This window comes from Pseudopontixanthobacter vadosimaris (genome assembly GCF_012979275.1).
Taxonomy (GTDB): domain Bacteria; phylum Pseudomonadota; class Alphaproteobacteria; order Sphingomonadales; family Sphingomonadaceae; genus Pseudopontixanthobacter; species Pseudopontixanthobacter vadosimaris.
Map to the genome: position 1 here is coordinate 1 of NZ_JABASZ010000009.1, position 45,666 is coordinate 45,666.

At 65.6% G+C, this 45,666-nt stretch carries 44 protein-coding genes and 1 tRNA gene; 27 read left to right on the forward strand and 18 right to left on the reverse strand.

Annotation, left to right across the window (positions count from 1 at the left end; all coding sequences use genetic code 11):
- Both HG250_RS01385 and HG250_RS01390 read left to right on the forward strand, forming a co-directional pair.
- On the forward strand, window positions 1–471 hold a 471-nt coding region (locus HG250_RS01385), incomplete at its 5' end, for a hypothetical protein (protein ID WP_170002098.1).
- A gap of 535 nt (window positions 472–1,006) precedes the next feature.
- Window positions 1,007–2,107, forward strand: a complete 1,101-nt coding sequence (locus tag HG250_RS01390; RefSeq protein ID WP_170002100.1) for a branched-chain amino acid aminotransferase — start codon at window positions 1,007–1,009, stop codon at window positions 2,105–2,107.
- Between the two features lie 29 nt (window positions 2,108–2,136).
- Here the strand turns inward: HG250_RS01390 and HG250_RS01395 are convergent, their stop codons facing one another.
- Both HG250_RS01395 and HG250_RS01400 read right to left on the reverse strand, forming a co-directional pair.
- Window positions 2,137–4,167 carry an NAD(+) synthase gene (locus tag HG250_RS01395; protein WP_170002177.1) on the reverse strand — a complete coding sequence of 677 codons (2,031 nt, stop codon included), beginning with the start codon at window positions 4,165–4,167 and terminating at the stop codon, window positions 2,137–2,139.
- 114 nt (window positions 4,168–4,281) lie between these two features.
- Window positions 4,282–5,295, reverse strand: a complete 1,014-nt coding sequence (locus HG250_RS01400; protein WP_170002102.1) for a DNA topoisomerase IB — start codon at window positions 5,293–5,295, stop codon at window positions 4,282–4,284.
- 134 nt (window positions 5,296–5,429) lie between these two features.
- Here HG250_RS01400 and yghU point away from each other — a divergent pair, with 134 nt between their 5' ends.
- The 3 genes from yghU (at window position 5,430) to HG250_RS01415 (ending at window position 8,159) form a co-directional block, all read left to right on the forward strand.
- Window positions 5,430–6,278 carry a glutathione-dependent disulfide-bond oxidoreductase gene (gene yghU, locus HG250_RS01405; RefSeq protein ID WP_170002104.1) on the forward strand — a complete coding sequence of 283 codons (849 nt, stop codon included), beginning with the start codon at window positions 5,430–5,432 and terminating at the stop codon, window positions 6,276–6,278.
- A 97-nt stretch (window positions 6,279–6,375) separates the two neighbouring features.
- A tRNA-Gln gene (locus HG250_RS01410) sits at window positions 6,376–6,450 on the forward strand.
- Between the two features lie 179 nt (window positions 6,451–6,629).
- On the forward strand, window positions 6,630–8,159 hold the full coding sequence (locus HG250_RS01415) for a tetratricopeptide repeat protein (RefSeq protein ID WP_170002105.1): 1,530 nt from the start codon (window positions 6,630–6,632) through the stop codon (window positions 8,157–8,159).
- Window positions 8,160–8,226: 67 nt separating this feature from the next.
- Here HG250_RS01415 and HG250_RS01420 read toward each other — a convergent pair whose 3' ends face one another.
- Entirely contained in the window at window positions 8,227–8,949 is a 723-nt protein-coding gene (locus HG250_RS01420) for a cistern family PEP-CTERM protein (protein WP_170002107.1), read from the reverse strand.
- Between the two features lie 273 nt (window positions 8,950–9,222).
- A complete protein-coding gene (locus HG250_RS01425; RefSeq protein WP_170002109.1) occupies window positions 9,223–11,229 on the reverse strand; it encodes a YadA-like family protein in 2,007 nt (668 codons plus the stop codon).
- A 420-nt stretch (window positions 11,230–11,649) separates the two neighbouring features.
- Here HG250_RS01425 and HG250_RS01430 point away from each other — a divergent pair, with 420 nt between their 5' ends.
- The 3 genes from HG250_RS01430 to HG250_RS01440 are packed head-to-tail and all read left to right on the forward strand — an operon-like array spanning window position 11,650 to window position 13,456.
- The gene (locus tag HG250_RS01430; protein WP_170002111.1) at window positions 11,650–12,789 is read left to right on the forward strand and encodes an HWE histidine kinase domain-containing protein; all 1,140 of its coding nucleotides are present in this window, start codon (window positions 11,650–11,652) and stop codon (window positions 12,787–12,789) included.
- Complete coding sequence (locus HG250_RS01435) at window positions 12,782–13,177, forward strand: response regulator (RefSeq protein ID WP_170002113.1); 396 nt, start codon at window positions 12,782–12,784, stop codon at window positions 13,175–13,177. The genes HG250_RS01430 and HG250_RS01435 overlap by 8 nt, the downstream gene beginning before the upstream one ends.
- A gap of 15 nt (window positions 13,178–13,192) precedes the next feature.
- Complete coding sequence (locus HG250_RS01440) at window positions 13,193–13,456, forward strand: hypothetical protein (RefSeq protein ID WP_170002115.1); 264 nt, start codon at window positions 13,193–13,195, stop codon at window positions 13,454–13,456.
- Window positions 13,457–13,556: 100 nt separating this feature from the next.
- Here the strand turns inward: HG250_RS01440 and HG250_RS01445 are convergent, their stop codons facing one another.
- The 9 genes from HG250_RS01445 to HG250_RS01485 form a co-directional block, all read right to left on the reverse strand.
- A complete protein-coding gene (locus HG250_RS01445) occupies window positions 13,557–15,623 on the reverse strand; it encodes a S46 family peptidase (RefSeq protein ID WP_170002117.1) in 2,067 nt (688 codons plus the stop codon).
- An 87-nt stretch (window positions 15,624–15,710) separates the two neighbouring features.
- Window positions 15,711–15,860, reverse strand: a complete 150-nt coding sequence (locus tag HG250_RS01450; protein ID WP_170002119.1) for a DUF2474 domain-containing protein — start codon at window positions 15,858–15,860, stop codon at window positions 15,711–15,713.
- On the reverse strand, window positions 15,860–16,855 hold the full coding sequence (cydB, locus tag HG250_RS01455) for a cytochrome d ubiquinol oxidase subunit II (RefSeq protein WP_170002121.1): 996 nt from the start codon (window positions 16,853–16,855) through the stop codon (window positions 15,860–15,862). The genes HG250_RS01450 and cydB overlap by 1 nt, the downstream gene beginning before the upstream one ends.
- Window positions 16,855–18,315 (reverse strand): cytochrome ubiquinol oxidase subunit I, encoded by a 1,461-nt coding sequence (locus HG250_RS01460; RefSeq protein WP_170002123.1) that lies wholly within the window; start codon window positions 18,313–18,315, stop codon window positions 16,855–16,857. The genes cydB and HG250_RS01460 overlap by 1 nt, the downstream gene beginning before the upstream one ends.
- Before the next feature lie 85 nt (window positions 18,316–18,400).
- On the reverse strand, window positions 18,401–19,078 hold the full coding sequence (locus HG250_RS01465; RefSeq protein WP_240956844.1) for a retropepsin-like aspartic protease family protein: 678 nt from the start codon (window positions 19,076–19,078) through the stop codon (window positions 18,401–18,403).
- A gap of 80 nt (window positions 19,079–19,158) precedes the next feature.
- Window positions 19,159–20,178: an L-histidine N(alpha)-methyltransferase gene (egtD, locus tag HG250_RS01470; RefSeq protein WP_170002125.1), complete on the reverse strand. Its 1,020-nt coding sequence runs from the start codon at window positions 20,176–20,178 to the stop codon at window positions 19,159–19,161.
- Window positions 20,178–21,437: an ergothioneine biosynthesis protein EgtB gene (gene egtB, locus HG250_RS01475; RefSeq protein WP_170002181.1), complete on the reverse strand. Its 1,260-nt coding sequence runs from the start codon at window positions 21,435–21,437 to the stop codon at window positions 20,178–20,180. Before egtB ends, egtD begins: the two co-directional genes overlap by 1 nt.
- A gap of 134 nt (window positions 21,438–21,571) precedes the next feature.
- Entirely contained in the window at window positions 21,572–22,945 is a 1,374-nt protein-coding gene (locus HG250_RS01480; protein WP_170002127.1) for a class II 3-deoxy-7-phosphoheptulonate synthase, read from the reverse strand.
- Between the two features lie 144 nt (window positions 22,946–23,089).
- Window positions 23,090–26,062, reverse strand: coding sequence for a M16 family metallopeptidase (locus HG250_RS01485; protein ID WP_170002129.1), 2,973 nt, complete (start codon window positions 26,060–26,062; stop codon window positions 23,090–23,092).
- A gap of 104 nt (window positions 26,063–26,166) precedes the next feature.
- Here HG250_RS01485 and HG250_RS01490 point away from each other — a divergent pair, with 104 nt between their 5' ends.
- The 12 genes from HG250_RS01490 (at window position 26,167) to HG250_RS01545 (ending at window position 35,491) form a co-directional block, all read left to right on the forward strand.
- The gene (locus HG250_RS01490; RefSeq protein ID WP_170002131.1) at window positions 26,167–26,748 is read left to right on the forward strand and encodes a NifU family protein; all 582 of its coding nucleotides are present in this window, start codon (window positions 26,167–26,169) and stop codon (window positions 26,746–26,748) included.
- A 16-nt stretch (window positions 26,749–26,764) separates the two neighbouring features.
- Window positions 26,765–27,373 (forward strand): malonic semialdehyde reductase, encoded by a 609-nt coding sequence (locus HG250_RS01495; RefSeq protein ID WP_170002133.1) that lies wholly within the window; start codon window positions 26,765–26,767, stop codon window positions 27,371–27,373.
- 59 nt (window positions 27,374–27,432) lie between these two features.
- A complete protein-coding gene (gene tsaB / locus HG250_RS01500) occupies window positions 27,433–28,125 on the forward strand; it encodes a tRNA (adenosine(37)-N6)-threonylcarbamoyltransferase complex dimerization subunit type 1 TsaB (protein WP_170002135.1) in 693 nt (230 codons plus the stop codon).
- Window positions 28,122–28,589: a GNAT family N-acetyltransferase gene (locus HG250_RS01505; protein WP_170002137.1), complete on the forward strand. Its 468-nt coding sequence runs from the start codon at window positions 28,122–28,124 to the stop codon at window positions 28,587–28,589. The genes tsaB and HG250_RS01505 overlap by 4 nt, the downstream gene beginning before the upstream one ends.
- Before the next feature lie 137 nt (window positions 28,590–28,726).
- Window positions 28,727–29,173, forward strand: a complete 447-nt coding sequence (locus tag HG250_RS01510; protein ID WP_170002139.1) for a Ros/MucR family transcriptional regulator — start codon at window positions 28,727–28,729, stop codon at window positions 29,171–29,173.
- 93 nt (window positions 29,174–29,266) lie between these two features.
- Window positions 29,267–29,689 (forward strand): Fur family transcriptional regulator, encoded by a 423-nt coding sequence (locus tag HG250_RS01515; RefSeq protein WP_170002141.1) that lies wholly within the window; start codon window positions 29,267–29,269, stop codon window positions 29,687–29,689.
- Window positions 29,686–30,492 (forward strand): lysophospholipid acyltransferase family protein, encoded by an 807-nt coding sequence (locus tag HG250_RS01520; RefSeq protein WP_170002143.1) that lies wholly within the window; start codon window positions 29,686–29,688, stop codon window positions 30,490–30,492. Before HG250_RS01515 ends, HG250_RS01520 begins: the two co-directional genes overlap by 4 nt.
- Before the next feature lie 44 nt (window positions 30,493–30,536).
- Window positions 30,537–31,895, forward strand: coding sequence for a tRNA (N6-isopentenyl adenosine(37)-C2)-methylthiotransferase MiaB (miaB, locus tag HG250_RS01525; protein ID WP_170002145.1), 1,359 nt, complete (start codon window positions 30,537–30,539; stop codon window positions 31,893–31,895).
- Between the two features lie 189 nt (window positions 31,896–32,084).
- The gene (locus tag HG250_RS01530; protein WP_170002147.1) at window positions 32,085–33,074 is read left to right on the forward strand and encodes a PhoH family protein; all 990 of its coding nucleotides are present in this window, start codon (window positions 32,085–32,087) and stop codon (window positions 33,072–33,074) included.
- 11 nt (window positions 33,075–33,085) lie between these two features.
- Entirely contained in the window at window positions 33,086–33,622 is a 537-nt protein-coding gene (ybeY, locus tag HG250_RS01535; protein WP_170002149.1) for an rRNA maturation RNase YbeY, read from the forward strand.
- Entirely contained in the window at window positions 33,609–34,535 is a 927-nt protein-coding gene (locus tag HG250_RS01540) for a hemolysin family protein (protein WP_170002151.1), read from the forward strand. Before ybeY ends, HG250_RS01540 begins: the two co-directional genes overlap by 14 nt.
- Before the next feature lie 68 nt (window positions 34,536–34,603).
- The gene (locus HG250_RS01545) at window positions 34,604–35,491 is read left to right on the forward strand and encodes a LysR substrate-binding domain-containing protein (protein ID WP_170002153.1); all 888 of its coding nucleotides are present in this window, start codon (window positions 34,604–34,606) and stop codon (window positions 35,489–35,491) included.
- 93 nt (window positions 35,492–35,584) lie between these two features.
- Here HG250_RS01545 and HG250_RS01550 read toward each other — a convergent pair whose 3' ends face one another.
- Window positions 35,585–36,049 carry a peptidylprolyl isomerase gene (locus HG250_RS01550; protein ID WP_170002155.1) on the reverse strand — a complete coding sequence of 155 codons (465 nt, stop codon included), beginning with the start codon at window positions 36,047–36,049 and terminating at the stop codon, window positions 35,585–35,587.
- 161 nt (window positions 36,050–36,210) lie between these two features.
- On the opposite strand from HG250_RS01550, the gene mgtE reads away from it, so the two are divergent.
- From mgtE to HG250_RS01565, 3 genes are all read left to right on the forward strand, one after another.
- On the forward strand, window positions 36,211–37,686 hold the full coding sequence (gene mgtE, locus HG250_RS01555; RefSeq protein WP_170002157.1) for a magnesium transporter: 1,476 nt from the start codon (window positions 36,211–36,213) through the stop codon (window positions 37,684–37,686).
- Between the two features lie 51 nt (window positions 37,687–37,737).
- The gene (locus tag HG250_RS01560) at window positions 37,738–38,136 is read left to right on the forward strand and encodes a DUF1489 family protein (protein WP_170002159.1); all 399 of its coding nucleotides are present in this window, start codon (window positions 37,738–37,740) and stop codon (window positions 38,134–38,136) included.
- 67 nt (window positions 38,137–38,203) lie between these two features.
- Window positions 38,204–38,452 carry a hypothetical protein gene (locus HG250_RS01565; RefSeq protein ID WP_170002161.1) on the forward strand — a complete coding sequence of 83 codons (249 nt, stop codon included), beginning with the start codon at window positions 38,204–38,206 and terminating at the stop codon, window positions 38,450–38,452.
- A gap of 67 nt (window positions 38,453–38,519) precedes the next feature.
- On the opposite strand, the gene HG250_RS01570 is transcribed toward HG250_RS01565, so the two are convergent.
- Genes HG250_RS01570 through HG250_RS01585 form a run of 4 tightly spaced genes read right to left on the reverse strand, consistent with a single transcriptional unit; the run spans window position 38,520 to window position 42,598 of the window.
- Entirely contained in the window at window positions 38,520–39,212 is a 693-nt protein-coding gene (locus tag HG250_RS01570; RefSeq protein WP_170002163.1) for a DsbA family oxidoreductase, read from the reverse strand.
- The gene (nudC, locus tag HG250_RS01575; RefSeq protein WP_170002165.1) at window positions 39,209–40,105 is read right to left on the reverse strand and encodes an NAD(+) diphosphatase; all 897 of its coding nucleotides are present in this window, start codon (window positions 40,103–40,105) and stop codon (window positions 39,209–39,211) included. Before nudC ends, HG250_RS01570 begins: the two co-directional genes overlap by 4 nt.
- A gap of 7 nt (window positions 40,106–40,112) precedes the next feature.
- The gene (locus HG250_RS01580) at window positions 40,113–41,459 is read right to left on the reverse strand and encodes a serine hydrolase domain-containing protein (protein ID WP_170002167.1); all 1,347 of its coding nucleotides are present in this window, start codon (window positions 41,457–41,459) and stop codon (window positions 40,113–40,115) included.
- A 23-nt stretch (window positions 41,460–41,482) separates the two neighbouring features.
- Window positions 41,483–42,598, reverse strand: coding sequence for an A/G-specific adenine glycosylase (locus HG250_RS01585; protein ID WP_170002183.1), 1,116 nt, complete (start codon window positions 42,596–42,598; stop codon window positions 41,483–41,485).
- 74 nt (window positions 42,599–42,672) lie between these two features.
- Between HG250_RS01585 and HG250_RS01590 the strand changes: the two genes are divergently transcribed.
- The 4 genes from HG250_RS01590 to HG250_RS01605 all read left to right on the forward strand — a co-directional run.
- Window positions 42,673–43,269: a DUF721 domain-containing protein gene (locus tag HG250_RS01590; protein WP_170002169.1), complete on the forward strand. Its 597-nt coding sequence runs from the start codon at window positions 42,673–42,675 to the stop codon at window positions 43,267–43,269.
- 1 nt (window position 43,270) lies between these two features.
- Complete coding sequence (locus HG250_RS01595; protein ID WP_170002171.1) at window positions 43,271–43,978, forward strand: DsbA family protein; 708 nt, start codon at window positions 43,271–43,273, stop codon at window positions 43,976–43,978.
- A gap of 118 nt (window positions 43,979–44,096) precedes the next feature.
- The gene (locus HG250_RS01600; RefSeq protein ID WP_170002173.1) at window positions 44,097–44,849 is read left to right on the forward strand and encodes a thioredoxin domain-containing protein; all 753 of its coding nucleotides are present in this window, start codon (window positions 44,097–44,099) and stop codon (window positions 44,847–44,849) included.
- 37 nt (window positions 44,850–44,886) lie between these two features.
- Window positions 44,887–45,666, forward strand: a 780-nt coding sequence (locus HG250_RS01605) for an AAA family ATPase (RefSeq protein ID WP_170002175.1), incomplete at its 3' end; no start/stop codon positions are given.

Consider the following 45,666-nt stretch of genomic DNA (forward strand, 5'->3'; position numbering starts at 1 on the left):
CCGCAGCCGACGCCCGCTCCGCCGCAGCGCCCGGCCGCCGTGCCGCCGCCGCCGATCTCCGTCCGATTGCCCGTGCCGCAGAACTGGATGGATGCGGCGCGCACCCCCGGCGACTGGGCCTATCGCGGCGGGGCGCAGCGCAGCGGTGCCTATTATGGCGAGCCTGGACAGGGGGCCGTTTTCGCGATGCAATGCGACCGCGCTTCGCGGCAGGTGGTGCTCAGCCGTGCCGGTCAGGCCTCCGGCCCCGTGCCGGTGCGAATCCTTACCGAAACCGCCGACCGCATGGTGACCGCGCAGCCCTCCGCAGGCGCTGCTCCGACCATCGAAACCGCTTTGTCCGCAAACGACCGGCTGCTCGACGCCATGGCGCTGAGCAAGGGCCGCTTCGCCGTCGAGGCGGCGGGCCTGCCGACGCTGTATCTGCCAAGCTGGCCCGAGGTGACCCGCGTGATCGAGGATTGCCGCTGAGGCTGGTGAAAAATTTCAGGCTGCATCTTGCCTTTGCGTTCATTACGACTCACAAAGGGGGCAGGACAGGCGGACCACGCCGTCCCGGGCCGCGATGATACGCAAGGGCTCTTGGCTATACAGCGCGAAAGGAGGTGATCCGATGTCTCATGGTTCAGCAAGGGGGTCGGTACAGTTCCGCACGAGGCATTATCGCGCCTGACGCGATAAAGGCTTACGTGGGCGGCACTTCCGGCCGCTGACCATGCGAAGGGCGGTTCCCGGCAGATGCCGGGGCCGCCCTTCTCATTTGTTCGCTTGGGGGGCAGGTTCCCGGCAGATGCCGGGGCCGCCCTTCTCATTTGTTCGCTTGGGGGGCAGGTTCCCGGCAGATGCCGGGGCCGCCCTTCTCATTTGTTCGCTTGGGGGCGGGTCGCCGGCGATCGGCCGCAGTCACTCTTCTCTTTCGCGTAACTTGCCAGCGATGCTCGAGCCGCCTCTTGCAAGCGCCCGCGCTGCGGATTACCCGCGCGGACAAGAACCCACAGGAGCCAGCATGGCCGACGCGCCCAGACCAGAATTCACCACCCTCGCCCATCCCGCGCCCGTTCCCGGCGAAACGCGGGCCGAGGCGCTGGCCGATCCCGGATTCGGCACGTTGTTTTCCGATCACATGACGGTGGTGGATTACGATGCGGACAAGGGCGGCTGGCATGCGGCGCAGGTCGGCCCGCGCGGACCGCTCAGCCTCGACCCCGCGACTGCCGTGCTGCATTATGCGCAGGAAATCTTCGAAGGCATGAAGGCCTATCGGCAGGACGATGGCGGAGTCGCTTTGTTCCGCCCCGAACAGAATGCCCGCCGCTTCAACGAATCGGCCCGCCGCATGGCCATGCCCGAAGTCCCGGAGGAACTGTTCCTCGAAGCCGTGACGCGGCAGGTGCGCGCCGACCGCGACTGGTTCCCCCGCGTCGATGGCGGCGCATTGTATCTGCGGCCCTTCATGTTCGCATCCGAAGCGTTCCTGGGCGTTCGCCCCGCGCGGCAGTACAAGTTCATCACCATCGCCAGCCCGGTCGGCGGCTATTTCAAGTCGGGCGCCCCGGCGGTGTCGATCTGGGTCAGCCGCGACTATGTGCGGGCGGCCCCCGGCGGCACCGGCGCAGCCAAGACCGGCGGCAATTACGCCGCCAGCCTCGTCCCGCAGAGCGAGGCGACCGCGCGCGGGCACGACCAGGTCGTGTTCCTGGATGCCGTCGAGCGCAAGTGGATCGAGGAACTGGGCGGCATGAACCTGTTCTTCGTGATGAAGGACGGCAGCATCGTCACGCCGCCGCTGACCGGCACGATCCTGCCCGGCATCACTCGCGACAGCCTGATCACCCTCGCCCGCGCCGAAGGGCTGGAAGTGCGCGAGGAACCCTATTCCATCGACCAGTGGCACGATGATGCGGAGAGCGGGCACCTGGTGGAAACCATGGCCTGCGGCACCGCCGCCGTGGTCACTCCGGTGGGCAGGGTGGCGGGGCCGGAAGGCGAATTCACCATCGGCAGCGGCGGTCCGGGGCAATTGACGCAGAAACTGCGCGAGCGCCTGCTCGGCATCCAGCGCGGCACCCTGCCCGACACACACGACTGGATCGTCCGGCTGGACTGATCCGGCCGAAAACCGCCGCCCGTCTTTTCCTATTTCTCCGGCACCCGGGCTGCCAGTTCCGCCTTCCACACGGCGGCCACGGCATCGCTGGGCGCGCGCCAGTCGCCGCGCGGGCTGAGCGCCCCGCCCGACGATACTTTCGGCCCGTTCGGCAGCGCGCTGCGCTTGAACTGGCTGAATTCGAAGAAGCGCCACAGGAACTTCTCCAGCCACAGGCGGATGGTGGCCAGATCGTAGGCATTCTTCGCCTGTTCGGGAAATTCCTCCGGCCACAGTCCCTGCTGCGCGTCATTCCATGCGTGCAGCGCCAGGAAGGCGACCTTGCTGGGCCGCTGGCCGAAGCGGATGACGTGGTGCAGGAAAAAATCGTTGAGCTCGTAAGGGCCGACCTGCCCCTGAGTCGATTGCACCTCGCCATCCTCCCCGATGGGCACCAGTTCAGGCGTGATCTCGGTGGCGAGAATGTCTTCCAGAATGGCATCGGTCTCGGGCTCGAACCGGTCGGTGCGAGTCACCCAGCGGATCAGATATTGGATCAGCGTCTTGGGCACGCCGGAATTCACGGCATAATGGCTCATCTGGTCGCCGACGCCGTAAGTGCACCAGCCGAGCGCCAGTTCCGACAGATCGCCCGTGCCGATGACGAAGCCGCCGTGCTGCCCGGCCAGGCGGAACAGGTAATCGGTACGAAGCCCTGCCTGCACATTCTCGAAAGTGGTGTCATAGACCGGCTCGCCGCCGGCGAAGGGATGGTCCATGTCCTGCAGCATGAGAGTGGCGGCGGGGCGAATGTCGATTTCCTCCGCCGTGATGCCGAAGGCTTCCATCAGCCGCCATGCGTTGCTCTTCGTGCCCGCGCTGGTGCCGAAACCGGGCATGGTATAGCCGCGGATCATCTTGCGGCTGAGGCCCAGCCGGTCGCAGGTGCGCGCCGCCACGATCAGCGCATGGGTGGAATCCAGCCCGCCCGAAATGCCGATGACCATGCTCCTGGCCCCTGTCGCCTCCAGCCGGCGCGACAGGCCATCGACCTGTATGTTGAACGCCTCGTAGCAATCCTGATGCAGATCGGCGGGGTCGTTCGGCACGAAGGGAAAACGGCGGATCGGGCGGCGCAGGCCGATATCCCTTTCCATGTTGCGGACGGAGAAGCCGATTCTGCGATATTCGGTTTCGGGCCTGCCCAGGTGTTCTGCGGCGTCGTTGAAGGTCTGCATCCGCATCCGATCGCCCAGGATGCGGTCGGTATCCAGATCGCAGACGCATAATTCGGCATCGCGGCTGAACCGTTCGGATTCACCCAGCAGATCGCCGAGTTCGTAGATGATGCCCTGCCCGTCGAAGGCCATGTCGGTCGTGCTTTCGCCGTGTCCGGCGGCGGAATAGAGATAGGCGCAGACGGCACGCGAGGATTGCGATTTGCACAGCAGATGCCTCTCGTCCGATTTGCCGATGGTGATGTTGGAAGCGGACAGATTGGCGATGACCGTCGCCCCGGCCAGCGCGGCACGGGTGCTGGGCGGGTCGGGCGACCAGAAATCCTCGCAGATCTCCACCCCCAGCACGAATCCCGACAGATTGTCGGCGGCGAACAGGATGTCGGTGCCGAAGGGCACCTCGTGCTCGCCGAGCCGGATGGTGCGGCCCTGAATGCGGCGACCATGAGCGAACCAGCGTTTTTCGTAGAATTCGCGGTAATTGGGCAGATAGCTTTTCGGCACCACGCCCAGCAGGCGGCCATGGGCGATGGCCAGCGCGCAATTGAACACCTGCCCGCCGTGGCGCAGCGGCGCGCCGATCAGCAGCACGGGCGACAGGTCGGCGCTGCGCTTCACGATCTCGCCCACCGCATTTTCCACCGCATCCAGCAGAGCGGATTGCAGCACCAGGTCGTCCAGCACATAGGACGACAGGCACATTTCGGGAAACAGCACCAGGTCGACGTCGCATTTATCCGCCCGCCGGGCTTCCGAAAGAATGGCCTCGGTGTTGAAGGGAACATCGGCGGTACTCACATGCGGCGTGCTGGTGGCGACCCGCACGAAACCGTGGCGGTGCATGTGGTGGAATCGTTCGCGAAGCGGATATGTATCGTCGGACAAGCTTGGTGGTCCCCCCTCAAAATATCTGTTGCGGCCGGTTGCGTCCCTGCCGGTTGCGTTCCTGCCGGAGCTTCAGGCGGCTAGCAATTCTTCCGCCGCCGGAGCATTTTCCAGCATGGCGATCAAGCCGCGTTCGGCGCGGGTCAGCCATTTGGTGCTGCGCGGCAGGTCCAGCGTCTCGCGCCATTCCTCCTGCCGGTCGACCAGTTCGAAGATCGCCGGATGGATGTAACTGCGGCGCGTGACAGCGGGCGTGTTGCCCAGTTTCTCGGCCACGGCGTCCAGCAGCGCCTTGATCGTCAGCCGCTCCTTCGCAGTCGCCAGCATCTCGAATGCCATGACGCTGGCGTGCCAGGTGCGGAAATTCTTGGCGGTGAAATGTTCGCCCATCGTCTCGCACAGGAAATCATTTACCTGGCCCGAGCAGACAGCGTGCAATTCGCCGTCGTCATCGACATATTGAAACAGGTTCTGCCCCGGCAGATCCTCCATGCGGCGAACCATCTTCGCCAGCGCGCCGTCGGTCAGCGTGACCTCGCGCTGCTTGCCGGACTTGCCCTTATAGCGAAGGCGCAGCGTCTTGCCGGTAATCTCGGCATGGCGCGCGCGCAGGGTGGTCGCGCCGAAGCTCTTGTTCCGCTTCGCATAGCTTTCATTGCCGACGCGGATCGCGCCGAGGTCGAGCAGGCGCACGACGCTGGCCAGCGCCCGCTCGCGCGTCAATTCGCCGCCGGAAAGTTCTTCCTCCACCCGCTTGCGCACCAGCGGCAGCAGATTGCCGAAAGCGAGGCAGGCGTCGAATTTCTCGCCCTCGCGCCAGGTGCGGAAATCGGGGTGGTAACGATATTGCTTGCGCCCCTTCGCATCCACGCCGGTGGCGAGGATATGGCCATTGGGCGCGGGGCAGAACCAAGCGTCCTGATAGGCGGGCGGCAGGGCGATGGCGTTAAGACGGGCGCGTTCCGCCTTGTCGGTGATGAGCGCGCCGGTCACGTCATAATAGGACCAGCCCTTGCCCGAACGCTTGCGCGAGATACCGGGCAGATCGTCGTCGACGAAGATGAGCTTGGGAGGTTTGCTGGCCATGGTCTGCTGAAAACGCGCGAGGGGCGAAACGGCTCCCGTGCCGTGTCCGCCTGTGCCGCCACGCGCCCCCGGAACATCGGGGCTACGGCCGGATTGGAAGGGTACAACGCTGCAACTCAAGGACAATGTCACGCATGGCCGATAGCTACACCCCGCCCAAGGTCTGGACCCACGATGCCGAGAACGGCGGCAAATTCGCCAATATCAACCGCCCCACCGCCGGCGCGCGCGAGGACAAGGCGCTGCCCTCGGGCGAGCATCCCTTCAAGCTTTATTCGCTGGCGACGCCCAACGGGGTAAAGGCCTCGATCATGCTGGAGGAATTGCTGGAGGCGGGCTGCGCGGCGGAATATGACGCCTATACGATCAATATCGGCGAAGGGGAGCAGTTCACCTCCGGCTTCGTCGACATCAATCCCAATTCCAAGATCCCGGCCCTGATTGACCGGAGCGGCAAGAACCCGCTCCGCATTTTCGAAAGCGGCGCGATCCTGCTGTATCTGTCGGAGAAATTTGGCAAATTCGCCAATCAGACACCCGCAGGCCGAGCGGAAATGCTGAGCTGGCTGTTCTGGCAGATCGGCAGCGCGCCGTTCATCGGCGGCGGCTTCGGCCATTTCTACGCCTATGCGCCGGAGAAGTTCGAATATCCGATCAACCGCTACGCCATGGAAACCAAGCGCCTGTTCGACGTCGCCGACAAGCGGCTGCAGGAAAGCGATTTCCTGGCAGGCGAGGATTACACCATTGCCGACATCGCCGCCTTTGCCTGGCTGGCGCCCTTCACCACCGGCAATATCTACGAGGATGCGCGCACCTTCCTGTCGATCGACGAATACAAGGCCGTGGGCCGCTGGGCCGAAAAGATCGCGCAGCGCCCCGCCGTGAAGCGCGGGCGCATCGTCAACAAGACCTGGGGCGAAGAGAACGAACAATTGCGCGAACGCCACGCGGCAGCGGATTTCGAGGGCAAGGCGATCTGACCTGATGGCAGAGTGAGGGGCGGGGCGACACGGATTTTTACCGCCGCTGCCCCCTTTTCATCTCCGGCAGGCGCGCTATAGGGGCGCCTTGACCTGCTGGGGCGTCGCCAAGTGGTAAGGCAGCGGCTTTTGATGCCGCCATTCGCAGGTTCGATCCCTGCCGCCCCAGCCAGTTTCCTTTCATGCGAAAAGCGGCTGTCCCGGTTCGTTCGGAGGTCTGCCGCCAATGTCGTGGCTGGTGTCGCTGCGCCAGCTTGCTGCTGGTGCGGCAGGATCGCCTTGCGGTGAAGAATGCCTGGATTTTCGGATTACGTTCAGTATTCCTTCGCGAAGTTCAGATAGGGAACGGCCATGGCGAGACACCGAACTGCTCCGGCGCTGATGGCGTTACTGATGCTGGCGGCCTGCGGGCTGTCTCCCGAAGAACAGGCGAAGCGCGGCGCCGAAAGTTACGAGGCGCACCGCTTCAGCGCTGCGCGGCTCGATCTGATTGCGGCGCTGAACGAAAGGCCCGGCGATCTTCGCGCGGCGGAACTGCTCGCGCGCACTTATCTCGAGCTTGGCGACGGCGAGGCAGCCATGGCGGCGCTGGACAGGCTGGCCGAACGCGGGGCGCTGCCGGCAGACGGGGCCATTCTGCGCGGCGAAGCCGACCTGCTGCGCGGACGCTTTAACGAAGCGATCGGCCATGTCGCCGCCGAAGATACTGCCGATGCCTGGCGCATCCGCGCCCTGGCCCATATCGGGCTGGAGGATGTCGAATCCGCCGCGCAGGCCTTCGCCAGGGGCGCGGAAGCAAGCGCCCCCAAGGCACGGCTGCGCGCGGAACAGGCGCGGTTCGAACTGGGGCGCGGCAATCCTGTAAAGGCCCGCGAACTTGCCGAAGCGGCACTTGCGGAAGGCCCCGATGTGCTCGAAGCGCAGCTCGCCGCAGGGCAGGTGGCCGCTGCCGACGGCCGACTGGGCGATGCCCTCAGGGCATTCGAAGCGGCGTCCTCGGCCTATCCGGAGAACCGGTCGGCGCTGATCGGGCGAATCGCGACACTGGGCGATCTCGGCCGGACGGAGGAGATGAAGCCCCTGCTGGACGATCTTGCGGAGCGTGCGCCCGACGATCTCTCGGTCAGATTTCTGACCGCCCGCCTGGCGGCGACGTCGGGCGATTGGGATACCACGCGAAGAGAATTGCAGGACGTCGAGGCGCGGCTGAACGAGGTGCCGCAGGCCCGGCTTCTCTACGGGCAGGCCCTGGCCGAACTCGGCTTGCCCGAACAGGCGGCGACGCACCTCGCCAGCTATCTGCGGAACAATCCGGGGCACAGACTGGCGCGGCGGCTGCTGGCAGGCGCGCAGCTCAATTCCGGCAATGCATCCGCTGCCGTGGAGACGCTGCGCCCGCTCGCCTCGCGCCCCGAAGCGAATGTGCAGGAACTGACCCTGATGGCAGCGGCGACCGGTGCCGCCCGATCGCCCGATGCCGCAGCCTATGCCGCCCGCGCCCGGTTCCCCGCGGCCGAGATGCTGGGAAGCGAGCTTGCCCTGGCCGACAATGCCATGAAGCGCGAGGACTGGCGCAGCGCCGCGCGGGCCTACGACAATGTTCTGGAAACGACCGGAAGCGGGAACGTGCTGGTGCTGAACAATGCCGCCTATGTGCAGGGCCAGCTCGGTAATTTCGATGCGGCGCTGAAACTTTCCCGGAAGGCCATGAAGAAAGCGCCGGACAATGCATCCGTTCTGGATACGACCGGATGGCTGATGGTTCGCAGCGGCGACCGCAGCGGCGGGTTGCCCTTACTTCGCAAGGCAGCCCGGCTTGCACCGGACAACCGGGCCATTGCCCGCCATCTGGCCGAAGCCGAACGGGGGCAGGCCCGGTAGCCCAAGAGGTCGTTCAGCCGGTCGTTCAGACGGCTGTGTTCAGGCGGCCGTGTTCAGGCGACCGTGTTCAGGCGAGTGCCAGCCGCGGCGAGGGTGCGGCATTCCGCCGCCCGCGCCGGCGTCCGGCGAAAGCAAGCCCGACGAGGCCGAAGCCGAACAGCACGAGCGTACCCGGTTCGGGAACCTGCGTTCCGCCGCCCGACGATGTCGACGAACTGCTGGTCGCCGCACCGCTTGCCGACGTGATATTGCCTGCGCCGGTGATCGACTGATAGCGCACGAAGAAATTGTCGAGCGTGAGCGCGTTTACGGGTTCGGCGAAGCCTAGCATGAGCGAACCGGAACCTGACAGGCCGGTTTCGACCCCGCCGCTGTTGCCGGCGCAGCTGTTGCTCCGGCCGCCCTTGAAGCAGACATCGATATTGCCGATGCCGTTCGGATATTTGGAGTCCAGCACCGCGAAATTGTAAGTGCCGGTGCTGCGGGCGCTGCGGATATCGGGATCGGTGTCGAAAGCGAAGCTGGAAATGCGCGAGGTCACGCCGTTGCCGGTGGTATTTGCGACCGAATAATCGAAGCTGTAACCGGTATCGGTTACATTCTTCAGCGTGAAGGTGGTGGAGCCGCCAAGGCCGTCGACGATCTTGCCATCGGAAAAGCCGTTGTAATCGAGCGTGAAGCTGGTGCCGACGTCACCCGCCGTCAGCGTGATCGGATCGGCCAGCGCCGGGCTGGCGATCAGGGCCGAAGCCGCAATGGCGATATAGCCGAGTCGATTAATGCGCTTCATGTTCGGTCCCTCGTAAAATCTGATCCGTTCCTGTGCGAAAATCCCGCCGGAGTGAAGCACTTCACCGTGACTGTCCCCAACCGGCACAAATCCGCGCCGGATCTTGCGGCTCCAGGCGGCGTCTTTTCTTGCCAGTACTTATTCCCATTACTTATTTCACGGCCGCGTCAATCGGCCGCATGGCAAGGAAAAGGGGCCGAAGCGCGTGGCTCCGACCCCTCCCTTCCTGGTCCTCAGGAATGGCTCTCAGCTGTTGGCTGACGGCGCGGTGGTTTACCAGGAAGCCTGGAAACCGGCGCGCGCGCCCACCTCGCCGGAATCGAAGCCGACGCCGACGCCGCCGGTAAAGACGGTGCTGTCGCTGATGCGGTAACCGACCGATGCAGACCCTGCCACGCGATCGTTATAATAGCCGAAGCCGCCTGCGACGCCGAAGGTCCTGCCCGGCATGATCACCGGCGATTCCATCGACAGCGCCAGGGCGACGCCTTCATTCGCGCGGCGGGCCTGCATATCGTTTTCCGCCGCCAGGTCGAACAGCACAGCCTGACCGTCCTGCAACCCTGCGATGGCGCGGGAATTGCTGGCAATCATCGCCGAATTGCCCGCGATCAGCGCGGAACTGTTCGCGATCGCGGCGGTGTTGCCCATGATGGCAGTGGTGTTGCCGGCAATGGCAACGCTGTTCGCCTGCACGGCCGTGAAGCTGGCCAGATTGCTGAGGCCGGCAGACGAGCTTACGCCCAGCGTGCCGTTGGCATCGGCCGTGACCACTGCGATCGGACCGACCTGCGAAGCGGTGCTGTCGTCAAGCGATGCCACCACGACCTGCCCGGCATTGGTGGCGACGGCGCCATTGCCGATGGCAACGGAGTTCGTGCCGGATGCAACCGACTGGTTGCCCAGCGCGATGGCCCCGTCTCCGCTCGCCGCGGCGGCTTCACCCACGGCGACGGAGCGCACGCCCGTCGCCTCGGACAAATGGCCGAGCGCGGTCGCGCGTTCGGCCGTGGCATTGGCGCGCCAGCCGTAAGCCGTCGCACCTGCCCCGACAGCGGAGGCCTGTCCGCCGACCACAGTGGTGGAAGGGCCACTGGCGATGGTCGACATACCCATCGCGCCGTCGCGATTGCCGCCGATGGCGATGGAATCGCCGCCGGTCGCCTGCGCCGTATTGCCGATGGCGATGGCATTGCTGCCCGATGCGACCGCATCCTCTGCTCCGGCAAAGCTCTGGTCACCCGAAGCGGTGGTCTGATGGCCGACGGCGGTAGCCATCGCCCCGGTCGCCTGCGCCTGCCAGCCCAGGGCCGTCGCGCCCGGCGTATTCGCCAGGCTTTCGCCGCCGAGAGCGGTCGTCGAATTGCCGATCGCCATGGCATCGGCACCCAGCGCCAGTGCATCCACGCCATCCGCGACCGCGCCGTCACCATCGCCATCGGCATCGCCGCCGATGGAAATCGCGCCGACCTGACGCGCCTCTGCATCGCTGCCGATCGCGATCCCGGCATCGTCGGTCGCCAGCGCGCCGAACATGCCGCCATCGGTATTGCCGCCAATCGCGACGCCGCCACGGCCTTGCGCCGCCGCCGCTTCACCGGCTGCCGTGGAAGCGAAGCCGCTCGCCTCAGACAGATGGCCGAGCGCGGTCGAGCGTTCCGCCGTCGCATTGGCGCGCCAGCCATAGGCCGATGCACCTGCTCCGACTGCGGAGGACTGCCCGCCGACGACGGTGGTGGAAGGGCCGCTGGCGACGGTGGAGAAGCCGGTCGTACCGTCACGATTGCCGCCGATGGCGATGGCATCGCCGCCGGTCGCCTGCGCCGTGTTGCCGATGGCAATGGCGTTGTCGCCCGAAGCAACCGCATCTTCCGCCCCGGCAAAGCTCTGGTCACCCGAAGCGGTGGTCTGGTGGCCGACGGCCGTGCCCATCGCCCCGGTCGCGCTCGACTGCCAGCCCAGGGCCGTCGCGCCCGGTGTGTTCGCCAGGCTTTCGCCGCCTACTGCCACGGTGGACGGGGCGCTGGCGACGGCGGGATTGGCACCGGCATCGTCCGAGCCGATCGCCACTGCATCGGTTCCGGTCGCACTCGCGCCGACGCCCACGGCAGTCGCGCCATCTGCGGGCGCCTCGGCATCGGTGCCGCATTCGGTCGAGTTCACGCCGGCGCCGTCGTTACAGGGCGGCGTCGTGTCGGCCGATGCAGGAGCGACGATGAACAGCGTGGCCGACCCGGCCAGCAGCGTCGCGGCGAAATTTTTCCTGGATTGCATTTTCATTGAGACTTCCTCTTCCCTTCAGGACCAGAAAGCCGTGACGACGACGCGCGCTAAAGGGCAGGTCGACCATCCAAGTCAAACCCCCCGTCTTTTCCCCGGCGCGCAAGGCCACGGCGTGTCATTATTTGCGAATGACATTAATCCTTACGCCGCATGAACGGGAATGGATGCACGGAACGGAAAAATTACTGAAGATCATGTGCCCGAGATCATGCCGCTCCCGTCATTTACATTCCCTCCTCGCGGGCATGGCACCGTCCGGCGCGGGGGTGAAACCGGCGACCTGCTCATCGGGAAAAACCTTTTGTGCGCAGGTTATGCTTTACCTTGGCGCAGCTTTCCGGTTTTCGTCCGGGACAGTCCGGCCAATATTGCCGCTATGGTCCGCACCGGTCCGGACGCGATTTCTTGGAGGGCGGAATGCCGCATCGCAGCGCAAGTGAACTACGGCACGAAATCGCCAGGCTCGAGGACGAACTGGCCGCTGCCAGCGCCGCACGTGCGCAGGACGCCGCAACGGCACGGGATGCGGCGCAGCGGATCACTCACCTCGAAGCGGCGCTCGACGTGGTGCCGGTCGGCGTGATCATTGCCGATCTTGGTGGCAGGATCCTGCTTGGCAACAGGCAGGTGGAGGTATTGCTGCGGCACCCGGTCCTGCATTCGCGCGATGTGGACAGCTATGACGAATGGGTGTCGTTCCACGGCGATGGCCGCCGCGTCGCGGCGCATGAATATCCGCTGTCGCGCATCATCCGCAACCATGCGGATCACGCCGAACTGGAAGTACATTACCAGCGCGGCGACGGCACCCGTTTCTGGATGAACATCATCGGCGAGCCGGTTACCGACCGCGAGGGCAACAGGATCGGCGCAGCGGTCGCGCTGGTCGACATCGAGGCGAAGCAGCAGATGCTGGCGCGGCAGAAGACGCTGATCGCCGAACTCGATCACCGGGTGAAGAATGCCTTTGCCGTGGTGAAATCCATCGTCAGCCAGTCGCTGCGGACCTCCGGGGTTCCCGCCGGATTGCGCGAGACGCTGGACCACCGGCTCGACGCCTATGCCAAGGCCCATGCCCGGCTGGTCGGTTCCAGATCGGACCACGAGAAGATCGGCCTCATCGCCGGCGACATCGTGTCGGCAATCGCGGGCGAGCGGGCGCAGATGCACGGGCCGGAAGTGGCGCTCCCCTCGCGCCAGGCCATGGCGCTGTCGATGGCATTCTACGAACTGGGCACGAATGCGGTGAAATACGGCGCATTGTCAGCCCCGCAGGGGTCGATCGATCTGCGCTGGCATATCGAGGCGGTGGCCGCGGGCGAGCGGCACCTGATTGTGGATTGGCTGGAACGGGGCGGCCCACCGGCGGTTGAACCGGAAACGAAGGGTTTTGGATCCTTCATCGTCAAACGCGCTATCGAAGCCGAAACCGGCGGCAGGGTGCGATTTGTCCATGGCGAGGAAGGACTGGAATGGCACCTTGCGATGCCGCTTCCGGCCCATGCCCCTGAAGCTGAAACTGAAAACGGTAATCAACCAAGGATCGACCATGAGTGACCAGCCAGTAAAGATCTTCATCGTCGAGGATGAAGTTCTGGTGGCTTTCGAAATGAGCGACACGCTGGAGGACCTGGGCTTCGAGGTCGTCGGCCCGAGCCTGCGGCTGGACGATGCCGAGGCCCGCGCCAAGGACAGCGAGATCGACGTGGCCATGCTGGACGTCAACATGGGCGCGGGCCTGACGACGAAGCCGGTCGCGGATATCTTGCGCGAACGCGGCATCCCCTTCATCTTCATCACCGCCTATGATTCCGCGCAGATCTCCTTCCTCGGGCCGGATGACAAGGTGCTGCGGAAGCCGGTGAACAGCAATTCGCTGATCGACGCCCTGCGCCAGGTCTGGCCCGATCTGCCGCCGGAGATCAAGTCGGCGCGGCTGCTCTGAGCGGCTGCGGCGCCCGTGCAATTCGACGATATGCTCCGCCGCTATTTCGGCACGGATGATTTCGCGGCCGTCAGCGCCGAAGCGCGCGCCGCGGGCACGGAACGGATGCGGGTGGACCTGGGGCTGGAGCGTGATCAATCGCGGCGGTTCGCGCTGTGGATGCTGCTCTACCAGCTTGACGCCGCCCCCGACCTCGATGTCGCGTTCAAAAGCGAGGAGGAGCGCAGTGCCGCGCGCAACATGATGGGTCTGCTGGCGGCGCAAAGCGGGGAAGAATAGCGCCTCTGCGCCGCGTTTCGCTTCGCGGCGGCAACGGGGCCGGTGATATATCCTGTTGATAGCGGGCAGAGCTCTCGCCCTGCCCGCTGCGAAATCAGCTTCAGTTGCGGCGTGCCTGTCCGCCGTTCAGTTCCGCCACCAGCGCGGGAGCGGGATAGATGGTTTCCAGCGCTTCCTGCACCGCGGCGGCGGAGACGGCCACGGTGCGGTTCAGCAGCGGATCGTAGCCGTAATTGCCGCCCAGCGAATGGATGTTGCCGTCGAATGCGGCGCCGATCACCGTGCCGGCGCGGTCGACGACCGGGCTGCCCGAATTGCCGCCGATGATGTCGTTGGTGGTGACGAAATCATAGGTGATCGCCTTGTCGATCTGCGCCTCTTTCGCTGCGAATGCGGGCGCGAGGTCGAAGGGTTCGTTGCCCGTTGCGCGGTCGAAGGTTCCGCCCAAAGTCGTGGCGATGGGCACCTGCTGGCCGCGCTCCTCCCAGCCCTGCACCTTGCCGTAGCTGATCCGCAGGGTGAAGGTGGCGTCGGGATAGAGCGTGTCGCCATAGGCCGCGAAACGCGCATCGGCGAGCTGCGCCCCCGCCGCCGTCAGCGGGCCGCTATATTCCTCGTCGATCAGCCGGTCCAGCTCGCGCTGGCGCGGCACCAGTCGCAGCGCATACTGGATCAGCGGATCGCTGGACGCCTCCACCGCTGCAAGTCCGCCTTCCCATAGGGCGCGGCGGAATGCGGGATCGGCCAGCCGTGTGTTGCCGACAAGCCGTTCGGCCAGCATCTCCGGGCTTTCGCGGCCCAGCAGCAGGCGCGTATCGGCATCGTCGGCGCCCAGATATTCGCGCGCCTTGGACAGGCTCCATTCCATCTGCAACGCATCCAGCCAAGGATAGACCGGCCGTTCGTCCAGCAGGCGTTTTTCGAGCAGCGGCAGCGCGCTGTCGGTATAGCCCGGCAGGCGTTCGGCATTGGGTTTCGCCCGTTCCTGCGCGGCCATGACCAGCGCGCGGGCATAGCCATAGAGATTGCCCGACGGGCTGGTGAAACGCGCGGGCAGATACAATGCGCGATAGGCGGTGACCGCATCGTCCACCTGCGCCCAGGGGTCGCCCACGGCGGGGTTGGCGGCGCTGCGGGCGATGAGATCGGCCTCGGCGCTTTCCAGCCGGGCGGTGAAGGCCGGGTCGTTCAATGCGCGGGTGCGGCCGATCTGCACCTTAAGGCTGTTCTCGATCCCGCCCAGCAGGTCGCGTCCCTCGCGTTCGCGCTCCTCGCTCTGGCTCATCGCCTGGATCAGGCGGCCACGCAGTTCGGACAGGGTGGCGAGAGTGATCGGCAGGCGCACCTCGCGTTCGAAGGCGATCTGGCCCAGCGTGTTGAGGCGCGATGTCGAACCGGGATTGCCGACGACGAAAGTCGCTTCGCCTTCCACCGGCGCGCGCGGGTTCCATCGCAGGAATTCGGGCGTGTTCACCGGCTGGCCGTTCTCATAGGCGCGCAGGAAGCTGGCATCGAGCGAATAGCGCGGAAAGTTGAAATTGTCGGGATCGCCGCCGAAAGTCGCGGCGCGGTCTTCCGGCGCCCATGCGAGGCGGACGTCGGAATATTTGCGATAGGTGTAGAGCTTGTACTGCCCGCCGCCGAACAGGGCGACGACCTGGCAGCGCGTGGTCGCGGTGTCGGGGCAGCCCGCCGCCTCGATCTCGGCGATGCGGGCGTCGCGGGCGCGGGTCAGCGCCTCGCCCGTGGCGGTGCCGATGGCCTGCTTGACCTGCGCGGTCACATCGGTGATGCCGGTGACGACTTCGGCCTGCTGACCGGCGCATTTCAATTCCCGGTCGCGGCGGTCTGCGACGAAGCCACGCGCGAGCAGATCGTTGTCGCCGGTGGAGTTCTCATAGACGCAGCTGGCGACGCAGTGATGATTGGTCAGGATCAGCCCGTTGGGCGACACGAAGCTGGCGGAACAGCCGCCGGTCAGGCGCACGGCGCTGGCGCGGACATCGTCCAGCCAGGCCTGATCGGGCGCCCAGCCGAATTCCCGTTCCATCCGCTCGGCCGGAAAATTGTCGAAGGTCCACATGCCTTCCTCGGCACTGGCGGGGCTCGCCGCGGCAGAGGCGGCAAACAAAGCGGCCGAGGTGAGGAAGAAGGCGCGATAGGTCATGGGAAAGGCTCTCCGGTGTTTTGCCGCTGATCGGCTTGCCGCCTTCTTGCCGCGCCGCCCGGAAATGTCCAGATGGTGCGCGCCGCTTTACCCGTTCAGCCAGAACTTGATGCCATAGGCGACGAGGCCCAGCACGGCGATGCTCAGCACCCAGATCGCCAGCATCCAGCCCAGCCGCTGCCACAGGGGGCGCGCGTCGCCTGTCTCGCCGCCGTCCAGTTTCGGATCGAAGCGCATCAGTGGTAGTGATGCTCGCCCACCTTGCCGCGAAAGACCCAATAGGCCCAGGCGGTATAGGCGAGGATGATCGGCATGATGATCGCCGTGCCCACCAGCATGAAGATCTGGCTGCTCTCGGGCGCGGCGGCATCCCAGATGGTGATGCCCGGCGGCACGGCATAGGGCCACATCGACACGCCCAGCCCCACCATGCCGAGCAGGAAGATGCTGAGCGCCAGCACGAAGGGGCGATAGACGCGCCGCTTGGCGATGCTGCGCATCAGCGCGAAGAACAATATGCCGGTCAGCAGCGGCACCTGCGCGGCGAAGAGGATATTGGGCATGGCGAACCAGCGCCGCCAATACTGCCCTTCCAGCAGCGGGGTGGCGAGGCTGACGGCGATCAGCAGCGCCAGCGTCGCCCATCCCGCGATGCGGGCGATACGGTAGGCGTGGTCCTCCGCCCGGCCCTCCACCTTCATGGCGAGGAAAGTCGCGCCCAGCAGCACGTAGCCGGTGGTCACGCCCACGCCGGTCAGCAGCGTATAGGGCGTCAGCCAGTCGAACCAGCTGCCCGCATAATCGCGGCCCTCCACCGTCACGCCCTGCAGCAATGCGCCCAGGATCATGCCCTGCGTCATCGCCGCGACGAGCGAACCGCCCGCGAAGGCCATGTCCCAGAAGCCCCGGTGGCGCGGATCGCGCCAGCGAAACTCGAACGCCACCCCGCGAAAGACGAGGCCGAGCAGCATGGCGATGACGAGCGGATAGGTGGCGGGCAAGATAATGGCATAGGCCAGCGGAAAGGCCGCGAACAAGCCGCCGCCGCCCAGCACCAGCCAGGTCTCGTTTCCGTCCCACACCGGCGCGATGGCGTTCATCGCCTGATCGCGTTCGTCCCCCACGCGGAAGCTGGGGAACAATATGCCGATGCCGAGGTCGAACCCGTCCATCACCACATACATGAAGATGGCGAAGGCGATGATGCCGGCCCAGACGATCGTCAGATCCATCAGCCCTCTCCTCTGTCGTCGCGGGGCCGGTCGGCGGGGAAGGTGTCCGCCTCACCCGGGTTCTGCGACGGGCCGGGGGTGATGCCGGCGGTGCGGATCGGGCCGGTATCGCCGCGCTTCACGCCCGTTTCATCGTCATGCGGGATGTTGTGCATCAGCTTCATTATGTACCAGGTGCCGATGCCGAACACGGCGAAATAGACGATGACGAACGCCAGCAGCGATGTCGCAACGGCAGGCGCGTCGAGCGGGCTGGCGCTGTCCGCCGTGCGCATCAGATTATACACGGTGAAAGGCTGCCGCCCCACCTCGGTCGTGATCCAGCCCGCGATGACGGCGACGAAGCCCGACGGCCCCATCACCAGCGCCGCGCGGTGCAGCCAGGTCCAGTCATACAGCCTTCCCCGCCAGCGCGCGAGCAGGCTCCACATGCCGAGGCCGAGCATGGCGAAGCCGATGCCGACCATCACGCGGAACGACCAGAACACGATGCCCACCGGCGGTTCGTCTTCGTCCGGGATAGTGTCCAGCCCGGCGAGCGGTGCGTTCGGATCGTGCTTCAGGATCAGCGATGATACTTTGGGAATCTCGAGTTTGTAGCGCACTTCCTTCGCCTCGCTGTCGGGGATGCCGAACAGGATCAGCGGTGCGCCTTCCGGGTGGCTGTCGTAATGGCCTTCCATCGCCATGACCTTCTGCGGCTGGTGTTCCAGCGTGTTCAACCCGTGCATGTCGCCGGCGAAGATCTGGATCGGCGCGACCAGCGCGGCCATCCACATCGCCATGGAGAACATCTTGCGCGCATGGGCATTGGCGGAATTGCGCAGCAGGTGCCACGCCCCCACCCCGCCGACGACGAAGGCCGTGGTCAGATAGGCGGCGATGACCGTGTGGACGAGCCGGTAGGGGAAGCTGGGGTTGAAGATGATGTCCAGCCAGCTGCCGCCCGGCAGGAACTGGCCATTGTCGCCCATGACGAATCCGGTCGGCGTCTGCATCCAGCTGTTGACCGACAATATCCAGAAGGCGGAGACGAAGGTGCCCAGCGCGACGAGGCAGGTGGCGGCGAAATGGAGTTTCTTGCCCACGCGGTTCATGCCGAACAGCATGACGCCGAGGAAACCAGCCTCGAGGAAGAAGGCCGTCAGCACCTCGTAAGCCATCAGCGGCCCGATCACCGGCCCGGCGCGGTCGGAAAAGACCGACCAGTTGGTGCCGAACTGGTAGGACATCACGATGCCAGACACGACGCCCATGGCAAAGGCGACGGCGAAAACCTTCAGCCAATATTTGAACAGGTCGAGATAGAGCGGTTTGCCGGTTTTCAGCCACAGCCCCTCCAGCACCATCAGGAAGCTTGCCAGCCCGATCGAAAAGGCGGGAAAGATGAAGTGGAAGCTGATCGTGAAGGCGAATTGAATTCTCGCCAGCGTCAGTGCGTCGAGAGCGTCTATCGTCATGACAGCACCCTATCGCAGACATTGCGTTCTTGCGACTCCCCTTCGCGCAAGCCATGATGCGATCCATGCAACATGGCGCGGGCGCTCAGCCCACGGGTGCGGGGTCTTTCGGAACGAGGATGAGGACATTGTCCTCCACCCGCCATGATGCGAGGCGCGACAGCAGGTTCATGCCGATCACGTTGGTTTCGCCAAGGTTCGGGGCGATCACCGCGTCGAGACCCGTGGCCGAGACATTGCCGAAGCGCATCTCGTCGATGGTGGTCAGCGATGCGCCGATGGTGCCATTGGCGGTCTGCACCCGCACCGGGATGCCGCCGGTGCGGGGCTGAAGCCCGGCGGCCTGGGCCACGCCCGAAGACACCGCCGTCAGCGTCGCGCCGGTATCGACGAGGAAATCGGCGGGGGCGCCGTTCAGTTCGGCTCGCAGCCAGAAATGGCCGTCAGGGGCCAGCGGTACGCGGGTTTCGCCGCCTTCCACCACTTGCCCCGGCAGGCCCATCTGCGGCACGGCGAAGTCGAGGCGGGAATCGAAGCGCGCCATCTGCAGCACGACGGTGACCAGCACGCCGACGAGGAACAGGGTGCTCGCACCCCGGACCAGCCCGCCCAGGGGAATGCGGCGGCGGACCATCAGCGATCCGAGCCAGCCCACCGCCATGGCGGCAAGCGCCATCATCAGCAGGCCGGATTGCGGTATCTGCGCGATGATCTCGCCCGCCTCGGCGAACATCTGCGCGAAATCGATCTGCGGGCCGTCCATGCCCCTCATATAGGGGCCGTGACCTTGCCGGTCCATGAGCGGCTGGTGAATTGCCTGCGTTCAAGCGCTCTCGGCAGCGTTCAGGGCGCGCTGCGCAGCACGGATGCTTCGGCCAGGATGACGGAGAAACGCTTCTCGCCATCCGTCCAGCGGCAGGTGGGCGTCCATCCGCCGGCCTGCAGCAGGGCGTAGGAGGACCGCCGCGTAAATTTGTGGCTGTTCTCGGTATGGATGCTCTCGCCTTCGCGCATGGAGAAGGTTTCGCCCGAAACGGTGAAGGTGATGTCGCGCGTGGTGCGCAGATGCATCTCGATGCGGGCGAAATCGTCGTTCCAGCGCGCTTCGTGCCGCAGGGCGTCCAGCGGAATATCGCCGCCGAGTTCCCGGTTGATGCGGCGGGCGAGGTTCAGGTTGAATGCGCCGGTCACGCCTGCGGCATCGTCATAGGCGGCTTCCAGAACGGAAACGTCTTTCACCAGGTCCATGCCGATGAGCAGCATCGGGCGGGCTGCTGCCGTTGCGGCATCCTGCGCATCATCCGCAGACAGCGTATCGCGCATGGACCGCAGCAGGTCGACCGCCGTACGCGGCACCATGTTGCCGATGGTCGAACCGGGGAAGAAGCCCAGTTTCGGCAACGTTTTCGCGGGCTGCGGCAGGTGCACGGTCCGGGTGAAATCACCCTCCACCGGAAAGATCGGCAGGTCGGGAAATCCTTGCGCCAGATCCTCGGCAGCGGCGCGCAGGAAATCGCCCGCAATGTCGAGCGGCACATAGGCGGCGGGGTCGATCGCGCGCAGCAGCAGCGGCGTCTTCACCGAACTGCCCGATCCGAATTCGACCACGGCACGGCCCTTGCCCATGGCGGCGGCGAATTCGGGCCCTCGCGTGTTCAGGATCTCGGTTTCGGCGCGGGTCGGGTAATATTCCGCGACCTGGGTGATATCCTCGAACAATTGCGACCCGGCATCGTCATACAGCCAGCGCGCCGGTATCGCCTTGTCCGGCTGCGCCAGCCCGGCCAGCACGTCGCGGCGAAAGGCGCGGTCCACGCCGCGCTCGTCCCGGTCGACGAGTTCCATCCCCTGTTTCGTAGCCATTACAGATCCCTGGCGAGCCTCAGCCCGGTAAATTGCCACCGCTGATGCGGGTAGAAGAAATTGCGATAGGAGGCACGCGAATGGCCGCGCACGGTGGCGCAGCTTGCCCCTTTCAGCACGCATTGGCCCGACATGAACTTGCCATTATATTCGCCCACCGCGCCCGCCGCGGGCTGGTAGCGCGGATAGGGCAGATAGGCGGAGCGGGTGAACTGCCAGCAATCGCCGAACAGCTCGTCGCCGCCGGCAGGCAGGACATAGCTGCCCTCGTCCAGCTGATGGCCGCCTTGCGGATCGCCTTGACCGGCCACGGCTTCCCATTCGAATTCACTCGGCAGGCGCTTGCCCGCCCATGTCGCATAGGCATCGGCTTCGTAGAACGAGATATGGGTCACGGGTTCTTCGGCCACGCGGTGCACCCAGCCGTAATGCGAGAATTGCTGCGGCCCGTGATCGCCATCGCGCCAGTAGAGCGGCGCAGCGATGTCGTTTTCTTGCACCCAGGCCCAGCCATCCGACAGCCAGAGCGCCGCGTCGCGGTAGCCGCCATCGGCAATGAATTCGTCCCACTGGCCATTCGTCACCAGCCGGGGCGCGAGCGCGAAGGGATCCAGAAGGACGCGGTGGCGCGGCCCTTCATTATCATAGGCGAAGCCGGTGCCATCATGCCCGATCAGCGCGATGCCGCCCGGATGTTCATGCCACGGCAGATCGCCCGCCAGCGGACCCGGCCCGGCCATGCCGCGGCAGGTCGGTTCCGGCCACATGGCGGGGCCGAGGGGGTTCTGGAACAAGGCGTGCTTGATGTCGGTCAGCAGCAATTCCTGGTGCTGCTGTTCATGCGCGATACCCAGCGCAATGAGGCCGGCATGGGCGGGATCGTCCAGCAGCGGCGCCATTTCCCGCGTCACATGGGCGCGCCATTCGCGGATTTCATCCAGCGTCGGGCGCGACAGCATGCCCCGCGCGAATCGCCCGATGCGTTCGCCTTCCGCCTCGTAATAGGAATTGAACAGGAAGGGGAATTTCTCGTCATAGAGCTGGTACCCGGGCTTGCCGTCGCGCAGCAGGAAGGTTTCGAAGAACCAGGTCGTATGCGCCAGATGCCATTTCGCGGGCGAGGCGTCCTCCATCGACTGGATGGTCGCATCGGCATCGCTCAAGGGATCGGCCAGGCTTTCCGACAGGGCGCGGGTGCGGGCGAATTGCTGCGCCAGGGTTTCGCCCGGCGCGGCGACGACATCGCTGATGGCTGAAATTTCAGGCTGCGGCACGGTTCGTCCTCTCGCTGCAACGAATCGCGCCGAGCGTGGCCGAAAAGCGTCTGTAAGGAAAGGCCGGAGACGCCCTGCGGTTCCCCGAACCGGCCATTTCGCCGGCGCCGGACGCAGGATCAGGCCGCGTCGGCCTGCGCCTTGCCCGCCTCCAGATTGATCATTTCCGCCAGCAGGAACGCCAGTTCGAGCGATTGCGCGGCGTTGAGGCGCGGGTCGCAATGGGTGTGGTAACGGTCGGCAAGGCCCGCATCGGTGATCGCGACCGCGCCGCCGACACATTCGGTCACATCCTGCCCGGTCATCTCGACATGGATGCCGCCGGCATGGCTGCCCTCGGCGCGGTGAACGGCGAAGAAGCCCTTCACTTCCGACAATATGCGGTCGAAGGGCCGGGTCTTGTAGCCGCTGTCCGCCTTGACGACATTGCCATGCATCGGGTCGCAGCTCCACACCACCGGATGCCCTTCGCGCCGCACCGCGCGGATCAGCGCGGGCAGGCCGGCCTCCACCTTGTCATGGCCGAAGCGGCTGATCAGCGTCATGCGCCCGGCCTCGCGCGCCGGGTTCAGCGTGTCGAGCATCCGCAGCAACGCGTCGGGCTGCGTGCTTGGCCCGCATTTCATGCCGAGCGGATTGCCTATGCCGCGCGCGAATTCGACATGGGCGCTGCCCTCGAACCGGGTGCGGTCGCCGATCCACAGCATATGTGCGCTGCAATCGTACCAGTCGCCGGTCAGCGAATCGCGCCGCGTCATGGCCTGTTCGTAGGGCAGCAGCAGGGCCTCGTGGCTGGTGTGGAAGCTGGTGCCCTGCAATTGCGGCACGGTGGCGGGGTCGATGCCGCAGGCTTCCATGAAATCGAGCGATTCGCCGATGCGGTCGGCCATGGCCTCGAATTTCTCGGCCCAGGGGCTGCGGCCCATGAAGTCCAGCGTCCACTGGTGGACCTGCCGCAGATTGGCATAGCCGCCGGTGGCGAAGGCGCGCAGCAGGTTCAGCGTGGCGGCGGCCTGCGAATAGGCGCGGATCATGCGGGCGGGATCGTTGCGGCGGATCGCGGCGTCGAATTCGATGCCGTTCACATTGTCGCCGAAATAGCTGGGCAGCGTCACCCCGTCCCGCGTTTCGGTGTCGCTGCTGCGCGGCTTGGCGAACTGGCCTGCCATGCGCCCCACCTTCACCACCGGGCGTTTGCTGGCGAAGGTGAGCACCACCGCCATCTGCAGCAGCACGCGGAAGGTATCGCGGATGTTGTTGGGGTGGAATTCGGCGAAGCTTTCGGCGCAATCGCCGCCCTGCAGCAGGAAGGCGCGGCCATTCGCGACCTCGGCCAGATCGGCCTTCAGCGCCCGCGCCTCGCCCGCGAAGACGAGCGGGGGATAGGCCGCCAGCGTGTCCACCGCATCGGCCAGCGAGGCGGCATCGTCATAGGCGGGCAGATGCCGCGCCTCGTGCGATTTCCAGCTGTCGGGGGTCCATTCGCGTGCCACTGGCCTGCCTTCTTTCCTGTCTTGCTGCGCTGCCCGCAGGTTCTAGCCGCCACCGGGCCACCTGGCAAAGCACCCAAGGGCAAAGCGGCGCGGCGCCCAACAGCGATAATCTTTCATGCGGCCAATGCGGCGTTTCAGCGCCGCTTATTCTGCTGCGGAGGATAGCTCCTGTCCTTTGGGGATCACCGCCACCCGCCAGCCGGGGCGCGAGGCGAGATAGCGCCGCGCCAGGTCCTGCATCCGCTCGGGCGTGGTCTGCGAATAATCGTTCAGCAGCGTGCGCAGCATGGCCACGCGGCGGGGATCGCTGGCCGCGCCTTCCAGCTGATACAGCCAGAAAGTGTTGCCGGTGCTGGCGCGGCTGATCGTCTGGCGCAGCGGCTCCGTCACCCGCGCCAGTTCGTCCGCCGTGGCCGGATTGGCGGCGAGGTCGGCGGCGATCTCGTCGGCGGCGGCGAAGAAGGCGGGCACGTCTTCGGGCTTCAATTGCGCGATGGCGGTCAGGATGCCGCCGCTTTCGAGATCGACCGGCCAGTTGCTCGAAACCTGCGGAGCATAGCTGGCCCCGGCGCGTTCGCGCATCGCGTCCATCAGGCGGTTGTCGAACAACTGGGTGAGGATTTCGAGCTGGCGCGATTCGCGTATGCCGGGAACCCCGCCGCCGGTCGGCCATGCGACGACAGCCGCCGCCTGATTGGCATCGCCGCGATGGTTCAGCACGACCGGGCCGGTTCCCTCGGCGGGAAAGGCGGGCACGCGGGCCAGTGCTTCGGCGGGGATCGGCTCACGCTCGGGCAAGGCGCCGAAGGTGCGGCGAAGCGCCTCCAGGGTTTCCTCGCGGTCGAAATCGCCGAAGATGGACACTTCCACCGGCCCTTGTTTCAGCAGCGGCTCCCAGACTTCGCGGAAACCTTCCGGTGTAACCGTGGACAGGGTGGCGGGATCGGGCGTGGCGAAGCGCGGGTCGCGGGCGCGCAGAAGATAATTGAGATCGCGGTTCAGCACGCCGCCGGGGCTGGTGGCGAAACCGTCATAGGCGAGCCGTGCCGCCGCCCTGGCGCGGATGACCGGGTTCTCGTCCCAGCGCGGCATCCCCAGCTTGGCCGCGAACAGATAGAGCTGGTCGGCAAGATCCGCCCCGCGCGTCTGCGCGCCGAAGGTGAAGACGGCATCGTCGATCCCGAAGTTGAAGCCCATCCGCCGCCCGGTGGAAATGCGGTCGAGCTCCTCCTGCCCCAACTCGCCCAGGCCGGACCCGACCAGCGCATATTGGCCGAGCGCGGCATAGGGTGCATCCTCGGCAGCGAAGGCGCGGTAGCCGGACCCGAAGCGGACGCTGACCGCCACGCGGCCCGGTTCTGCATTATTGGCCCAGAGGATCGCCTTGACGCCGTTGTCCAGCGTCACCTGATCGATATCCAGCACGCCCAGCTTCTTATTGGCGACGATCGTGCCGGGTTCGCCGATGGGCGGCAGATCGGCAAAGGAAATGTCCTGCGCCGCCAGCCGCGCGCCGCCATCGGCCGCCACCTGGGCCGAGAGCGCGGCAGTCAGTGCGCCTTCGCCCGCCTCGCCCGCAACGGGCGTGGCATAGACGGCGCGCGTCACATTGCCCCTGAACAGGTCGCGCGTGTGGTCGAGCACCTCGGCGGGCGTGAACCGCGCCTTCATGTTGCGGAAAACGCTGAGGATCACTTCGGGCGCAGCCACCGCCTCGCGAATATCGACGGCGTTGACGAGATTGTCGGCCAGGCGCGACCCGGCCATGACGCTGCGCTGTTCCACGCCGCTGACGAAGGCGATCTCGAATTCGGCCAGTTCGCGGTCGATTTCTTCCTGCGTCGGCGGCTGCGCCAGCGCATCGGCGATCACGCCGCGCACATCGGCCAGCGCCGCGTGCCAGTCTTCGGAAATAGGGGCCAGGCTGACGAAGGTGGCATCGGCGCTGCGGCTCACGTCCTGCTGTTGGGCCTGTGCATAGAGATAGGAGCCGCCCGCCCGCGCCCGCGATTCCAGCCGCCGGTTGATGATCGCCTGCGCGACGGAATCGAGCAGCAGCCCTTCATTATAGACGATGGTGTCGTCGACCGCCCGCCACGGGCGCATGATGGCATAGGTCAGCGTGCGCGGCAGGTCGCTTTCGACCACGATCGACGTTGCGCCGATCGGCGGCATGTCAGCGGCGGAATGCGCGGCACTTGCATCAGGGGCGACCGGATCGCCGAAAGCGGGTGCATCCGGCCCCTCGCCCGCGACCTGCCAGTCGGCGAAATATTTCTCGACCAGCCCGGCCAGCACCGCCGGATCGGCATCGCCCGCGACCACGATGGTGGTGTTTTCAGGACGATACCAGTTGCGGTGAAAATTGCGCACCGCCTTCTGCGTCGCGCCCCGCAGGGTCGCTTCCGTACCGATGGGAAGCCTTTCAGCCAGGCGCTGCCCTGCGAAAAGGGTCCGCCGCGTCTCCTCCGCGACGCGGTTGGCCGCCCCGCCGCGCTCACGTTTCTCAGCGAGGACGATGGGCACTTCGGCAGCGAGATTGGCGGTGGAAAGCGCCGGTTCTCGGACCATGCCGGACAGCAGGCGGAAACTTTCATCCAGGCTTGCGGGCGTCGCGCCGGGCAGGTCCAGCTTGTAGACCGTATGGGTCGGGCTGGTCTCGGCATTGGTGTCGCTGCCGAAAGTCGCGCCGAGGCGCTGCCAGCGGGGAATAGCCTCGCCATCCTTCAGATATCTGCTTTCGCGGAACACCAGGTGCTCGATCAGATGGGCGAAGCCCTGTTCGGCGTCCTTCTCGTAAAGCGATCCGGCATCGATGCGGATGCGGATCGATACCTGCCCCGGCGGCACGCCATTTTCGCGCACTGCATAGCGCAGACCATTGTCGATCTCGCCGAAATTCCATTCCGCATCCTGCGGAACGTCACTGCCACGGTACAGCCACGGTGTCTCGCCCGTTTGCAGGAAACGCGGTGCGGGAACCTCCGGCCCGGCGGCAGGGATCGTCACCTGCTGCGGCACCTGCTGCGGGGCAACCTGCGCATGGGCGGGGATTGCGAAAAGCGCGACAAGAGGAAGGAGAGCGAGCTGGCGCTTGGCGCGCGAAGGAATTGTCATGGCCGCGATATAGGTTGCGGCGCGCTGAAGTTACAGTGAATGGCGGATATTTTCGCCCACCCCCCGGCCTTGTTGAACGGCCTCCGTCGCCCTACATGTGACCCATGTATATCGAGACAGAAACGACGCCCAATCCCGCGAGCCTGAAATTCCTGCCGCAACAGGCGGTGATGACGGATGGCACCCGCGAATTCACCTCACCCGAAGCGGCGGAGGCATCGCCGCTGGCGGAGGCCCTGTTCGATACGGGCGAGGTCGTGAACGTCTTCTTCGGCAGCGATTTCATTTCCGTCACCGCCGCACCGGGCGTGGACTGGAGCCAGCTGAAACCGCAGGTCGTGTCCATCCTGCTCGATCATTTCGTCTCGCAGGCCCCGCTGTTCGCGGGAAGCGCCATGGGCAACGGCATTGCCGTTCCGGCGGAAGATGCGATGGTGGTCGCGGACGATCCCGGAAGCGAGGATATCGTCGCGCAGATCCACGAATTGCTCGAAACCCGCATCCGCCCGGCGGTTGCAGGCGATGGCGGCGATATCGCCTATCGCGGCTTTCGGGATGGCGTGGTCTATCTGTCCATGCAGGGCGCCTGTTCCGGCTGCCCGTCATCCACCGCCACGCTGAAGCACGGGATCGAGGGGCTGCTCAAGCACTACGTGCCCGAAGTGACCGAAGTTCGCGCAGCCTGAGGATTTGCCAGTTTCCATGACCATCACGACCGACAATGCCGCTTTGTCCGCACAAGCCCTCGACATCATCTTCCGCGATGCGCGCAGCTTCAACGGCTGGCTCGATCAGGATGTGAGCGAGGACGAGATCCACGCCATCTACGAATTGCTGAAGATGGGGCCGACCTCGGCCAATATGCAGCCCGCGCGGCTGGTGTGGTGCAAATCGCAGGAATCGCGCGACCGGCTGGCGGCGCATGCATCCGAAGCGAACAAGGCCAAGATCACGACGGCGCCGGTCTGCGTCATCATCGGCTACGACATCGATTTTCATGAACAACTGCCATGGCTGTTCCCCCATGCCGATGCGAAAAGCTGGTTCGAGGGCGACGAGGCGGGCCGCATCACCGGCGCGGCGCGCAATTCCGCCTTGCAGGGTGCCTATCTGATGATCGCCGCGCGCGCCCTCGGCCTCGATTGCGGGCCGATGTCGGGCGTCGATCTCGACGGAGTGACCAAGGAATTCTTCGCCGATCAGCCGCGCGTGAAGGCCGACTGGATCTGTTCCATCGGCCATGGCGACCGCACGACGATCTTCGACCGCAGCCCGCGCCCTGATTTCGGCAGGTTCAACCGTATCGCGTGACCTTTTCGTGCCGATGAGGCGCTTGTCATCGCCCCGGCGTCCATGGCATCTGCGCCAGCATGAGACTGCTGGCCATAGAATGTGCGAGCGAAGCCTGTTCGGCGGCGCTGTTCACCGCTGACGGAATGCTGCCCGGCGCGCCGCCCGATCCGGCGTCGCTGACCCTGATCGCAGCCGATCACCGCGTGCTCGGGCGCGGCCATGCCGAACATCTGATCCCCATGATCCAGGGCCTGCCGGACAGGGGCCGCGCCGAATGGATCGCGGTGTCGCGCGGCCCCGGCAGCTTCACCGGTGTCCGCATCGGCATCGCCGCCGCCCGCGCGCTGGCGCTGGCGTGGAATGCGGAACTCACCGGCTATCCCACGCTGGCGCTGGTCGCTGCCCAGGCGCGGCATGAAGCGGGGCGGCAGGCGGCGATTGCGGCGATGACGGGTGGGCACGGCGAATGGTTCGTGCAGGCGTTCGCCGAGGATGGCGGGGCGCTGGGCGACCTTGCTTCCCTGACTTCGGAGGCCGCGGCCATGCTCGGTGCCGATCTCGTCGCCGGAACCCGCGCAGCCGATCTGGTGGAGAAACGCGGGCGCGGCACCGCGCATGTCCTCCATCCCGATGCACGCGCCCTGCCCGCACTTCCGGCGCAATGGCTGACGCGCGACACGTCGCCGCTCTACGGCCGCGCGCCCGATGCCAAACTGCCGGGCGGGAAAGCGCCTTCGGCTCCGCAATCCGCCGAGGCTCCGTCACCATGATCGCCGCGCAGGAAGACGATCTCGATCGCGCGATGGAGGTCATGCGAAGCGCTTTCGACAGCCGCTGGGGCGAGGCCTGGACCCGGCGGCAGCTGAGCGATGCGATGATGATGCCCCATACCGTGCTGCAACTGATTGCCGAAAACGGCAACGCACCCGCAGATGGCGAGACAGCGGCAGGTTTCGCGCTGAGCAAGAGCATCGCCGGCGAGGTCGAATTGCTGCTGATTGCGGTCCGGCCGGAGCACAGGCGTTCGGGTCTTGGCGGCGCTTTGCTCGACGATCTGATTGCCAGGGCGAATGAGAACGGCGCGGACAGCGTTTTCCTCGAAATGCGCGAGAATAATCCCGCCCTTGCCCTGTACCGGCAGCGCGGCTTCGCGCCGGTGGGCCGCAGGAAGAGCTATTACCGCCTGTCCGATGGAACATTTCTGGATGCCGTGACTTTCCACCTGACACTATAGAACGGCCCCATCGCACAAAAGGCGCGTTGGCGCTGTCTGAATTTGCATCCCCACCGGTTGAAAACCTCGCGATTTTACCTATTTGCGATCTACCAGCCGCCAAACGGCGGAACAAGGTCGCAGATTCGAGGAATTCCATGCATAATCCAGAACATGACATGTCGGAGATGCTGATAACGCTGACATCCGACATCGTTGCCGCTCACGTCAGCAACAACGATGTTGCCGTCTCCGATGTGCCTTCGCTCATCACCACCGTTCATGCGGCGCTCGCATCCCTGCAGGATTCTGCGGAACCGGAAGAAGAACGCCCCGATCCGGCCGTGACCGTGCGCGCTTCGGTGAAACGCGATCATCTGGTCTGCCTCGAAGACGGCAAGAAGATGAAGATGCTGAAACGCCACCTGATGACCGAACACGGCATGACGCCTGCCGAATATCGCGAACGCTGGGATCTGCCCGCCGATTACCCGATGGTGGCGCCCGAATATGCCGAAACGCGCCGCGACCTCGCCAAGAAGATCGGCCTGGGGCGCAAGCCCGGGCAGAAGCGCGGCCGGCGGAAACAGACCGAAGCCGAATGAATGTTTGCCGGCCCCGTCGGTAATGACCCTGCGGCTTGAGTAGATCGCCCCGGTCCCGTAAGGGTTCGGGGCGTGCTGCTTCCGGAGCCTGTCTTGCATCAGAAAATCGACCTCGAACAATTATGCGCCGAACGGGGCCTCCGCATCACCGAACAGCGGCGGGTGATTGCCCGCGTGTTGTCGGAAAGCGACGATCATCCCGACGTGGAGCTGCTGCACAGCCGCGCATCCGAGATCGATCCGAAGATCTCCATCGCCACCGTCTATCGCACCGTGCGCCTGTTCGAGGATGCGGGCATTCTCGACCGGCATGATTTCGGCGACGGACGCGCGCGTTACGAGGCCGCGCCCGAAGCGCATCACGACCATCTGATCGACGTCGAAAGCGGCAATGTCGTGGAATTCGTCGATCCGGAACTCGAAGCCCTGCAGAAACAGATCGCCGAGAAGCTGGGCTACCGCCTGGTCGATCACCGCATGGAACTCTACGGCGTGCGCATAGACCGCGAGGAATGACGCGCCGCCCGGATGGGGCTGGCAGCGGCGCTGGTCGGGGCAACGCCAATCCGCTCGGCCGACTGCTCGGCTGGGTACTGGCGGCGATCCGGCTCGCAGCCATACTGCTTCTGCTGCTGATCTGCGTTCCGCTGCATTATCTGTGGCGCGCGCTGGGACTGGGGCGGTTCTGGCCGCGGCTGTTCCTCGGCAGTGTCGGCACCGTTCTGGGTTTGCGGATCAGGATTTTCGGCCAGCCGCAGCGCGCGGCCTTGCTGGTTTCCAATCATGTCACCTGGCTCGACATCCTCGCCCTTGCCCGCACCAGCGGCAGCGCCTTCGTCGCGCATGACGGGCTGGCCGGGTTCCCGGTACTGAAATGGCTGTGCGCAATGAACGATACGGTATTCATCGCCCGCGAGCGGCCCACCAGCGTGGCCGAACAGGCCGAGGACATTCGCCGCGCCCTGATGGAAGCTGCCCCGCTGACCATCTTTCCGGAAGGCACCACCAGCGACGGAACCGGCCTCCTGCCGTTCAAATCCGCGCTGTTTTCCGCCTGCGTGCCGCTGCCACGGGCCAATCCGTTGCAACCGGTGCTCTTGGCCTATCAGGACGTTCCCGAAGTGGCATGGATCGGGGAGGAAGCCGGAGCGGATAATTTTCGCCGCATGCTGATGCGGTTGCGCCCGGTCAGGCTCGACGTGCATTTCCTCGATCCGCTGTCCGGTGACGCGCTGGCCGACCGCAAGGCCATGAGCAAGGCCAGCCGCGAAGCGCTTCTGCAGGCGATGGCGGCGACGCGCGGACCGATCCGGCGCTGACCGCAAATTTTGCTTTCACGGACGTAATCGGCTAGCGGCGCGGCATGGCCGAAATCGATATCCTTCCCGCGAACCGCACCTCTGCTGATGGTCCGAAAACCTACCGGGTCAAGAGCTTCGGCTGCCAGATGAACGTCTATGACGGCGAACGCATGGCGGAAATGCTGGACGAGCGCGGCATTCTTCCCGCCGCCGAGGGCGAGGATGCCGACCTCGTCGTATTGAACACCTGCCATATCCGCGAAAAGGCGGCGGAAAAGGTCTATTCCGATATCGGCCGCCTGGAGAAAGCCGGGCGCAAGGCAGGCAAGGCGCCGCTGATCGCGGTGGCCGGCTGCGTCGCGCAGGCAGAGGGCGAAGAGATCATGGCCCGCGCGCCTGCCGTATCCATGGTCGTCGGCCCGCAAGCCTATCACCGCCTGCCCGCGATGGTGGATGCAGCGGTAGCGGGCCAGCGCAGCACCGATACCGACATGCCCGCCGACGCGAAATTCGCCGCCCTGCCCCGCCGCCGCAAATCCGCGCCCTCCGCCTTCCTGACCGTGCAGGAAGGCTGCGACAAATTCTGCACCTATTGCGTGGTGCCCTATACGCGCGGCGCGGAAATCTCGCGCCCCTATGCCGCCTTGGTCGAGGAAGCGGAGCGGCTGGTGGAGGCTGGTGCGCGCGAGATCACGCTGCTCGGCCAGAATGTGAATGCCTGGACGGGCAGCGATGACAAGGGCCGCAGCGTCGGACTGGCCGGCCTGATCCATGCGCTGGACCGGATCGGCGGGCTGGAACGCATCCGCTACACCACCAGCCACCCCGCCGATATGGACGATGCGCTGATCGCCGCGCATGGCGAGGTGGCGAAGCTGATGCCCTATCTCCACCTGCCGGTGCAGTCGGGGAACGACCGCGTGCTGCGCGCCATGAACCGCAGCCATACTGCAGAGGGCTATCTGCGCCTGCTCGAACGCTTCCGCGCCGCACGCCCCGGCATGGCCATCTCGGGCGATTTCATCGTCGGCTTTCCGGGCGAGACGGAGGCGGAATTCGCCGATACGCTGAGCCTCGTGGCCGAGGTCGGCTATGCCGCCGCCTTCAGCTTCAAATATTCGCCCCGCCCCGGCACGCCTGCTGCGGCGATGGACGGGCAGGTCGCGGAAGAGGTGATGGACGAACGCCTGCAACGCCTGCAGGCCGCGCTGCAGCGGGACAGCCGCGCCTTCAATCACAGCAAATCTGGCGAGACCTGCGACGTTCTGGTCGAGCGCAAGGGCCGGCGCGAGGGGCAGTGGATCGGCAAATCGCCCTGGCTGCAATCGGTGCATTTCTACGGCGATGCCGCCATCGGCGACATGGTGCGGGTGACGCTGGGCGAAGCCGGGCCGAATTCGGCGGCGGGCACGCCAGTCTGATCGCCCGTTCAATCTCTCGTCCAGCCTTTGGCATCACTCTTTATTGCGGCGCGATTATTTGCGTCGCTTCAGTACGGTCGCGCTTGTCTTGTCCGCCAACCGCCCTACATTTCAGGCCATTGCCTGCCTGAAAGGATTCTATTGGCCCGAAAAACTCCACCCCACCCGCAATTGTCGCCGGATCCCGTGATGACGCGCGACAACAGGCGCGTCCGGGCGGAGGTCGCCTTCGACGATTCGTCGCTCCTCACCCCGCTGTTCGGACAGTTCGATGCCAATCTGGTGCAGCTGGAAAACCGCCTCGGCGTGTTCATCTCCGCCCGCGGCAACATGGTGCAGGTGGAAGGCCCGGAGGATGCGGTCGCCCGCACCCGCGACGTGCTGCGCAAGATGTACGACCGCCTCGCGCTGGGCCATGAAATCGACAGCGGCGAGATCGATTCTTTCGTATCGATGAGCAACGAACCGACGCTGGAGGGCATCCTGCGCGGCGCGCCCGACACGCCGCCGATCATGATCCGCACCCGGCGCAAGACCATCGTGCCGCGCAGCGCGGGCCAGGCGCCGTACATGCAGCAGCTGGCGCGGGAGGATATCATCTTCGCGCTCGGCCCCGCAGGTACGGGCAAGACCTATCTCGCCGTGGCGCAGGCCGTCAGCCAGCTGATGACCGGCAGCGTGCAGCGCCTGATCCTGTCGCGCCCCGCCGTCGAAGCGGGCGAGAAGCTGGGTTTCCTGCCCGGCGACATGAAGGAGAAGGTCGATCCCTATCTCCGCCCGCTTTACGATGCCCTGTTCGACTGCATGCCGCCCGAACAGGTGGAACGGCGCATCGCAAGCGGCGAGATCGAGATCGCGCCCATCGCCTTCATGCGCGGGCGCACGCTGGCCGATGCCTTCGTCATTCTGGACGAGGCGCAGAACACCACCCGCGAACAGATGAAGATGTTCCTCACCCGTTTCGGCCAGAACAGCCGCATGGTCGTGTGCGGCGATCCGCGCCAGGTCGACATTCCGGGCGGCGACCGGATGAGCGGCCTTGCCGATGCGGTCAACAAGCTGGAGCATATCGAGGGCATCGGGGTCACGCGCTTCACTTCCGCCGATGTGGTGCGCCACCCGATCGTCGGGCGGATCGTCGATGCCTATGAAGGCACCGACGAAGAGCGGGTGTACTGACGGACGCTCCGATGCATTTCGATCTTTCCGCCGATGGCTGGCCTGCGCCCGCAACGCTGGCCGTAGATTGGGATAGGCTGGCCGGCAGGGTTGCGGAGGCTGCGATCGGCGTGGCCCCGGAACTCGGAAATCAACGCCTTAGCGCAAGCATCCTGTTTACAGGCGATGCCGAGGTTCATGCGCTGAACCGCGAATGGCGCGGCCGCGACAAGCCGACGAATGTGCTGTCCTTCCCGATGCTTGGCCGGGATGAACTGCTCGCCCTGCCCGCTGAGGGTCCACCCGAGATGCTGGGCGATATCGCGCTGGCGCTCGGGACATGCAAGCGCGAGTCTGCCGAACGCAGCGTGGAACTTTCCACCCATGTCACGCATCTGTTGTTGCACGGCCTTCTGCATCTGGCCGGATACGACCATGAACCCTCGGACGAGGCCGCCGAAGAGATGGAAGCGCTGGAGATAAAGGCGCTTGCAGCGCTGGGCATCCCTGACCCATATGCCGACCGAGACACGAGCGAGGAGCACCAGGAGGGCCATGCCCGAAATTGATTCTGCCACGGGAGACGCGGAGAGTAGGAACGGCCTGTGGGTCGCGATCCGCAAGTTTTTCGACAGCGACGAAGGCGAGAGATCGCTCCGCTCGCAGCTCGAGGAGGCCATCGACGAGCATGAAGATGAGCACGCCTCCGACGAGGAAGATGCCGAAAGAACGCGGCGGGGCGACCTGTCGCAGGTCGAACGGCAGATGCTGCGGAACCTGCTGCATTTTTCCGAACATGATGCCGATGACGTATCCATTCCGCGCGGCCAGATCATCGCGGTGTCGGCCGATGAAAGCTGGGATGGGCTGATCGCCTTGTTCGCGGAACATGGCCATTCGCGCCTGCCGGTCTACCGCGAGACGCTGGACGAGGTGGTGGGCATGATCCACATCAAGGACGTCTTCCCGATCCTTGCGGGCGGAAAGCCTCCGCCCGCCGACTGGACGGTGCTGATGCGCCAGCCCCTGTTCGTGCCGCAGGCGCGCAACGCGCTGGATGTACTGGCCGACATGCGGATGCGGCGCGTCCACCTCGCCATCGTGGTGGACGAATATTCGGGCACCGACGGGGTCATCACCATCGAGGATCTGGTCGAGGAAATCGTCGGCGACATCGAGGACGAACATGACGATGCGCCCGAAGAACAGATCGTCGATATCGGCGAAGGCATGTGGGATTGCGACGCCCGCGCCGAACTGGACGACGTGGCCAAGCGGATCGATCCGCGCCTGGCCGAGATAGAGGAATCGGTCGATACGCTGGGCGGGCTTACTTATGTGCTGAACGAAGGCGTTCCGCAGGTTGGGGAGGTTGTAAGCCATCCCAGCGGCTGGACCATCGAGGTCACCGAAGCCGACGAGACCCATGTCAAGCGCCTGCGCCTGCATCCGCCGATGGTGACGGAGGCAACCGAGGCCTGATCGCACCGACGCCGGGCCAGGTGCGAATCCGGCTCGACAATCAGGCGGCGCTGTTGCAAATGTTGCAAATGGCCCATCGCCGCCTTCCTCCCCTGCGCGCCCTGGAAGCGTTCATGCGTATCGTGCGCCTCGGCTCCGCGCGCGCGGCGGCCAGCGAACTGGCGCTCAGCCCCTCGGCCCTGTCGCGGCGGATCGGCAATCTGGAGGATTTCGTCGGCAAGAAGCTGTTCACCCGCGCGCATCAGGCGATGCAATTGTCGGATGACGGGCGCGCCTTCTTCGACGCGGTCGCGCCGCACATGGATGCGCTGGCGCTGGCGGTGGAAAGCCAGTCGGAAAATCTGCGGCTGATCCGGCTGCATCTGGGCGTATTGCCGCTGTTCGGCGGGCAGCGCCTGTTCCCGCGCCTGGCGGAACTGCGCAAGCTGCACCCGCGCCTGCATCTGGACATCGACACCGGCCCCCATCTGCTCGACCGGGTGGGCGATACTCTGGATGCGGCCATCGTGCTGATGCGCGAGCCGGATCCGGCGTTCCATTCCGTGCGGCTGGACCATAACCGCGTCCACGCCATCTGCAGCCACGATCTGGTCGCGGAAATCGGCGAGGCGCCCGATATCGCATCGCTGTCGAAGCAGACGTTCCTCATCCACAACGAATTGCCCGATAGCTTCGTGGCCTGGAAAGAGGCGCTGGGCCTCGAAGGGCTGGAACCGGCAGCCATCGACCATTACGATTCGGGCCAGCTTATTCTGGAAGCAGCGGCGCAGGGGCTCGGCATCGCCATCATGCATGACGATCATTTTCGCCGGGCCAGCGACAGGCGGCTGGCGCGATTGTTCGAGGATACGCCGGTCGAAAGCCCTTACAGCTACTGGTTCATCTGCCGCCCGCGCGCGCTGGAACAGCGGCCGGTGCGCCTGTTCCACGACTGGCTGGTCAGTGCCGGACTGTGACGCCGCTCAAAATTTGCCGGTCGCTGGCGCACCCGACAAGAGCCAGCGGCGCCGCAAACAGCAGCGCCGCCGACAACATCAGCCTGCGGCTGGTCAACCCACGCTTGCCTTGACGATCTTGCCGGGATCTGCCGGCGGTTCGCCCTTGGGCAGCGCGTCGACATGCTCCATGCCGCTCTCGACCTGCCCCCAGACGGTATATTGTCCGTCGAGGAAATGGGCATCGTCGAAACAGATGAAAAACTGGCTGTTCGCCGTGTCGGGCGCCTGCGTGCGGGCCATCGAACAGGTGCCGCGCACATGCGGTTCGCTGTTGAATTCAGCCTTCAGATCGGGCTTGTCGCTGCCGCTCATGCCGGTGCCGGTCGGGTCGCCGCCCTGCGCCATGAAGCCGGGAATGACGCGGTGGAAGACCACGCCGTCATAGAAGCCGTCGCGCGCCAGCTCGGTGATGCGGGCGACGTGGTTCGGAGCCAGGTCGGGCCGCAGCCTGATCACCACGTCGCCGGTTTCGCCATTGCCGGTATCGAGGGTGAGCGTGAGTGTGTCGTCTGCCATATCGATATTTCTCCTGTTGCCTTGGCCGCCGATATAGACACAAGCGCCCGCATGTCACCCCGCAGACACCATGGCGCAGCTTGCTTTCGGGACAAGGCGGTTTATGCGAACGGTGCAGGGCACGGCATGGCGTGCAAAGGCAGCAGGAAGGGGCCGGCAGCATGGCGCATGATCCACATGACGACGACCTGATGCTGGCGGATCGGGAGGGGTTGCAGGAAGAATCCCCCCGCGATCCCGAACCCGAACCCGGCCGCCCCGACGACCGGGTCGACGATGAGCGCATGGACGAGGAAAACCGGCTGAAACCGGAATTCGTCCGGTCGGTGCGCGACGCCATGGGTGATGGCGAACGCAGCCGCGTCTACGATCTGGTCGAGCCGCTGCATCCCGCCGATATCGCTGACCTTCTGGAATTGCTGGAACCGGACGAACGGCTGGTCCTGGCCGGCACCATCACCGATCTGATGACCGTGGAAGTCATCTCGGAACTGAACGATTTCGTCCGCGACAACATGATGGGGGCGATGCCCGCCGCCGCCGTCGCGTCCATCGCCGGGCAGCTGGAAACCGACGATGCCGTCCAGCTGATCGAGGATCTCCAGCCCGCCGAACAGCGCGCCATCCTGGCGGAACTGGAGCCGGAGAACCGCGCGGTCATCCAGACGGCGCTGAATTATCCGGAAGAAACCGCCGGGCGGCTGATGAGCCGCGAATTCGTGGCCGTGCCCGAACATCTGACGGTGGGCGACCTCATCGACTATCTGCGCGAGCGCAAGAGCCTGCCGAATGATTTTCACGAGGTGTTCGTGGTCGATCATGCCCACCACCCGGTCGGCACCTGCCAGCTGTCGTGGATATTGCGAACGCCGCGCGGCGTAGCGCTGACCGACGTGATGAAGCGCGACCAGATCCTGATTCCCGACATGATGGATCAGGAGGAACTGGGCCTCATGTTCCAGAAATACGGCCTGATCTCCGCCGCCGTCGTGGATGAAAGCGGCCGGCTGGTCGGGCAGATGACGGTGGATGACGTGGTCCACATCATTTCGGAAGAAGCGGGCGAGGACGTGCTGCTGCTGTCGGGTGCGGGCGAAGGCGACATCAACGAACCCATCCGCGATGCCTATGTCGCCCGCGTGCGGTGGCTGATCGCCAATCTCGGCACCGCATTGATCGCCAGCCTCATCATCGCGGCCTTCGGCACCGCCATCGAAAGGCTGGTGGCGCTCGCCGTGCTGATGCCCATCGTCGCCAGCATCGGCGGCAATGCGGGCACGCAGACCATGGCGGTGACGGTGCGCGCCATCGCCACCAACCAGCTGACGCAATCGAACACCCGGCGGATATTGTGGCGCGAGATGCGCGTGGCCATGCTCAACGGGGTCACCATCGCCGTGCTGGTCGGGGCGGCGACGGCCGTTCTGTTCACGCCGATGCTGGGCCTGGTCATCGCGGTGGCCATGGTCATCAACGTGATCACGGCGGGGCTGGCCGGGGTGATGGTGCCGGTGATCTTCGAAAGGCTGGACCAGGATCCTGCCGTGGCGAGCAGCGTCTTCGTCACCATGATCACCGATTCCATGGGCTTCTTCGCCTTCCTGGGACTGGCGGTGGCGCTGGGCCTCGCCGGCTGAGGAAAACCGCGAACGCTTGCCCGCGCATGCCCGCGCCCTATCTAGGTCTGCATGGCGCTCAACATGACCAAGATCGCATTTCGCGTGCCCAATCTGCCTGCTCTCGCCAGACGGCTGGAAGACATGGGACCGGATGCGAAGATCACCACCCGCTATTGCCCGAAACGCGCCGATGAGATGGTGGGCGGATCGCTGTTCTGGATCATCGACCATGCGCTGGTCGGCCGCACGCCCATTCGCGGGTTCCGGCAGCGCGAGGAGGACGGACGCTGGGAGGTCCAGCTCGAACCCCGCCTCATCCCCGTGCATCCCCGGCCCAAGCGCGCCCATCAAGGCTGGCGCTATCTGGCCGCAGGCGATGCTCCGCGCGACCTGGCCGAGGGAGAGGACATTGGCGAAATGCTGCCTGGGCGATTGATGGGCAAATTGCAGAAGCTGGGGCTTATCTGAGGCGAAACGCCCCTATTCGCGGAACGCCTGCCCGCCTTCGCCCGTTGAACGGGAAAGGAGAAAATTCATGGTAGAACGCCAGTCCCGTCACCCCGATAACGATCTGATCGACAGCATGTCGGCAGAACCGACCCCCGGCCAGCAGGGCTCCGCCGGCGGCGAAGTGAACCGCCGCGTCGGCAAGCGCGGCGAGGAAAACCGCGCCACCGATCCCGCCAATCGCGAGCCGGAAATCGGTTCCGACAATCCATCCGAAGATGCGCAGAAGGGCCCGAAGACCCGCGCCGCCATTCAGGAAGAGCGTAATAATTCCTGACCGGGATCTGCGAAACGCATGATAACAGCCCCGCGCGCCCGAGGTTCGCGGGGCTTTTGCTACCCCTTTAGCCCTCCACCTTCTCCGCGACCTTGCGCAGCAGGCGCTTGTAGGTTTCGGCATCCTGCGCGCCGGGCACCAGGAACTTGCCCGCGATGACCATGGCAGGAACGCCGGAGACATTGGCGTCGAACGCCGCCTGTTCCTCCATCCGCACGATCTGCGCCAGTTCCGCATCGTCCAGTGCGGCAGCGGCGGCTGTCCGGTCGAGACCCTGTTCTTCCGCAATGTCGAGCAGCACGTCGCGTTCGCCGATGCGGCGGCGATGCTGGAAATGCGCGCGGAACAGCGCCAGTTTCAGCGCCATCTGCCGTTCTGGCCCATGCTTGGCGAGAGTCCAGCGCAGCAGCTTGTGCGCGTCGAAAGTGTTCCACATCATCGCCGGCGGGGCGTCGCCTTCCGCCGTTTCTCCCGCATAGTCGAAGCTGAACCCCACGGCTTCCGCGCGCTCGGCCATCTGGCGGCTGGCATCTTCGGCCTGATCCGGAGTGCGCCCGTATTTGCGGGCAATATGCGCGACGCGATCTTCACCTTCGGCAGGCATATCGGGGTTCAGTTCGAAAGGCAGCCAGCGGATTTCCGCTTCCACTTCGCCTTCGAGTTCGTCCAGCGCCTGTTCCAGCGCCTTGTAGCCGATGATGCACCACGGACACATGACATCGGACCAGATGTCGATGGAAAGAGTTTTCATATCGGTCATCGTTTCAGCCACCATCTCAACAGTTCATGCGCGATCGCCAGTCGGGGCGGCGCGATGAAGGCTGCGCCCGCCTCGCCCGCCTGCATTGCTTCCGCCACTTCCTCACGCGTGAACCAGCGTGCCTCGTCCAGTTCCGTCTCGTCGATCGTCAGGGTGTCCTCGTTCGTCATCGCGTGGCAGCCGATCATCAATTGCGAGGGGAACGGCCACGGCTGGCTGGCGACATAGGTCACGTCGCGCACGGTAATTCCCGCCTCTTCCTTCACCTCGCGCGCGACGGCTTCCTCGATATCCTCGCCCGGTTCGACGAAGCCCGCGAGCGCGGAAAAGCGGCGCGCCGGAAAGCGTGGCTGGCGGCCCAGCAGCAGCCGCCCGTCGTCATGTTCCACCAGCATGATGGTGACGGGATCGGTGCGGGGGAAATGGTCGGCCCCGCAGGCCGCGCAGGACCGCTGCCAGCCGCCCTTGGCGATATGGGTGCCCTCACCGCAATTGGCGCAGAAGCGGTGGCGCATGTGCCAGTCGACGAGGCTGCGCGCCGCGCCATAGGTGGCGAGGTCGGCTGCGGGCATCGTAGCCAGCATGTGCCAGATCGTCGGCATGGCGGGTGCGGGGGCGCTCCTGCCCGGCTGCGGCACGGCGGCGAAACAGCCCTTGCCGTGCAGCAGGCCCAGGAACACCAGCTCGTCCTCCGGCGCGCAATCGGCCAGCGTGCCCCATTCGAGGCAATTATCCGCGCCCGATACCGGTGCCAGCCTGTCCATCCTGAGCAGCCGGGCGCGCCAGTCCATCAGGCCGGCCAGCGCATCGGCATCTGCCCTGATGTGGTCGGCGCGGTCGAGGTCGGACCCGGCGAATGCGGCAGGCGTCCGGACAGGAGCGGGATCTCTCATCGCCGGATCAGGCCGCAAGACCGCCGCGCTGCGCCTGCATCACCAGGTCCTTGACGACGGCAGCGGGGAACGCGGCATGGATCGGATAGGCGTCGGAGGGCATATATTGCGTATAGGCACTGGCACGCAGCCCGCGCTTCATGTCGACCAGCGCCACGGTGCCCGCCGCCCCGCCCCAGCCATAGGTGCCTTCCTGCGCGCCAAGCCCGACCCGGCCGCCCGCGCCGAACCCCCCGCCAGCAGCCATCGTGCCGGCAGTGTTCACCGTGTCCGGCAGCAAATTCGACGTGCCGAGGCGCACCGCCCGCTCGCTCATCACGCGCTTGCCTCCGTACATGCCGTAACCGACCAGCATCTGCAGGAAGCGGTCGTAATCGCGCGGCGTGGATACCAGCCCCGCCCCGCCGAAGGGGAAGGCCGGTTCGTCCAGATAGACCGACTGGCGCGGCGGATCGATGGGGATGAGATTGCCCGCGATCACGCCGTAATTGGTGGTCAGCCGGTCCACGTCCGACGTCTTCACGCGGAAGCCCGTACTGTCCATGTCCAGCGGACCGAAGAAACGTTCCTGCAGGAAAGCATCGAAATCCTTGCCCGAGGCAACTTCGATCACCCGGCCCAGCAGATCGAGCCCGACCGAATAGCTCCACCGAGTACCCGGCTGCGCCACCAGCGGCAGCTTCGCCAGCCGGTCGGCAAATACGTCCAGCCCGCGCACCGGTTCGCCCCGGCCGAAGGCGGCGCCCAGCGGCAGTTTCGTCACTTGCCCCGGCACCACGCCTGCCGCTTCATAGACGCGGGCGATCGGCCCCTTCTGGATGATGGAATAGCCCAGCCCGGCGGTATGGGTCAGGAGATTGCGGATGGTGATCGGCCGCCGTGCCGGTTCGAGATCGGTGATCGAGCCGTCATAGGTCTTCTGCACCTGCATATCGGCGAAAGCGGGCAGGATTTCGGCCAGCGGCTGGTCGAGTCCGAGGCGGCCCTCGTCGATCAGGCTCATCACCGCCATGCCGGTAATCGGCTTGGTCATGGAATAGATGCGGAAGATGCTGTCCGCGCCTGCTGGCCGGGGATTACCGATGGAAAGCCCGCCCCTGGCGATGATGGCCGGGTCGCGCTGCTGCCAGCCCATCACCGCCACCATGTTCGCCAGCTTGCGCGATTCGACATAGCTGTCGACCAGCGCCGACACCGCAGGCCAGGCGGCATTACCGGCATTCCGCGCCATCGCAATGCGGTCAAGCCCGGCCATCGGCACCCCAGCCATGATCGCGCCTGCGCCCAGGAACGCACCGCCCCGCAGCAGGGATCGGCGCGAGAGGGCGGATGGAACGGATTCGCGAAATGCCATGGGGGTAGTCCTCTCGTCGATTTCTATTCGCAACTGATTTGCCGGTCTGTCTGCGTGATGGCACCGGATGCGTCAATCGGGGATGAACGGTTCGCGGCGGTTTGCACAGCGTTGGCACGGGCCAGCGCCGCCGCCCTTGCGAACAGGGTCGGCAGGCCGGCGTCCTCGAGGCGGTTGAGCGGCCACCATTCGCCCGCGCCGGTCGGCAGGATCGGTGCTTCGTCAGCGAGGGCAAGCACGTCCAATGCAATGGTGAAATGCGTGAAGACGTGGCGCACGGTGCCGCATCTGCGCCACTGCCCGGCCACCGGCGGAGCGCCGTGGCCCGAGGTGCTCGCCTTCCATCCGTCATCCGGCAGCGCGCGCATTCCGCCCAGCATTCCCCGGGCGGGCCGCTGCACCAGCCAGATCGCGCCGTCGCGCTCCATCCAGTAGGCCGCGCCTTGCCGCAGCGGCTTCGCCTTCTTCGGCGGCTTCACGGGGAAGGCAGCCGGATCGCCCGTGGCACGCCCAAGGCAGTGCTGCGCCAGCGGGCAGAGCAGGCAGCGAGGTTCGCGGGCGGTGCAGATCGTCGCGCCGAGATCCATCAGCGCCTGCGCGAAATCACCCGCGCGCTTTTCGGGAAAGATGCTGTCCGCCCGCGCCCTGATCTCCTTGCGCGCGGATGGCAGCGGGGTGGAGATCGCGAACAGGCGCGACACGACCCGTTCGACATTGGCATCCACCACCACGGCGCGTTTGCCAAAGGCGATGGCGGCAACGGCGGCGGCGGTATAATCGCCCAGCCCCGGCAGCTTGCGAAGCTCCGCTTCCTCGTCGGGAAAGCCGCCCCGCTGCGCCACCGCGCGGGCGCAGGCGACGAGATTGCGGGCCCGGGAATAATAGCCCAGCCCCGCCCAGGCCGCCATCACCTCCTCCTCCGGAGCGGCGGCCAGCGCCTCCACACCGGGCCAGCGGCGGGTGAATTTCTCGAAATAGGGTATGACCGCCGCCACCGTGGTCTGCTGCAGCATCACCTCCGACAGCCAGACGCGATAGGGTTCGGGCGGCGTTTCCGACGGTCTTGCCCGCCAGGGCAGACGCCGCGCATGGGTGTCGTAATGGTCCAGCAGCAGCCGCGCGATGGACGCGATATCCATTGAGGATGGGGCGGGCGGAATGCTGGCGGTCACGGCGCTTCTATGTCATGGGCGGGCCGAGAATGGAAAGTGCAATGCAAAGCGGTGATCCCCCTAAAGGCGAAGATGGCCCGGCGAGCCGGCAGGTCGTGAAGAAGCCTGCGCGCAAGGCAGCCGCATCGCCGCGCAAGGCGCGCGAATATGAACGCCCGCGCGGCGGCGGGGCGAAACCCATTGCCGACCTGATGCCGCAGATCGGGCGCACGGCCTTCCGCCGTTTCGGCTTCGTGCAATCCAATGTCGTCACCCGCTGGCACGAGATCGTCGGTGAACGCCATGCGCGCGTCTGTTCGCCCGAGGCGATCCGGTTTCCGCCCGGTGAGAAGAGCGAGGGCATCTTGCAACTGGTGGTGCTGCCCGCCCATGCGCCGCTGATCCAGCATGTCATCCCCGAGATCATGGAACGGGTGAACCGCTTCTTCGGCTACAAGGCCGTGGCGCGGGTGAAGATGCGGCAAGGCGCGGTTAAGCCGCCGCCTGCTGAAAACCGCCCCAAGGCACCGCCGTCGCTGAAACCCATTCCGATGGAACTGGGCGATTCGCTGCGCGACATCGGTGACCCGGAACTGCGGACGGTGCTGGAATCGCTGGCACGCAGCCTGTCGGCCAGGGATGCGGATGGAAAGGATTAGGATGAAGAGGAAACTTGGCCGCGCGGTGCGGAAAATCGCTGCATCGGCAGGCATCGTGCTATCCGCAGCCCTGTTGATGGGCGCGAATGGCAATTGGAACACTGCGGTCGAGCGCACCGGCAGGGGCCATGTGATCGGCAATCCGCAAGCCAGGCTGAAGCTGACCGAGTTCATCAGCTATACCTGTCCGCATTGCGCGAAATTCGCGGTCGAGGGCGAGGCGCCGCTGCAACTGGCCTATATCGGGCCGGGCAAGGTCAGCCTCGATGTGCGGCACAGCCTGCACGATCCCGTCGATCTGACGGCCGCGATGCTGGCAAATTGCGGGCCGGCTGCCAAATTCCCGCAGAACCACGCGGCCCTGATGCGCGCCCAGCCCAGATGGCTGCCGACGCTGACCAACCGTTCGCCCGCACAGGTCCAGCGCTGGAGCACGGGCGACAATGCCGCCCGCCGCCGTGCCATTGCCGCCGATTTCGGCTTTTACAAGCTGATGGAAGGGCGCGGCTATTCCCGTGTCGACGCCGATCGCTGCCTGAATGACGAGGCCATGGCCAAGCGCCTGTCGGACAATACCGTGGCCGATATCGAACAGTTCGGCTTGCGCGGAACGCCCAGTTTCGCGATCGACGGCGTGCTGCTGGCGGGCACGCATGACTGGGCGACGCTGGCGCCGCAACTGGACGCAAGGTTGAAGCAGGGCAAGTAACGCCGCGGTTCAGCCGCGCGTTTTGCGGTGGAAACTGCCGCCCGCTGCCCTTATGGTCGCGGCATCTTCTATTGCCCCGCGGCGCTACGGTGCCGCGCATCGACGGGAACCTGTTCACATGATCGATCTTCGCCGCCTCGCTTTTGCAACCCTCGCCGCGCCGCTTGCCCTTTCGCTGGGTGCCTGCGGATCGGAAGAAGCGCAGACGGGCGAGATTGCCGCGACGCAGCCGATCGAGGAAATCGCCGCGCCGCAGGGGCAGGCATGGACCGACATGGTGACGGTAACGCCCGAAGACGGCTATCTGCTTGGCAATCCGGACGCGCCGATCAAGGTGATCGAATATGCCTCGCTCACCTGCCCCGCCTGCGCCGCTTTCGCCGGTAACGGTGCCGAGCAGCTGAAGGAGGAATATGTCTCCAGCGGGCGGGTATCCTTCGAATTGCGGAACCAGGTTCACAACGGCATCGATCTGGTGCTGGCGGCGCTGGTACGCTGCGGCGAGGATGAAACCTTCCATCCGCTGTCGGCGGAGGTCTGGGCCAATCTCAACGATCTGATGAACGGCGCGCAGGCCAATCCGCAAGCCCTTCAGGCGGCGATGGAACTGCCGGAGGAACAGCGGTTCTTCGCCGTCGCCGAAGCGGCCAGCCTGGTCGATTTCTTCGCCGCGCGCGGCCTCAGCGTCGATCAGCAGCGCACCTGCCTCGCCAATACGCAGAACGTGACCGCCATTGCCGACCGTTCCGACACGCAATCGAGCGAACTCGGCATCGAGGGCACGCCCACCTTCCTGGTGAATGGCAACAAGGTCGATTCCAACAGCTGGGCCGGTCTGGAACCGGTGCTGCAGCGCACCGGCGCACGCTGAGGCCGATCTTGCGGCAGCGGGAAACCGTGCTGACGCGATGCTGATACGGCGGCTCAAGCTCAGCGGTTTCAAGAGCTTCGTCGAACCTGCCGAACTGCGGATCGAGCCGGGGCTGACCGGGGTGGTCGGCCCCAATGGCTGCGGCAAGTCCAATTTGCTGGAAGCGATCCGCTGGGTGATGGGCGAAAATTCGCCCCGCAGCATGCGGTCGGGCGGGATGGAGGATGTCATCTTCGCCGGGACGGAGACCCGCCCGCCGCGCGATTTTGCCGAGGTCGTGCTGCAGGGCGCCGATGCCGATGGCGAACCGCTGGAGGTTGTCCGCCGGATCGAACGCGGCGCGGGCAGCGCCTATCGCGTGAACGGCAGCGATGTCCGGGCCAAGGATGTCGCGCTCGCCTTTGCCGATGCCGCCACCGGCGCGCACAGCCCCGCGCTGGTCAGCCAGGGCAAGATCGCGCAGGTGATTGCCGCAAAACCTGCCGAACGGCGGCAAATGCTGGAAGAAGCCGCCGGCATCGCCGGGCTGCACGTTCGCCGCCGTGATGCCGAGGGCAAGCTGCGCCAGACCGAGGCCAATCTGGCCCGGCTGGACGATCTGATGGTCGGGCTGGACAGCCGCATCGCCGCCCTGCGCCGGCAGGCTAAACAGGCGGAACGCTACGCCGAACTGTCGGACCAGATCCAGGTGGCGGAGGCCCGCCTGATCCATGCCCGCTGGCGCGATGCGGCACAGGCCGCCGATGCCGCAAAGGCCGAAGCCGCCGCCGCCGAAGCGCGGGTCGCCGCCGCGCGTGCCGATGCTGACGCGAGCGCG

Excerpts from the sequence above, each read along its gene's own strand:
- HG250_RS01390 (WP_170002100.1), top strand. The coding sequence starts at position 1,007 with ATGGCCGACGCGCCCAGACCAGAATTCACCACCCTCGCCCATCCCGCG.
- HG250_RS01395 (WP_170002177.1), bottom strand. The coding sequence starts at position 4,167 with ATGCACCGCCACGGTTTCGTGCGGGTCGCCACCAGCACGCCGCATGTG.
- HG250_RS01400 (WP_170002102.1), bottom strand. The coding sequence starts at position 5,295 with ATGGCCAGCAAACCTCCCAAGCTCATCTTCGTCGACGACGATCTGCCC.
- yghU (WP_170002104.1), top strand. The coding sequence starts at position 5,430 with ATGGCCGATAGCTACACCCCGCCCAAGGTCTGGACCCACGATGCCGAG.
- HG250_RS01415 (WP_170002105.1), top strand. The coding sequence starts at position 6,630 with ATGGCGAGACACCGAACTGCTCCGGCGCTGATGGCGTTACTGATGCTG.
- HG250_RS01420 (WP_170002107.1), bottom strand. The coding sequence starts at position 8,949 with ATGAAGCGCATTAATCGACTCGGCTATATCGCCATTGCGGCTTCGGCC.
- HG250_RS01425 (WP_170002109.1), bottom strand. The coding sequence starts at position 11,229 with ATGAAAATGCAATCCAGGAAAAATTTCGCCGCGACGCTGCTGGCCGGG.
- HG250_RS01430 (WP_170002111.1), top strand. The coding sequence starts at position 11,650 with ATGCCGCATCGCAGCGCAAGTGAACTACGGCACGAAATCGCCAGGCTC.
- HG250_RS01435 (WP_170002113.1), top strand. The coding sequence starts at position 12,782 with ATGAGTGACCAGCCAGTAAAGATCTTCATCGTCGAGGATGAAGTTCTG.
- HG250_RS01445 (WP_170002117.1), bottom strand. The coding sequence starts at position 15,623 with ATGACCTATCGCGCCTTCTTCCTCACCTCGGCCGCTTTGTTTGCCGCC.
- HG250_RS01450 (WP_170002119.1), bottom strand. The coding sequence starts at position 15,860 with ATGCGCTTCGATCCGAAACTGGACGGCGGCGAGACAGGCGACGCGCGC.
- cydB (WP_170002121.1), bottom strand. The coding sequence starts at position 16,855 with ATGGATCTGACGATCGTCTGGGCCGGCATCATCGCCTTCGCCATCTTC.
- HG250_RS01460 (WP_170002123.1), bottom strand. The coding sequence starts at position 18,315 with ATGACGATAGACGCTCTCGACGCACTGACGCTGGCGAGAATTCAATTC.
- HG250_RS01465 (WP_240956844.1), bottom strand. The coding sequence starts at position 19,078 with ATGGACGGCCCGCAGATCGATTTCGCGCAGATGTTCGCCGAGGCGGGC.
- egtD (WP_170002125.1), bottom strand. The coding sequence starts at position 20,178 with ATGGCTACGAAACAGGGGATGGAACTCGTCGACCGGGACGAGCGCGGC.
- HG250_RS01485 (WP_170002129.1), bottom strand. The coding sequence starts at position 26,062 with ATGACAATTCCTTCGCGCGCCAAGCGCCAGCTCGCTCTCCTTCCTCTT.
- HG250_RS01490 (WP_170002131.1), top strand. The coding sequence starts at position 26,167 with ATGTATATCGAGACAGAAACGACGCCCAATCCCGCGAGCCTGAAATTC.
- HG250_RS01495 (WP_170002133.1), top strand. The coding sequence starts at position 26,765 with ATGACCATCACGACCGACAATGCCGCTTTGTCCGCACAAGCCCTCGAC.
- tsaB (WP_170002135.1), top strand. The coding sequence starts at position 27,433 with ATGAGACTGCTGGCCATAGAATGTGCGAGCGAAGCCTGTTCGGCGGCG.
- HG250_RS01505 (WP_170002137.1), top strand. The coding sequence starts at position 28,122 with ATGATCGCCGCGCAGGAAGACGATCTCGATCGCGCGATGGAGGTCATG.
- HG250_RS01510 (WP_170002139.1), top strand. The coding sequence starts at position 28,727 with ATGCATAATCCAGAACATGACATGTCGGAGATGCTGATAACGCTGACA.
- HG250_RS01520 (WP_170002143.1), top strand. The coding sequence starts at position 29,686 with ATGACGCGCCGCCCGGATGGGGCTGGCAGCGGCGCTGGTCGGGGCAAC.
- miaB (WP_170002145.1), top strand. The coding sequence starts at position 30,537 with ATGGCCGAAATCGATATCCTTCCCGCGAACCGCACCTCTGCTGATGGT.
- HG250_RS01530 (WP_170002147.1), top strand. The coding sequence starts at position 32,085 with ATGACGCGCGACAACAGGCGCGTCCGGGCGGAGGTCGCCTTCGACGAT.
- ybeY (WP_170002149.1), top strand. The coding sequence starts at position 33,086 with ATGCATTTCGATCTTTCCGCCGATGGCTGGCCTGCGCCCGCAACGCTG.
- HG250_RS01540 (WP_170002151.1), top strand. The coding sequence starts at position 33,609 with ATGCCCGAAATTGATTCTGCCACGGGAGACGCGGAGAGTAGGAACGGC.
- HG250_RS01545 (WP_170002153.1), top strand. The coding sequence starts at position 34,604 with ATGGCCCATCGCCGCCTTCCTCCCCTGCGCGCCCTGGAAGCGTTCATG.
- HG250_RS01550 (WP_170002155.1), bottom strand. The coding sequence starts at position 36,049 with ATGGCAGACGACACACTCACGCTCACCCTCGATACCGGCAATGGCGAA.
- mgtE (WP_170002157.1), top strand. The coding sequence starts at position 36,211 with ATGGCGCATGATCCACATGACGACGACCTGATGCTGGCGGATCGGGAG.
- HG250_RS01560 (WP_170002159.1), top strand. The coding sequence starts at position 37,738 with ATGGCGCTCAACATGACCAAGATCGCATTTCGCGTGCCCAATCTGCCT.
- HG250_RS01565 (WP_170002161.1), top strand. The coding sequence starts at position 38,204 with ATGGTAGAACGCCAGTCCCGTCACCCCGATAACGATCTGATCGACAGC.
- HG250_RS01570 (WP_170002163.1), bottom strand. The coding sequence starts at position 39,212 with ATGACCGATATGAAAACTCTTTCCATCGACATCTGGTCCGATGTCATG.
- nudC (WP_170002165.1), bottom strand. The coding sequence starts at position 40,105 with ATGAGAGATCCCGCTCCTGTCCGGACGCCTGCCGCATTCGCCGGGTCC.
- HG250_RS01580 (WP_170002167.1), bottom strand. The coding sequence starts at position 41,459 with ATGGCATTTCGCGAATCCGTTCCATCCGCCCTCTCGCGCCGATCCCTG.
- HG250_RS01585 (WP_170002183.1), bottom strand. The coding sequence starts at position 42,598 with ATGGATATCGCGTCCATCGCGCGGCTGCTGCTGGACCATTACGACACC.
- HG250_RS01590 (WP_170002169.1), top strand. The coding sequence starts at position 42,673 with ATGCAAAGCGGTGATCCCCCTAAAGGCGAAGATGGCCCGGCGAGCCGG.
- HG250_RS01595 (WP_170002171.1), top strand. The coding sequence starts at position 43,271 with ATGAAGAGGAAACTTGGCCGCGCGGTGCGGAAAATCGCTGCATCGGCA.
- HG250_RS01600 (WP_170002173.1), top strand. The coding sequence starts at position 44,097 with ATGATCGATCTTCGCCGCCTCGCTTTTGCAACCCTCGCCGCGCCGCTT.